This is a genomic window from Sinorhizobium sp. P24N7, assembly GCF_042436655.1.
GTDB classification, from domain to species: domain Bacteria; phylum Pseudomonadota; class Alphaproteobacteria; order Rhizobiales; family Rhizobiaceae; genus Sinorhizobium; species Sinorhizobium meliloti_A.
The window spans coordinates 112,961-168,892 of record NZ_JBHMIW010000001.1 but is presented as its reverse complement, the minus strand read 5'-3'; the positions used below and the strand labels follow the sequence as shown (position 1 = coordinate 168,892).

52 protein-coding genes (1 of these 52 running past the window's edge) are annotated in these 55,932 nt (G+C 63.3%); 21 read left to right on the top strand and 31 right to left on the bottom strand.

Going from position 1 to position 55,932, the window contains the following annotated elements; translation table 11 throughout:
• From ACFHWW_RS00745 to ACFHWW_RS00655, 19 genes are all read right to left on the bottom strand, one after another.
• Positions 1 to 911, bottom strand: the 5' portion of a protein-coding gene (locus tag ACFHWW_RS00745; RefSeq protein ID WP_379937027.1) for an ester cyclase. 271 nt of this gene lie to the left of the window's left edge; the window shows 911 of its 1,182 coding nt (coding positions 1-911); its start codon is at positions 909 to 911; its stop codon lies off the left edge, out of view.
• A 30-nt stretch (positions 912 to 941) separates the two neighbouring features.
• The gene (locus ACFHWW_RS00740) at positions 942 to 1,679 is read right to left on the bottom strand and encodes an alpha/beta fold hydrolase (protein WP_275599389.1); all 738 of its coding nucleotides are present in this window, start codon (positions 1,677 to 1,679) and stop codon (positions 942 to 944) included.
• Between the two features lie 272 nt (positions 1,680 to 1,951).
• Positions 1,952 to 3,346: an amidase gene (locus ACFHWW_RS00735; RefSeq protein WP_379937026.1), complete on the bottom strand. Its 1,395-nt coding sequence runs from the start codon at positions 3,344 to 3,346 to the stop codon at positions 1,952 to 1,954.
• On the bottom strand, positions 3,343 to 3,534 hold the full coding sequence (locus ACFHWW_RS00730) for a hypothetical protein (protein ID WP_379937025.1): 192 nt from the start codon (positions 3,532 to 3,534) through the stop codon (positions 3,343 to 3,345). The genes ACFHWW_RS00735 and ACFHWW_RS00730 overlap by 4 nt, the downstream gene beginning before the upstream one ends.
• A 12-nt stretch (positions 3,535 to 3,546) precedes the next feature.
• Complete coding sequence (locus tag ACFHWW_RS00725; RefSeq protein ID WP_379937024.1) at positions 3,547 to 4,242, bottom strand: RraA family protein; 696 nt, start codon at positions 4,240 to 4,242, stop codon at positions 3,547 to 3,549.
• A 79-nt stretch (positions 4,243 to 4,321) separates the two neighbouring features.
• Positions 4,322 to 5,293, bottom strand: coding sequence for a cupin domain-containing protein (locus ACFHWW_RS00720; protein ID WP_379937023.1), 972 nt, complete (start codon positions 5,291 to 5,293; stop codon positions 4,322 to 4,324).
• Between the two features lie 72 nt (positions 5,294 to 5,365).
• Positions 5,366 to 6,394: a LacI family DNA-binding transcriptional regulator gene (locus ACFHWW_RS00715; RefSeq protein ID WP_379937022.1), complete on the bottom strand. Its 1,029-nt coding sequence runs from the start codon at positions 6,392 to 6,394 to the stop codon at positions 5,366 to 5,368.
• Entirely contained in the window at positions 6,394 to 7,158 is a 765-nt protein-coding gene (locus ACFHWW_RS00710) for an SDR family NAD(P)-dependent oxidoreductase (RefSeq protein ID WP_379937021.1), read from the bottom strand. The genes ACFHWW_RS00715 and ACFHWW_RS00710 overlap by 1 nt, the downstream gene beginning before the upstream one ends.
• Before the next feature lie 72 nt (positions 7,159 to 7,230).
• A complete protein-coding gene (gene hisD / locus ACFHWW_RS00705; RefSeq protein WP_379937020.1) occupies positions 7,231 to 8,547 on the bottom strand; it encodes a histidinol dehydrogenase in 1,317 nt (438 codons plus the stop codon).
• 57 nt (positions 8,548 to 8,604) lie between these two features.
• The gene (locus ACFHWW_RS00700; RefSeq protein ID WP_338281864.1) at positions 8,605 to 9,669 is read right to left on the bottom strand and encodes a sn-glycerol-3-phosphate ABC transporter ATP-binding protein UgpC; all 1,065 of its coding nucleotides are present in this window, start codon (positions 9,667 to 9,669) and stop codon (positions 8,605 to 8,607) included.
• Between the two features lie 5 nt (positions 9,670 to 9,674).
• Positions 9,675 to 10,556: a carbohydrate ABC transporter permease gene (locus ACFHWW_RS00695; protein WP_275599398.1), complete on the bottom strand. Its 882-nt coding sequence runs from the start codon at positions 10,554 to 10,556 to the stop codon at positions 9,675 to 9,677.
• Between the two features lie 12 nt (positions 10,557 to 10,568).
• A complete protein-coding gene (locus tag ACFHWW_RS00690; protein WP_379937019.1) occupies positions 10,569 to 11,597 on the bottom strand; it encodes a carbohydrate ABC transporter permease in 1,029 nt (342 codons plus the stop codon).
• A gap of 98 nt (positions 11,598 to 11,695) precedes the next feature.
• Positions 11,696 to 12,943, bottom strand: a complete 1,248-nt coding sequence (locus tag ACFHWW_RS00685) for an ABC transporter substrate-binding protein (RefSeq protein WP_275599400.1) — start codon at positions 12,941 to 12,943, stop codon at positions 11,696 to 11,698.
• A gap of 181 nt (positions 12,944 to 13,124) precedes the next feature.
• Positions 13,125 to 13,931, bottom strand: a complete 807-nt coding sequence (locus ACFHWW_RS00680) for a glucose 1-dehydrogenase (protein ID WP_379937018.1) — start codon at positions 13,929 to 13,931, stop codon at positions 13,125 to 13,127.
• Positions 13,932 to 14,190: 259 nt separating this feature from the next.
• Complete coding sequence (locus ACFHWW_RS00675) at positions 14,191 to 15,885, bottom strand: M20/M25/M40 family metallo-hydrolase (RefSeq protein WP_379937017.1); 1,695 nt, start codon at positions 15,883 to 15,885, stop codon at positions 14,191 to 14,193.
• Between the two features lie 151 nt (positions 15,886 to 16,036).
• A complete protein-coding gene (locus ACFHWW_RS00670) occupies positions 16,037 to 17,695 on the bottom strand; it encodes an MFS transporter (protein ID WP_379937016.1) in 1,659 nt (552 codons plus the stop codon).
• A complete protein-coding gene (locus ACFHWW_RS00665) occupies positions 17,692 to 18,789 on the bottom strand; it encodes an HlyD family secretion protein (protein WP_379937015.1) in 1,098 nt (365 codons plus the stop codon). Before ACFHWW_RS00665 ends, ACFHWW_RS00670 begins: the two co-directional genes overlap by 4 nt.
• A gap of 87 nt (positions 18,790 to 18,876) precedes the next feature.
• Entirely contained in the window at positions 18,877 to 19,290 is a 414-nt protein-coding gene (locus tag ACFHWW_RS00660; RefSeq protein WP_379937014.1) for a cupin domain-containing protein, read from the bottom strand.
• A gap of 78 nt (positions 19,291 to 19,368) precedes the next feature.
• Positions 19,369 to 20,121: an SDR family oxidoreductase gene (locus tag ACFHWW_RS00655; protein ID WP_275599406.1), complete on the bottom strand. Its 753-nt coding sequence runs from the start codon at positions 20,119 to 20,121 to the stop codon at positions 19,369 to 19,371.
• Positions 20,122 to 20,376: 255 nt separating this feature from the next.
• Between ACFHWW_RS00655 and ACFHWW_RS00650 the strand changes: the two genes are divergently transcribed.
• Positions 20,377 to 21,972, top strand: a complete 1,596-nt coding sequence (locus ACFHWW_RS00650; RefSeq protein ID WP_379937013.1) for a winged helix-turn-helix domain-containing tetratricopeptide repeat protein — start codon at positions 20,377 to 20,379, stop codon at positions 21,970 to 21,972.
• Between the two features lie 51 nt (positions 21,973 to 22,023).
• Here ACFHWW_RS00650 and ACFHWW_RS00645 read toward each other — a convergent pair whose 3' ends face one another.
• Positions 22,024 to 22,485 (bottom strand): YbhB/YbcL family Raf kinase inhibitor-like protein, encoded by a 462-nt coding sequence (locus ACFHWW_RS00645; RefSeq protein WP_379937012.1) that lies wholly within the window; start codon positions 22,483 to 22,485, stop codon positions 22,024 to 22,026.
• A 322-nt stretch (positions 22,486 to 22,807) separates the two neighbouring features.
• Here ACFHWW_RS00645 and glgA point away from each other — a divergent pair, with 322 nt between their 5' ends.
• The 3 genes from glgA (at position 22,808) to ACFHWW_RS00630 (ending at position 26,402) form a co-directional block, all read left to right on the top strand.
• A complete protein-coding gene (glgA, locus tag ACFHWW_RS00640) occupies positions 22,808 to 24,268 on the top strand; it encodes a glycogen synthase GlgA (RefSeq protein ID WP_379937011.1) in 1,461 nt (486 codons plus the stop codon).
• A 313-nt stretch (positions 24,269 to 24,581) separates the two neighbouring features.
• Positions 24,582 to 25,493 carry a DMT family transporter gene (locus tag ACFHWW_RS00635; RefSeq protein ID WP_026168730.1) on the top strand — a complete coding sequence of 304 codons (912 nt, stop codon included), beginning with the start codon at positions 24,582 to 24,584 and terminating at the stop codon, positions 25,491 to 25,493.
• Between the two features lie 132 nt (positions 25,494 to 25,625).
• Positions 25,626 to 26,402, top strand: coding sequence for an ABC transporter substrate-binding protein (locus tag ACFHWW_RS00630; RefSeq protein ID WP_379937010.1), 777 nt, complete (start codon positions 25,626 to 25,628; stop codon positions 26,400 to 26,402).
• A gap of 51 nt (positions 26,403 to 26,453) precedes the next feature.
• On the opposite strand, the gene ACFHWW_RS00625 is transcribed toward ACFHWW_RS00630, so the two are convergent.
• A complete protein-coding gene (locus ACFHWW_RS00625; protein WP_379937009.1) occupies positions 26,454 to 27,719 on the bottom strand; it encodes an adenylate/guanylate cyclase domain-containing protein in 1,266 nt (421 codons plus the stop codon).
• Position 27,720: 1 nt separating this feature from the next.
• Complete coding sequence (locus ACFHWW_RS00620) at positions 27,721 to 28,272, bottom strand: methylated-DNA--[protein]-cysteine S-methyltransferase (protein WP_102763653.1); 552 nt, start codon at positions 28,270 to 28,272, stop codon at positions 27,721 to 27,723.
• A 211-nt stretch (positions 28,273 to 28,483) separates the two neighbouring features.
• On the opposite strand from ACFHWW_RS00620, the gene ACFHWW_RS00615 reads away from it, so the two are divergent.
• From ACFHWW_RS00615 to ACFHWW_RS00585, 7 genes are all read left to right on the top strand, one after another.
• Positions 28,484 to 29,041, top strand: a complete 558-nt coding sequence (locus tag ACFHWW_RS00615) for a DNA-3-methyladenine glycosylase (protein WP_379937008.1) — start codon at positions 28,484 to 28,486, stop codon at positions 29,039 to 29,041.
• A 219-nt stretch (positions 29,042 to 29,260) separates the two neighbouring features.
• Positions 29,261 to 30,523 (top strand): DUF2254 domain-containing protein, encoded by a 1,263-nt coding sequence (locus ACFHWW_RS00610; RefSeq protein ID WP_379937007.1) that lies wholly within the window; start codon positions 29,261 to 29,263, stop codon positions 30,521 to 30,523.
• A 172-nt stretch (positions 30,524 to 30,695) separates the two neighbouring features.
• A complete protein-coding gene (locus ACFHWW_RS00605; protein ID WP_338281895.1) occupies positions 30,696 to 31,583 on the top strand; it encodes an NAD(P)-dependent oxidoreductase in 888 nt (295 codons plus the stop codon).
• A gap of 197 nt (positions 31,584 to 31,780) precedes the next feature.
• Complete coding sequence (locus tag ACFHWW_RS00600) at positions 31,781 to 32,593, top strand: TIM barrel protein (RefSeq protein WP_379937006.1); 813 nt, start codon at positions 31,781 to 31,783, stop codon at positions 32,591 to 32,593.
• A gap of 239 nt (positions 32,594 to 32,832) precedes the next feature.
• Entirely contained in the window at positions 32,833 to 33,762 is a 930-nt protein-coding gene (locus ACFHWW_RS00595; protein WP_100671316.1) for a sugar ABC transporter substrate-binding protein, read from the top strand.
• A 130-nt stretch (positions 33,763 to 33,892) separates the two neighbouring features.
• Entirely contained in the window at positions 33,893 to 35,434 is a 1,542-nt protein-coding gene (locus tag ACFHWW_RS00590) for a sugar ABC transporter ATP-binding protein (RefSeq protein ID WP_338281900.1), read from the top strand.
• A 92-nt stretch (positions 35,435 to 35,526) separates the two neighbouring features.
• Complete coding sequence (locus ACFHWW_RS00585; RefSeq protein ID WP_018096205.1) at positions 35,527 to 36,552, top strand: ABC transporter permease; 1,026 nt, start codon at positions 35,527 to 35,529, stop codon at positions 36,550 to 36,552.
• Between the two features lie 383 nt (positions 36,553 to 36,935).
• On the opposite strand, the gene ACFHWW_RS00580 is transcribed toward ACFHWW_RS00585, so the two are convergent.
• Together ACFHWW_RS00580 and ACFHWW_RS00575 are read right to left on the bottom strand one after the other, a co-directional pair.
• Positions 36,936 to 37,424: a GNAT family N-acetyltransferase gene (locus tag ACFHWW_RS00580; RefSeq protein WP_324764540.1), complete on the bottom strand. Its 489-nt coding sequence runs from the start codon at positions 37,422 to 37,424 to the stop codon at positions 36,936 to 36,938.
• A gap of 102 nt (positions 37,425 to 37,526) precedes the next feature.
• Positions 37,527 to 38,417, bottom strand: a complete 891-nt coding sequence (locus ACFHWW_RS00575; RefSeq protein WP_198516670.1) for a LysR family transcriptional regulator — start codon at positions 38,415 to 38,417, stop codon at positions 37,527 to 37,529.
• Positions 38,418 to 38,585: 168 nt separating this feature from the next.
• Between ACFHWW_RS00575 and ACFHWW_RS00570 the strand changes: the two genes are divergently transcribed.
• Complete coding sequence (locus ACFHWW_RS00570) at positions 38,586 to 39,482, top strand: DMT family transporter (RefSeq protein ID WP_379937005.1); 897 nt, start codon at positions 38,586 to 38,588, stop codon at positions 39,480 to 39,482.
• A gap of 82 nt (positions 39,483 to 39,564) precedes the next feature.
• On the opposite strand, the gene ACFHWW_RS00565 is transcribed toward ACFHWW_RS00570, so the two are convergent.
• Complete coding sequence (locus ACFHWW_RS00565; protein WP_018096200.1) at positions 39,565 to 40,590, bottom strand: LacI family DNA-binding transcriptional regulator; 1,026 nt, start codon at positions 40,588 to 40,590, stop codon at positions 39,565 to 39,567.
• A gap of 270 nt (positions 40,591 to 40,860) precedes the next feature.
• On the opposite strand from ACFHWW_RS00565, the gene ACFHWW_RS00560 reads away from it, so the two are divergent.
• The 3 genes from ACFHWW_RS00560 (at position 40,861) to ACFHWW_RS00550 (ending at position 44,491) form a co-directional block, all read left to right on the top strand.
• Positions 40,861 to 42,387, top strand: coding sequence for a sugar ABC transporter ATP-binding protein (locus tag ACFHWW_RS00560; RefSeq protein ID WP_026168724.1), 1,527 nt, complete (start codon positions 40,861 to 40,863; stop codon positions 42,385 to 42,387).
• Between the two features lie 77 nt (positions 42,388 to 42,464).
• Positions 42,465 to 43,475, top strand: a complete 1,011-nt coding sequence (locus tag ACFHWW_RS00555; protein WP_100671302.1) for an ABC transporter permease — start codon at positions 42,465 to 42,467, stop codon at positions 43,473 to 43,475.
• 80 nt (positions 43,476 to 43,555) lie between these two features.
• Positions 43,556 to 44,491: a substrate-binding domain-containing protein gene (locus ACFHWW_RS00550; protein ID WP_379937235.1), complete on the top strand. Its 936-nt coding sequence runs from the start codon at positions 43,556 to 43,558 to the stop codon at positions 44,489 to 44,491.
• A 151-nt stretch (positions 44,492 to 44,642) separates the two neighbouring features.
• Here the strand turns inward: ACFHWW_RS00550 and ACFHWW_RS00545 are convergent, their stop codons facing one another.
• A complete protein-coding gene (locus ACFHWW_RS00545) occupies positions 44,643 to 46,034 on the bottom strand; it encodes a sensor histidine kinase (RefSeq protein ID WP_379937004.1) in 1,392 nt (463 codons plus the stop codon).
• Positions 46,031 to 46,708 (bottom strand): response regulator transcription factor, encoded by a 678-nt coding sequence (locus tag ACFHWW_RS00540; RefSeq protein WP_018096195.1) that lies wholly within the window; start codon positions 46,706 to 46,708, stop codon positions 46,031 to 46,033. The genes ACFHWW_RS00545 and ACFHWW_RS00540 overlap by 4 nt, the downstream gene beginning before the upstream one ends.
• 77 nt (positions 46,709 to 46,785) lie before the next feature.
• Here ACFHWW_RS00540 and ACFHWW_RS00535 point away from each other — a divergent pair, with 77 nt between their 5' ends.
• The 5 genes from ACFHWW_RS00535 to ACFHWW_RS00515 all read left to right on the top strand — a co-directional run bounded on the left by ACFHWW_RS00535 (position 46,786) and on the right by ACFHWW_RS00515 (position 51,489).
• The gene (locus tag ACFHWW_RS00535) at positions 46,786 to 47,853 is read left to right on the top strand and encodes an ABC transporter substrate-binding protein (RefSeq protein ID WP_018096194.1); all 1,068 of its coding nucleotides are present in this window, start codon (positions 46,786 to 46,788) and stop codon (positions 47,851 to 47,853) included.
• A gap of 231 nt (positions 47,854 to 48,084) precedes the next feature.
• Positions 48,085 to 49,029, top strand: coding sequence for a tripartite tricarboxylate transporter substrate binding protein (locus ACFHWW_RS00530; RefSeq protein ID WP_018096193.1), 945 nt, complete (start codon positions 48,085 to 48,087; stop codon positions 49,027 to 49,029).
• Positions 49,026 to 49,517, top strand: a complete 492-nt coding sequence (locus ACFHWW_RS00525) for a tripartite tricarboxylate transporter TctB family protein (protein WP_379937003.1) — start codon at positions 49,026 to 49,028, stop codon at positions 49,515 to 49,517. The genes ACFHWW_RS00530 and ACFHWW_RS00525 overlap by 4 nt, the downstream gene beginning before the upstream one ends.
• Before the next feature lie 125 nt (positions 49,518 to 49,642).
• Positions 49,643 to 51,160, top strand: a complete 1,518-nt coding sequence (locus tag ACFHWW_RS00520) for a tripartite tricarboxylate transporter permease (RefSeq protein WP_018096191.1) — start codon at positions 49,643 to 49,645, stop codon at positions 51,158 to 51,160.
• A 164-nt stretch (positions 51,161 to 51,324) separates the two neighbouring features.
• Positions 51,325 to 51,489, top strand: a complete 165-nt coding sequence (locus ACFHWW_RS00515; protein WP_379937002.1) for a hypothetical protein — start codon at positions 51,325 to 51,327, stop codon at positions 51,487 to 51,489.
• Positions 51,490 to 51,535: 46 nt separating this feature from the next.
• Here the strand turns inward: ACFHWW_RS00515 and ACFHWW_RS00510 are convergent, their stop codons facing one another.
• Both ACFHWW_RS00510 and ACFHWW_RS00505 read right to left on the bottom strand, forming a co-directional pair.
• Positions 51,536 to 51,805 carry a DUF6065 family protein gene (locus ACFHWW_RS00510; RefSeq protein ID WP_379937001.1) on the bottom strand — a complete coding sequence of 90 codons (270 nt, stop codon included), beginning with the start codon at positions 51,803 to 51,805 and terminating at the stop codon, positions 51,536 to 51,538.
• A 147-nt stretch (positions 51,806 to 51,952) separates the two neighbouring features.
• On the bottom strand, positions 51,953 to 52,987 hold the full coding sequence (locus ACFHWW_RS00505; RefSeq protein WP_018096189.1) for a glutamine synthetase beta-grasp domain-containing protein: 1,035 nt from the start codon (positions 52,985 to 52,987) through the stop codon (positions 51,953 to 51,955).
• A 563-nt stretch (positions 52,988 to 53,550) separates the two neighbouring features.
• On the opposite strand from ACFHWW_RS00505, the gene ACFHWW_RS00500 reads away from it, so the two are divergent.
• The gene (locus tag ACFHWW_RS00500; protein ID WP_275599430.1) at positions 53,551 to 53,736 is read left to right on the top strand and encodes a DUF2735 domain-containing protein; all 186 of its coding nucleotides are present in this window, start codon (positions 53,551 to 53,553) and stop codon (positions 53,734 to 53,736) included.
• A 19-nt stretch (positions 53,737 to 53,755) separates the two neighbouring features.
• On the opposite strand, the gene ACFHWW_RS00495 is transcribed toward ACFHWW_RS00500, so the two are convergent.
• Both ACFHWW_RS00495 and ACFHWW_RS00490 read right to left on the bottom strand, forming a co-directional pair.
• A complete protein-coding gene (locus ACFHWW_RS00495) occupies positions 53,756 to 54,430 on the bottom strand; it encodes an HAD family hydrolase (protein WP_379937000.1) in 675 nt (224 codons plus the stop codon).
• Between the two features lie 154 nt (positions 54,431 to 54,584).
• Complete coding sequence (locus tag ACFHWW_RS00490) at positions 54,585 to 55,649, bottom strand: glycosyltransferase family 2 protein (RefSeq protein WP_275599432.1); 1,065 nt, start codon at positions 55,647 to 55,649, stop codon at positions 54,585 to 54,587.
• Between the last annotated feature and the right edge of the window lie 283 nt (positions 55,650 to 55,932).

The following is a 55,932-nucleotide window of genomic DNA, read 5'->3' as shown; positions in this document are numbered from 1 at the left end:
GAGCAGATGTGCTGCGCCGTGTAGGCGGCATCGGGAATCGACCCGATAAGGCCAAGATGCTGGTGGGTGACGGCTGCGCCCCCGTAGAGCTCCTTCATCAGCGGGCCGTGATATTGGCAGGTCGGGGCGTAGACATCCTTGATCTTTCCGAACATGCGCCCGTTGAACATCTCGTGGAGCCAGCGCAGCGTATAGGCTTCGATATCGTTATGCGCGAGCGAGACGTCCGCTTCCGCCTCGGGCGGATATTGACCGAGCAGACGGCGGTTCTCGCCGATATCGAGCGAGAGGAGCCCTTTGTCGAACGAGGACCGGGCAAGCTTTTCGGCAAAGGCATGGGGATCGAGACCGAGCTGCTTGATGATAGCCATCGTGTCGGCGACCACCCATTCGCGATAGATCTTGTTGCGGTGGATCATGCAGTCGGCGATCGTGCGCGCCACGAAGGTGCGGCCGGTGGGCGGCCCGAAATGACCAGATTGCGTATGCCGGCCAGAACCGGTGACGAGATGCGACGTGTAGAACCCCTCGACATCGTTGCCGCGCCAGAGCACCTGGGTGGCCATGCCGCGCCGCTCCGGCAGCGACACGAGCCGCTGGATCGTGTCGCGGACAACGTCCTCGCGATTGTAGATGGTGCCGAGGGTGCCGTAGAGGACACAGTTGTGGGTGTAGTGCGTGTAGATCAGACCGATATCGCGCTCGTCCCAGATCCGATGGGTGCATCGTACGATGTAGTCGACGATATCAGTGTATATCTCATCGAAACCGTCGAGCGACTGGCTGCGGGGGCGGTCGACCGGGGCGAGTTCGGTGTAGTCGCGGCGCTCGACCTGCAGAACCTGCTCCACCGGCTCCTTTCGCTGGCTCTGCGCCATGGCTTTTGCTGCCTTGGTAGTGTCGTCGCTCATGAGATGTCCTTCCATTGGAATTCCGTAGGGTTACGATAGGGGGGCGGAAACGGCTGCAAGCCAGCGCTTCATGACGAGCGCCACGGGTTCGGGGTTCTCAAGCGGTGCGAAATGGCCGGCATCCGCGATGAGGTGGAGCTCCGCGCCGGCAATGCCGGCGGCGAGCTCCCGTTGCGCATCGAGCGGGCATACTTCCTCGTCCTCTCCGGCAAGCACCAGTGTCGCCTGCGTGATGGAAGCAAGCCTCGGGCGGCTGTCCGCGCGGTTTATGGCGACGTCTGCCTGTTCGGAAAGCCGGTCGGGGCCGCAGTCGCGTGCCATGGCGACGATCGTGTCGCGCAAGCCCGTATCATGGACATTCGCGGGCGCCACCAGCCGCGGCCAGGCATCGAGGATGAAGCCGTCCATGCCCTTTTCGCGCGCATCCGCGACCGCCTTGCGCCGCACCGCCGCATTGGCGGGCGGATCCGGACGCGCCGTCGTGTCCATCAGGGCGAGCTTGCCGATCCGTTTCGGCTGCTGTGCTACCATCTCGAGCGCACAAATACCTCCAAGGGAAAAGCCGGCGAGCAGAAAATAGGGCGGCGCGTCCGCAAGAATGGCCTCGGCCAGCGCCGCCATGGTGCGGGCGCCGCCCATACTGCCTATCAGAACCGGGTAATCGCCAAGCCTTTCGATCAGCGGAGCAAACACCCGGCGGTCGCAGGCTGTGCCCGGCAAAAGCAGGAGCGGCGGTCGCGGATCGTCGATTGACTGAGAAGTCTTCATTGTCGGGTCGCCCGGAGAGATTGCTCGCTTCGCCATCACGATCCGGCCTCCAGGGGTAGCCAAGTAAGATTGTGAGGCCGTGCCTGAAAAATGATTGGCAGATTTTGAATACGTATGCAATAGACTTTGTGCTTGGACATTTTCGAACCTCCCGGATGCCTCTTCCTGTGTGACGCAAGCTCGCCACGCATCAGTGCCTGGACGAACGCGGCGTCGCTGGCTGCCCGCTAACCTTCGTGCCGGCAGGCGTCATTTCGGAGCGAAGAAGTGCTCTAAACTCCGGAATTGGACCACAGTCGCGGCGGCTTGGACGCGGCGAAGTCGCTCGCCTCTTCATAGGCATGGCCGATCTGGCAAAGGGTCGCCTCGCCCCCTGCCCGGGCGGCAAGCTGAAGCCCGAGCGGGAGGCCGCCGGCAAAGCCACAAGGGACCGAGAGGGCGGGGTGGCCCGTGACATTGAAGGCGATCGTGCGCATGGGTGTCCACCGCGCCGCATCCCCGGTAAAATCGGCAAAGGGTATCGCCGGCGTCAGCGTCGTTGCCGTCAGGATCGCATCGAAGTCCGCGAACGCCGTGCGGTCGATCCGATTGCGCAGGCGCGCGGCAGCCTGACGAGCCCGGGAAATATCCTCCGGCGTCAAGCAGAGGCCCGACACGATGTTCTGGAAGACCTTGCGGCTGTAGCGGTCGCCGGCCTCGGCAAGCTGCCGCCGGTGCGCCTCGAAGGCCTCGGCATGGATGATGACGGCGCCGACGGCCTCGAAATCTGCCGCGGCTGGCAGTGTCACCTCCTCGATCCTCGCGCCGAGTAGCGACAAGAGCGATGCGGCTCCGTCGACGGCCTCGAGAAGCGCCGGTAGGGTCTCCGGATCACCGGCAAACCATTCGCGAGCATAGCCGATGCGCAATCCCGTCAAGGGCCTGCCCAGGCACGCGGCGGCAGGATTACCGTCCCTACCTGGAGGGTCCGCGACAGCGTCGAAGGTGATCGCCGCTTCGGCCACCGAGGCGCTGACGAAACCAACGTGGTCCATGCTCGGCGAAAGCGGAAAGACACCGCGCATGGGTATGCGGCCACAAGTCGGCTTGAAGCCGACAGCGCCGCAATAGGCGGCAGGGCTGCGCACCGAACCTCCCGTATCGGAGGCGACGGACGTGCGCAGCAGGCCGCCGGCGACCGCCGCTGCCGAACCGGATGACGAGCCGCCGGTAAAGCGCCGCACGTCCCAGGGGTTGGCGGCCGGTGGAAAGGACCGGTCGAAGACCGGGCCGACCATCGCGAATTCGTAGGTTTCCAGTTTGCCGATCAGGACGGCACCGCCCAGCCTCAGTCGACGGACCACCTCCGCATCCTCGGCCGGGATTTGCCGGACATATAGATCCGAGCCATAAGTCGTCGGCATATCCGCCGTGTCGAAGAGATCCTTGACGGCAACAGGGATGCCGTGCAGCGCACCCCGATCCTCGCCGCGCTCGAAGGCCTCGTCGGCCCGCGCCGCCGCGGCGAGCGCGCTTTCCGCAGCCACATGCAGGAATGCATGATAGGCGCCGTCCCGCTCCACAATTCGGTCGAGATGCGCTTCGGTCAGCGCCACGGAGGTCAAGCTTCCGTCACGAAGCCGCGCGGCAGCCTCCGGGATCGGGAGGTCGGCTGGGTTCTCCGTCATCGGCCGTCAGCCTCCGGCGGCGCTTCGTCATCGCCTGCGATGTGGTCCAGGCGTTGCGCCGCACCATGAAGATGCACCGCACCGGCCAGAACGGGTGCCTCCCGCTCGGCTGCAATCGAGATGCCGAGGACGCGGGCCCGCTTCCGGATGATGGACAGGGTCGGCCGCGTGGATTCGGAATGTGCCATGGCGTGCTCCAGTCAGGTCCGGGCAGCCTCGAACCGCGCCCAGGCTTCCTCGAATTTTGCGAGATTGAAGCCTTCCTGTCGAGCGGGCTCCAGGATCAGCCGCTCAGTGGCGCGGAGCTTCGCGATCGAGGCCGCAAGCACGGGAAGGACGTCCTGCGGCACCACGACTGCGCCGTGGCGGTCCGCGTGAACGAGATCGCCCGGCGCAACCGTCAGGCCGAAGACGGTGACCGGGACGCCGATCGCCTCCACATGCACGAAGGCATGGCTGGGTCCGATCGAGCCGGCGATCATCGGGAAGTCCTCGGGCACGTCTCCAAGATCGCGCATGACGCCATTGGTCAGCACGCCGGAAAGGCCGAGCCCTCGGTGGACGGTCGCGTTGATCTCGCCCCAGAAGGCACCGACGCAATGGGGAAAATCCGTATCCTCGACGACGGCGACTGAAGGCGGACCGCCGCTCGCCATGTGGCGGTAGTAGTCCATGCGCCGCGCCCTTATAATGGCCGGGTCCTCGCTCGGAGGCGCGGCGGCGGCTATCTTCGCTGTGCGCGCATATCCGACGACCGGCGGGGACGCCGGAGCCGAACTGACGACCGTGCCGCGGGTAAAAGCGTCAAAGCCGCGCTTGCCCTGCGCCACCTCGACCGCGTTGCAGACGGTGGGCGTGTCGACCATGCGCAGCAGGGACAGGAGTTCGTCGTCCAAGTCTTTTCCTCCGGTAATCTGGGCCTCGAGCCGCAACCTCAGGGGTAATGAAGGGCGGCCCGCCGCCCTTCACTGGAGATCAGCCGCGCCAGGTCTGGCCGGCCTGGTCGCCGGTCGAGACGACGCGGTAGAGGCTCGCCTCGCCGGTCATTGCGGGCGCGAGGCTGCGCTTGAGGCCCGGCGGAACGGCGCAGGTGTCGCCCGGCGCCAGCACGGATTGGCCGCCGTCCCAGGCGAGCTTCCAATGGCCGCCCATGACCATCAGCACCTCGTGACGTTCGTTCACATAGGCCTCTTCCGGAATCGAGCCGCGCGTGAGCAGTTCGACCTCGAAGCCCGGCTTGTCGCGCAACAGCGCCTTCTCGCCGATCACCTTTGCCGGCGCCTTCTGCGCCAGCGCCATCAGATCCCAGTAACGGGCGACATAGTCGCGTACCACGTCCTGAACCGGCGTTTCCGGGAAGGCCCTCAGCTCTTCCTCCGTCAGAAGCGGCATCGGCTTGATGCCATCGGGCAGCGACTGACCCTTCTTGGTATCGTAGAGCTTGCCGTTTTCGCCGAGAACCAAACCGTGATCCTTGGCATCCTCGATCACCTGCGGCGCCCAGATCACGCCGCCGCCGGCGTCGTCGCCGCCGAGTATGGCCATTATCATCCCGTAGTCCGTACCGATGTTCTCGAAGCCGCGGAAGATGCCGGTCGGAATGTTGAAGATGTCGCCCTCTTCGAGCACGACCTCGCCGGCCTTGCCCCAGCGCCCCCAAAAGAAGCGCCAGCGACCCTTGAGCACGAAGAAGACTTCGGCCGTGCGGTGCGAATGCAGCGAATTGCGGCACTTCGGCGGCTGGCCGGCAGCCCCGATGTTGAAGCCGGGCGTGTCCTTGATATGGACGTGCTGGTCAGCGCTTTCCGAGACGCCGCCCCCGATTATGGTGAAGTTTTCCTTCTGGTTCGAGCCCGGCGTATGAGCGTCGATGAAGGCGGTTCGGCATGGTTTCAATTCGCCATAGCGAACGATGCGCTTTTCCATTTCCGTCTGGGAGATGTGCATTTGTAATGCCTTTCATACGTATGCAAAATAGATTGCGGTCATGGCTTCGCCCTCCAGAGCCGGGCGATGTGGCTAGCGTGTCTCTCCTGTCTGCGCTTTTGCGCGGGTCGAGCCGCGCAGGACCAGGGCGCCATCAAGGGCGATGCGGCGCGCGGCCCCCTCCCCCTCTTTGATGTTCTGCATGAGCGTGGCCACCGTCTCGGCGACCATGTGGTCGACGTTCTGGCGGATCGTCGTCAGGTCGTAGGCGGGCCAGCGCGCCGGCGGCACATCGTCGAAGCCGACGACGGAGACATCGTCGGGAACGCGCAGTCCCAGTTCGAAGCGCAGCACGTCCATTACGGCGAAGGCCATATGATCGTTGCAGACGAAGACGGCTTCGGGCCGCTCCGGTCCTGCAAACATGCGTCGGGCCGCCGACTGCGCCTCTTCATAGCGGAAGTTGCCGACCTCGCGTGCAAAGAGCGCGAGCCCCGCCGCCTCCAGCCCTTCGCGAAATCCCTGTTCGCGGTCGCGCTGCGTCGAGGCGCCCTCGAAGCCTGCGATGTAGCCGCAGCGTCTGTGGCCAAGTGAAACGAGCAATTCCGCCAGCTGGCGGCCCCCGCCGCGGTTGTCCGAAGTGACGGCCGAGAGCCGCTGGTCGTCCTGCAGGCGGTTGAACAGCACGATCGGCACGCCGGAGGCGTGGCAGCGCGCTGCCAGCTCAGAGGACATGTTCGCCGAGGCGAGCACGATGCCGTCCACCTGATAATCGAGGATTTCCTGGGTAATCTGGTCGACGTTCTCAGACGCGATCGAGGAGATGAAGACCAGCACATGATAGCCCTGGTCCTGCAACGCCTTCGACAGACGCTCGACTACCTCCGGGTAGAAGTAATTTTCCAGATAGGCGACGACGAGGCCGATGATGCGGCTGCGGCCCGTGATCAGCGATCGGGCGAGCACGTTCGGCCGGTAGCGGAGCTCTTCGGCAGCCGCCCTGATCTTCTCCGCCGTCTTTTTCGAAACGGACGTCCCCGGCGTGAAGTAGCGCGACACGGCCGATTGGCTTACCCCCGCCAGGCGGGCAACATCGTTCGAGGTGACCTTCTCGTTTGCCATCAGTCCGCTGTCCACCCCCCATCAACCATCAGCGCGGTCCCCGTCACCATCGCCGAGGCATCGCTCGCAAGATAGGTGACGGCAGCCATAATGTCTTCCACGCGCCCGAGGCGCCCGAGCTTGATTTTCTCCTTTATCCACTGGACCCGCTCGGGTCGGGAAAAGGTCTGCTCCGTCAGCGGCGTGCGAATGAATGTCGGGCAGATCGTATTGACCCGAATGCCCTTCGGGCCCCACTCGATCGCCATTGATTTGGTGAAGCCCTCGACGGCGTGTTTCGTGGCGCTGTAGACGGCCCTGTCGATGCCGCCGACATGGGCCATCTGCGAGGAAATGTTGATGAGCGAGCCCGGCTCGCCGGCGGCAATCAACCCCTTGGCGACAGCCCGCGTGAGGAAATAGGCGCCGCGCACATTGAGCGCGAAGACCGCGTCGAAGTCCGCCGGAGCCGTATCCTCCGCCGGGCCATGGCGGGCGGTGCCCGCACTGTTGACCAGAACATGGAACGGTCCGTGGCGCGCGATTGCAGCCTCGGTCGCCTCGACATTGGCGACATCGAGCACCAGGGTTTCGGCCGAGAACCCCTCGGCGCGGATCGCCTCCACCGCTTCGGCAAGCCTCTCCAGCGAGCGCGCCGATAGTACCACATGGGCGCCCGCCTCCGCGAGCGCGACAGCGCAACCGAAGCCGATGCCCGACGAAGCTCCAGCGATCAGGGCACGTTTGTCGTCCAGGCGGAAGGAAGGCGTGCGGGGCAGGATCAATGCAGAAGCCTCCCTTGCTGCATCGCCGGGGCGGGCACGCGCGGGCCCACGCCGTGGGTTGTGTGAAGCGATCTATTCAAGCGCCGCGCCCTCCCCGTAACCGATGCTGCGCCCGCCATAGCGGCGAACCCGGACATTTGCCTGTTCGGCATGGCCGACGAAGCCTTCCAGAAGGCACAGGCGCGAGCAATAGGCGCCGATCTCCGCTGCGGCTTCGTCCGTCAGTACCCGTTGGTAGGAATGCGTCTTCAGGAATTTGCCGACCCAGAGGCCGCCCGTATAACGGCCGGCCTTCCTGGTCGGCAGAGTGTGATTGGTGCCGATTACCTTGTCGCCATTGGCGACATTGGTTCGGGGTCCAAGGAAGAGCGCACCGTAGGAGTGCATGTTCTCCAGGAACCAATCGTCACGATCAGTCATGACCTGCACATGCTCGGAGGCGAGGTCGTTGGCGACATCGAGCATTTCCTCATAGGTATCGCACAGTATGACCTCGCCGTAATCGCGCCAGGAGGCACCTGCGGTTTCCGCCGTCGGCAGGATCGCAAGGATGCGATCGATCTCCACAATGGTCCGGTGGGCGAGATCGTGCGAGTTGGTAACGAGCACCGCAGGCGAATTGTAGCCGTGTTCGGCCTGGCCAAGCAGGTCGGTTGCGCACAGCTCGGCGTCGACCGTCTCGTCGGCGATTACCATTGTCTCGGTCGGGCCGGCGAAGAGATCGATGCCGACGCGCCCGTACAACTGCCGCTTGGCTTCGGCGACGAAGGCATTGCCAGGGCCGACCAGCATGTCGACCGGGTCGATCGTCTCGGTGCCGAGTGCCATCGCGCCCACCGCCTGCATGCCTCCTAGCACGTAGATCTCGTGGGCACCGGCCTTGTGCATCGCCGCCACGATCGCCGGGTGCGGCTCACCCTTCTGCGGGGGTGCGGAGGCAACTATGCGTGGCACGCCCGCGACCGCAGCCGTCAGCACCGACATATGGGCGGAGGCGACCATCGGGAACTTGCCGCCGGGCACGTAGCAACCGACCGACTGCACGGGAATGTTGCGATGCCCCAGGATCACGCCCGGGATCGTCTCGACCTCGATGTCCTTCATCGAAGCACGCTGGGCTTCGGCGAAGCGGCGGATCTGTTTCTGGGCGAAATCGATATCAGCCATGTCGCGGGCAGAGACCTTGGACATCGCGGCCTCGATCTCGGAGTGGCTCAGCCGGAAGGACGGCGGCGAAAATCCGTCGAACTTCTCCGAAAGTTCCCGAACCGCTTGATCGCCTCGCGTCGCGATGTCCTTCAGTGTCGCTTCGACGATCGCGCGAACCTTCGCGTCTTCCTCCGATCGCTGGGCCTCGGGCTTGCCGCGCTTGAGGTAGGTCACCGTCATGTTGTTCCTTCCCTTGGGACATTCCGGCCATGCGAAACCGCATGCCGATCGTATGTTTCAGTTTCCGGGTGTCCGCGCGATCCGCACACCCGTATCGGTATCGAACAGGTGGCAGATCGAGGCGGGAATCGCCGCATGCACGACATCGCCGATCTCGGCGCGGTATTCCTTGCCGGATTTGATGGAGACGAGCTGGTCGCCGATTCGGAAGCTTGCCATGGTGGCTTCGCCGAGAAGCTCCATCGAATAGACCTCGGCGCCGAACTCGCCGCCCTCGGAAACGAGCGAAGCGTCCTCGGCGCGGAAGCCGAGCGTCACCGGGCCCCTCACATTCGTCTGCAGACCGCCGACGGTGATGCCCGGCCCTCGGAAAGTGCCGTTGTCGATGTCGCCGGAGACAAGGTTCATCGCCGGCGAGCCTATGAAGGACGCAACGAACGTATTGGCGGGATTGTCATAGATATCCGTCGGAGTGCCCACCTGCTGGATGACGCCCTTGTTCATCACTACCACCCGATCGGCAAGCGTCATCGCCTCGATCTGGTCATGAGTGACGTAGATCGTCGTGACTTTCAGCGTGTGCTGCAGGTTCTTGATCTGAGCACGCGTCGAGACGCGAAGCTTTGCATCAAGATTCGAGAGCGGTTCGTCCATCAGGAAGGCTGCCGGCTGGCGCACGATGGCGCGCCCGAGCGCGACGCGCTGCCGCTGACCTCCGGAGAGGGCTGCAGGCCGGCGCTCCAGGAAATCCACCAACTCGACCATGCGGGCGGCCTGCATGACCTTCTCGTGGTGCAGTTCCTTCGGGACCTTGCGTACGCGTAACGGAAAACGAATGTTCTCGTAGACGGTCATGTTGGGATAGAGGCCATAGCTCTGGAAAACCATCGAGATGTCCCGATCCTTTGGCTCCAGATTGTTGACTATGCGGTCGCCGAGCCAGATCTCGCCTTCGCTGATGTCGTCGAGCCCGGCGATCATGCGCATCGTCGTCGTCTTTCCGCAGCCGGACGGCCCGAGCAGCACCAGGAACTCCCGGTCGGCGATGTCGAGATCGAAATTGTTAACACCGACGAAATTGTGCCAACGCTTCGACACGTTCTTCAGGCGGATTTCAGCCATTGCGATTATCCCTTGACTGCGCCCGCGGTAAGCCCGCTGACGATCTGACGTTGGAAGAACATGACCAGCACGAAGAGCGGTGCGGTCGCGGAAACGACGGCTGCGACAGCGAACATGACGTTGCCCTCCTGCTGTATCGTCCCGAGGAAGCTCGCGATTTTCGGCACCATCGTCTGGTTGGGCTGCGACAGGAGCATCGCGGTGACGGCGAAATCGTTATAGGCAAGCAGGAAGGAGAACAGGCCCGTTGTGATCACGCCTGGCCACATGACGGGGATCACCACCATGCGGAAAGCCTGAAACCGTGAGCAACCGTCGACCATCGCGCTTTCGTCGAGATCCTTGGGGATCGACAGGAAAAACGAATGCAGCATCCAGAGGGTGAAAGGCTGGTTGATCGCCACCAGCACGATGATGGCGGTTGGCAGATGGCCCCAGATGTTCATTTCGAAAAAGGGCAGCAGATAGCCAGAGACCAGCGTGATGTGCGGCATGGCGCGGAACACCAGGGCCAGCATCAGCAGCCAGAAGGTATAACGGTAGCCGGAGCGCGCCAGCGCGTAGCCGCCGAGCGTGCCGAAGGTAAGCGAGATGACGACAACGGACACCGTGACGATGATCGTATTGAGGACCGAGGAGAAGAAGTCGCGCAGCACCCAGGCGCCGTAATAGCCGTCGCCGGTAAAGGCGGAACCGGTCTGGGCGATTGTGCGTGTGCCCTCGATGGCAAACCACCAGCTGTCGCGCGAGAAAAAATCCTGCTCGACCTTGAACGATCCCCAGACCGTCCAGATGAAGGGAAAAGCCGCCATCAACACCCAGAGCAGCACGAAGGTGGTGGAAAGGACCGTCAGCGGCAGGGGCCTTCTGCGTTTTTTGACAATCATCGCTGCTGCACCTCATCGACGGTTGAATTCGCGCCGGGTGCGCACGAGCACCGGCGATAGCAGGATCACGACGCCGATTATGGTCAGCATCGAGGTGGCCGCGGCCGAGCCGAAGAGCTGATCGACTTGGCCGCGCAGGTCGTTGAAGATCGACCACGAGAGCGAGGTCGCATTTGCCTCGGCGCTGAAGCCGACGATCGGTTCGAAGACGCGGAAATTGTCCATTAGCTGCACCAGCGCGACGAAGGTGGCGAGCGGCATCAGATGTGGAATGACGACGAAACGGATGCGCTCCCACCGGTTGGCGCCGTCGATCATCGCGGATTCGAGCGTATCGTGCGGCACGGTTTGCAGGCCGGCATAGAAGACGACGAAAGAGAACGGTGCATTGTGCCAGATGCCGTAGACGAGAAGGGTGGCCCAGGTCAGGACCGCCGAGGATTTCAGAGACAATGTCGGATCGTTCAGCAACGATTGCAGCGTCGCGCCGAGGATGCCCTGCGGCGACGACATCCAGTAAAGGATCAGCGCGCCGACGAGCGGAGTCACGATCATGGGTAGCAGCGAGAAGAAGATGACCGGCCCCTTGTAGAACGGCGGAATGGCGTTCACCCCGAGCGCGATGCAGAAGCCGAGCAGCATGGCCAGCGGCGTGACCACGAAGGTGTAGGTCAGGGTGAAGGCGAGTGCCCTGTAGAAAGGCAGGTTGTAGATGCGCGAAGCGATATCGGCGAAGCCCGCATTGTCCGACAGGATCGCGCCGATTTCGGCGGTGGCCAGGTGATTGCGGTCGAGATAGGTGCCGAAGCCGTTGAAGCGGCCGAGCGGCTCGGCATGGCGCAGCTTTTCGGTCGCCTCGGCGTCCACGCGCGTTTCCGTGGTGCAGCCGGCGAAGGGAGCGCAGGTCTCGACTTCGGTCACGATCCGCTCGTGCTGGACGTAGAGCGACTGCACCGCGACCGAGACGATCGGCAAGGCGATGAAGAGCAGCATCGCCAGCAGCGACGGCATGATGAAGGCAAAGAAAGCCTTGTGAGGCATGCGCCCTCTCCTTGCTCATTTTGCATGTTGCATCTCGTCCCACGAGGCGGGAATTCCGACTGGCCACGGAGCGCGCGCGAAGCGGCGCTCCGTGTGCGTTATTTGAGGAATCCGCCCTCTCTGGCGGCCGCGCTGTAGGATGCCTCTACATCCTTCAGCGCCTCCTCGGCGCTTTCGCGTCCCTGCATGAACTCTGCCAGTTCGGAACCGAGAGCGGAGTGCAGCAGGCCCATATAGGGCAGCATCGGATAGGGCTTCGCGCCGCCATTTGCCGTTGCAAGCACGCCGACCGCATTTGGACCGGGCTCGTATCCCTTAGTCAACCAGGTCGCAAGAGCCGGATGCTTCTGACCGACCTCCGGTCGGACGCCGTAGACCATGGCACGGAAGGATGCTTCTGCATCCTCGTCGGAGATGTTCTTGGCGATGGAGAAGCCGTCCCACCAGAGCGCCGCCGCAGGGGTCGAGCCGCCTCCAACGGTAGGCGCGGCGGCGAGAACCGTGTTGTCGGCAATCTCCGCCGGGGTCTTTGCCGGGTCGATCACGCCGCCGGCAAGCGACCCCCAACCGTTGATGATCGCCGTCTTTCCGGCCGCATAGCCCTTGACGATCTCGTCGGCATTGTAGGTCATGAAGTCGGGGTTCATGTACTCGGTCATCGCCTTCATGGTCTTCAGCGTGGCGAGGCCCTTTTCGTTGTTGATGGTCGGGGCTGCCGAACCCGCTTCGAAGAGCTCCCCGCCGTAACCGAGATACATGTTGACGAATTCGGCGGCGAGGTCCCAGCCGGCCTTGTTGGAGGCGGCGAGCGGATAGTCCATGAGACCCTTATCCTTGATCGCCTTGGCCGCCGCGAGAATATCCTCGTAGGACTTCGGCTGTTGAAGCCCCGCCTTTTCCAGAATGTCCTTGCGGAAGAAGAGGTGCTGGGAGTTGCCCATGAAGGCGACCGCCATGATCTTGCCGTCGAGCTTGATAAGCTGGGTCGGCTGGAGATCCTGGCCGTATTTGGCGACTAGGTCGTCCAGCGGGCGCAGAAGACCCTCATTCAACAGTGGAACGATCGAGTTGTTGGCGATGACGGCGACGGTGTATTGCGCCGGATTCGTCGTTAGCGCGGGCACCTGCAGGTTCTTGTGCTCGCTCGTCTGGTTCTTGCTGACCTTGACGGTCGCAGAGGCGCATTTCTCGGCCTCCGACGCGACAAGACGCAGCGCCTCGAAGTCGTTCGAAAGAATGCGCACCGTGCCTTTTTCTATGCCGCATTCCGCCCTGGCAGGCTGAACTGTGCCAAGACCTGCCAGAATGATGGCAGCGGTTGACGCGAATAATGCCGGTTTTCTCATGTTCCCACCTTCTTTCTTGACGGCGTTTTCGTTCCAGGCGCCGCGTCTGCTCCCAACATCCTCGGCGTCGTTTAGTGCATCATATGTATTCTGCATACGTATGCAAGCTATTTTGCAGGCGTATGCAAAAATGCTGTGGGATATGGCTGGAAGCACGCTGCTCGCTGCAAAAACGCCCGTTTCAAAGGCAGCTGGTGATGCCACCGTCGACGTAGAGGATGTGACCGGTGACGAAGCTCGATGCGGCCGATGCCAGGAATACGGCGGCCCCTGCCAGCTCGCCGGTATCGCCCCAGCGGCCAAGCGGCGTTCTCTGCTCGAGCCATGTCGAGAACTTCTCGTCCGAAACCAGCGCACTGTTCAGTTCCGTCTTGAAGTAGCCCGGCGCAAGCCCGTTGACGCGGATGCCGTAGCGGCCCCAGTCGAGCGCCATGCCCTTGGTCAGCATTTTCAGCCCGCCTTTAGAAGCAGCATAGGGCGCGATCGAGGGACGCGCGAGTTCGCTCTGCACCGAACAGATATTGATTATCGTCCCCTCGCGGCGTTCGATCATCCCCTGAACGACCGCCTGGCCGACGAGAAAGGCACTCGTCAAATTGGTTTCGATGACGCGCCTGAAGGCGTCTTCCGGGAATTCGTGAAGCGGCGTGCGGTGCTGTATTCCGGCATTGTTGACCAGAATGTCGATACGGCCTCGCTCGACGAGAATATCGGCCACCGCTTGGCCGATCTCGGCCGACTTGGTGACGTCGAAAGCCGAGGCTCCCACGGTGAAGCCGTGCTCTTCGAGTTCCGCCCGTGCACCGGCAAGGCGCGCCTCGTCGCGACCGTTGAGGATGACTGACGCCCCCGCCTCGCAAAGAGCGCGCGCCATGGTGAGGCCGAGCCCGCCGCTCGATCCGGTAATAAGGGCAGTCCGGCCGCTCAGATCGAAAAGCGCGGGAAGGCCGTTTATCCGCGGCGCGGCGTTTGAGGCACCATCTATCATGTATCGGGCTCCTTGGGCGGGCGTACCACTGTCGGCACGGGGGCATGGCGCAGCTTTGGCTCCGCTGCCACCCGGAACATAGGAGCAAACAGGGCCGCGGTACAGTTCCTGACCGGCGGGCCGGCAAAGTCCTCGGGTCGGCCCCAGGGGCCGGTGGAGATCCGCGCGAGAAAGCAGAATATTCCCAAAGGCTTGCTGTCGCGCGGCGGGAATCCTCGCGAGGGTTGGCTGACGATTTCCTGCCGACCTGCGTGCAGCGTCAGTTTCGGTGAGCGGGGTCGCCGAGAAAGGTCCTGGCGATTTCGGAGACGATATCCGGGAGAACCCCGAAGGCATAGGGTTCATGGACGCGCTCGAACTTCTGGTGGAACTCTCGTCCCCAAGGCCCGAGATTGACTGTCGGGAACCGCAGCGCGTTCTCGGGTGGCCGATCGACCAGGCGCGCGATCGGGGTGTTGTCCGAAACGACCTGGCTGCCGCTTGCGGCAAGCCCGAGGAAACTCATGTCCGAGATTCCGTAGAAATGCGGCTTCCAGACGAGGCTTCGCGCGGGATCGTTGCCAAGACCGGCACGGGCTTTCTCGATCGCCTGATGAAGGGAGCGGTCGTTCCCTTCGGTCAGGCGCAGATGGTTGGGCGGATACTGCAGGCCGGAGAAGCCGATGACGATGGCGGGGCCGGAAAGGCGCGCGAGACCGACCAGCCACTCCGTCAGTTGCCGCGTAGCGACGAGCGGATTGTCGCTCTGAGAGAATTCTCGTTCCTTCTCGGCATAGAAGGCTTCAAAGCCGTCTCCGAAGACGCGTGCTGCCGCCGTCCGCAATTCCTTGAACGACAGGAGGCGCGGCCTCGCCGGTATGGCGCCCGCACTTCCGCCGACGAGCTTGCCGTATTCCGCCGACTGTGCCGCAAACTTCTCGACGGCCTCGTTCGCCCCGGTCAGCACTTCCTCTCGGAAGCGCGCAAAGAGTGCGTCCGCCGTCATCGAATGGTAGAGCCAGTTGAAAGCTATCCAGAAACGCTCCGGCGTCGTCACTTCGTAACCGTCGCGCAGATCCTTCGCCTCGAGGCAGATCGGCGGCGGCGAGATGTCGTTGTCGTCTCGATCCGCCAGAGAGGCGTTCCCTTCCAGGCGTGCCAGGATCCCAGCCGCGATGGCCTGTGCGCTCACCCCTTCGAACGGATAGCTCGCATGAGAACTGCAGCCGATCACCAGGGCAAAGGGTAGAAGCTTGCCGATCGTGCCGGCGTAAACGGCCCGTCCTTCGCTGCCGTCGCCCTGATCCGAGGTCACGTCGAGGTTGATGCCCCCGGCGATTTCGATGTCGAAATCCCTGACCAGATCGGGCAACGCGTCCCGGAGCGATCGCATTCCCCGGCTTTCGCGTTCCTCGTCGGGGGTGGCGACCAGCATGAGATTGCCCTGTCGGTCCGTGTCGGCCGCGAATTGTTCGAGACAGGCGATGGCCACGGCGAGTCCGCTCTTCATGTCGAGCAGACCGCGGCCGGGGAGGAAGTCGCCACTCGCCAGATCCTGCAAGGCCCGCTCTTCCTGTTCGGATCGGTCGGTGCGCGCCGACAGGCTTTCGATGAGTGCATCCTTGAGCGCCAGGCTGTCGCATGCGAGGGCCTTGAGCTCGTGATAGTTGTCGGTCGAAACCGTGTCGAAGTGGCCGGCCATGACCAGCGTTCGCTTACCCGTGCCGCGAACGAGCGCAACGACATTGCGGGTCAGCGGTTCGCCGTGACTTGCGACGAGGCGCAGGTCCTGCGGATGCGCCCGAAAATAGGGGAGTTCGCCAAGAAGACCATGGAGGCGATCCGCGAAGGATGCTTCACCCGGCGTGCCGGTTTCGCTCGGCCAGGACGTCATGCGCAGAGCGAATTGCCGGACGCGCTTGCTGTCGATCCGGCTTCCAGCCCGAGAGACAGTCTCTTCTTGTGCACTCGTCATCGCAATTCTCCGTCTTCAGTTCGACAGGTGCTTTCGAAAGAACCCACGCGTTCGGTCTTCACCAACGGTGCGAGGGACATGATTGCATTGGAACTGAACGAGCTGATCTCGACGGTACGGGTAACTGACGATGTCTCGAAAAGCGAGACCTTTATGATGCCGAGACGCGCTTGGACGGAAAGGTCCGGTGACCCGATGGCCTGGCCGCCACACCGGCGCGGCCTTTTTCAGCACGCGCTTTCGCATAGCGCGAGAGGCCGATCTTGATGCCGACCAGCACAGGGGCGGCGATGATGAAGAGGAGGGCGATCGCGTTGAAGGCGGTGTCGAAGGCGATCACGGTAGACTGACCTGCCACGGCCCGGCCGAGGAGGTTCGCCGCCCCGCGGCTTGCGGCAGCCGCGTCCATCCCTTTTGCCGTCAGCATGGCAGCGGTGGTCGTCAGCCGCTCGGCGACCCTGGGGGCTCCTGCGGTGACACTGGCGCCGAGGACTGCGAGGTTGTGGGAGACGTTGTGCTCGATAAGCGTCTGGAGTGCGCCGACCCCTATGAGGCCGCCGAGCTGGCGGCCCGTATTGAAGAGGCCGATGCCGGAGGCGAGATTGCGGCTGTTGAGATTGCTGAAGGCGATCAGGGTGATAGACAGGAAAAGGAAGCCAAGGCCGGCACCGCGCAAAAGGAGGGCAGCCATCATGTCGCCCGCGCCGCTTTCGCTGGTCGATCCGGACAGCATCCACATCGCCGCCATGATCATCAGGATGCCGAAGGGCACGGTGGCGACCGGAGGAACACGGCGGAGCTGCATGAGAAAGGCTGCGATGAGGAGCGCGCCGATGAAGAGCGCACCGCTCGGCAACAGGAGCTGCCCGGCGTCTGTCGGCGTGAAGGCAAGGACGGACACGGCAAAGGACGGGATCAGGAACGCGCTCCCGAACAATGCGGCGCCGGCGACGAAACTGACGATGAAGGCGAAGCAGAAATCCTCCGTTTCGAACAGGATAAAGTCCAACAGGCCCTGTGCTTTGGCGAGCACCTGCTGACCGAGAAAGGCCAGAAGCGTGGCTGTACCGATCACGGCCAGCCACAGGATCCGGGGCTCTTCGAACCAGTCCCACCGGCTGCCCTGGCTGAACACGTAGGTGAAGCAGAAAAGCGCAATCGAAATCAGGCAGAAGCCGATCCAGTCGAACGGCCGCCGCGCGCCTCGTGCGGGCATCGGGGCTTGCGCGATCAGCAGAAGCCCGGCAGCCGCCAGCGCCAGCGGAACGATGCCGAAGAAGATCCATGTCCAGGACTTGCTATCGAGCAGCCAGCCCTGAAGCGCCGGGGCGATCGTCGCGGGAGCGACGACGGACCCCATTGCGAACAGGGCCTGGAGGACCGGCTGGCGGGACCGCGGAAAAGCGAGAAAGATGATCGCCTGGCCGCCAACGAGCAGAGTGCCGCCGGAAAATCCCTGAATCATTCGAAGGCCGACGAGAAGGTCCAGCCGGGCCGTCATGGCGGCGATGCCGCACGCCATGCCCATTACCAGGGTCGAGCCGACGATCAGACTGCGCGGATCGAAGCGGTTCAGCAGCCACGAGGCGGCCATGAACCCGATAAGCTTGAAAGCGGTGTAGCCGACATCCAACCAGGCGAACTCGTCGGGCGTCGCATATGTGTCGCCGATGATATCGCCGCGCCCGAGCGAGAGCACGGTGCTGGCGATCGCCTCGGTCAGCGTCGCAAGGACTATGCCGGCGACGAGAAGGCCCCCTGCCATGGATGTGTCGCGGCCCGACGTGGCGGTGGCGGTGGCGATGGTCATGAACCGCTCTCCAGATCGATCTCGACGCGCGCCGACAGGCCCGGCACGAGGCGGCCCGACAGCGGATTGCCGGCAAACCGGATCTTCACCGGAACGCGCTGGACGACGCGAACGAAGTTGCCCGTGGCGTTGTCTGCGGGCAGCAGGCTGAAGGCAGAGCCGCTGCCGGGCGCAAAACTGTCGACCACGCCTTCAAGCGTTCCGCTCGGGTAACCATCGATGGTGATGCTGGCGCGCTGACCGGGCCGGATGTTTTCGAGCTGGGTTTCTTTGAAATTTGCGACGATCCATACATTGTCGAGCGGAACGATGTCGAGCAGCGAAGCGCCCGGCGCGACGAGCCGGCCGACACGGACCTGCCGGTTGCCGATGACGCCGCCGACGGGCGCGCGCACCACGGTGCTCTCGAGATCGATCTGGGCGAGGTCGCGCGCGGCCTCCGCCTGCGCCACCGCAGCAACCGCGGCTTCGCGCTGTGCGGCAAGCACGGCGATGCGCTGCTGCTGAGCCTCCACCGTTGCGGAAGCCGCCAACAGGTTCGCCTCGGCCCTCGATTTCGCCGCGTCGCTTTCGTCGACATGTGCCTGGCTGATAGTGTTGCTGCGGATAAGCTCGCGGCGGCGGTCGGAGGCCTTGGTCGCCAGGTTCAACTCGGCCACGACCGAACGTCGCTGCGCTTCGGCCTGGCGGATCAGGGAATGCTGAAGCGCCATCTCCGCATCGACGTTGGCCAGCCGCGCCTTGGCCGCTTCGACATTGGCCACCGCTTGCGCAAGCTTTGCGCGGTAGTCCCGATCGTCGATCCGGAAGAGCACCTCACCCGCCCGGACCGCCTGGTTGTCCTCGACTTGGACCGCCGTGACGTAGCCCGCGACCTTTGGGGCAAGCGCGGTAACATCCCCCCGGACGTAGGCGTTGTCGGTCGACGCCGCTCCGCTCTCGCGGGCCCAGGCCCATCCGGCAACCACGACGACGGCCGCCCCCAGGCACAGCGCCAGGCCGATCATCTTTTTCCTGTCGGGTCGGGGCACGGCGACACCGTTCCCGGACCTTGCGCCGGTGATGATCGCGACCTTGTCCTCGAGCGATTTCATCTTCTCAATTCCTGTTGGTGCCGGTTGCCGCAGCCCTGCCGCAGGGGTCTGCGCCAGAGCTGCAGCGTTGATGAGCGCTCTTCCCGTTCACTCCTTGAGGGGTGTCGTCAGCTCCGTTTCCTCGGTGTCGAGAACGAACACCGCCAGCAGCCGTGCAGGTTCCGTATCGCTGGCATTCGCGCTGATTTGATGTCGGGAGCCTGGATCTTCGTAGAAGTTTTCGCCGGCCTGATAGACCTTTTCCGGGGAGCCGTTGACGCTGCTGCGGATCGCACCTTCGAGCACCGTCGCATAGATGAAGGCGGACTTCGGATGCGTGTGGGCGGGCGACCCGCCGCCCGGTCCGTATTCGACAAGGACGCCCCGCATGCTTTTGCCGGGCACGTTCGGAAGGACGTGATCGAATACGACGGTCACCTTGCCGGCAGGCCGGTCGCCTGCCGAGGCTGCAGTGAACGAGAGCGCTGCAAGAGCAACGGCCGAGAGAAATCGCGTGAACATTTCAGTTCTCCTTTGAGAGCGCTTGTGGTGTCGGCGCGGCCCGGTGCCGCGTCGGCTTTTCGACTGTTCGCGGGAGCCTCAGCCCGCGGCCTGGCGGCCGAGCCAATCCTCGAAGCGGATCGCGCCGAGGCGCGGGTTCTTGCCGGGGGTCAGCGATTGATCGTCAAGCACGGCGCCGAAGTAGCGCGCGTGGACATCGGGCAGGACCTTGCGCGGGTCCTCGATCTGCCTCAGGAAGCGCCTGACCAGTTCATCGAGCGGTATCGCCTCAGGCCCGGCGACTTCGAGCGTGCCGTTGACCGGCGGTGCGACCGCAACCTCGGCGAGCGCTGCCACCACGTCGTCGGAGGCGATCGGCTGGATCAGCGCCGGCGACAGGCGTATCTCGTCGCCGACGGCGGCCGACTGGGCAATGCCGCCGACGAACTCGAAGAACTGCGTGGCACGCAGGATGGTGTAGGGAATGCCGGATGCCTTGATGAGGTTTTCCTGCGCGACCTTCGCACGGAAATATCCGTTGTCGGGAAGACGTTCGCTGCCGACGATCGACAGGGCGATGTGGTGGCGGACGCCGGCGGCAGCTTCCGCAGCCAGCAGGTTGCGGCCCGACGTCTCGAAGAATTCGAGGACGGCCTTGTCCTCCCACACCGGTGCATTCGCCACATCGACGACGACATCCGCACCGTCCAGGGCCCCCGCGAGGCCCTCGCGGGTGATGGTGTTCACGCCCGTGTTGGGGGAGGCGGCGAGCACATCGTGGCCGCGCTCGCGAAGGTTCTTCACAAGTTTCGATCCGATGAGGCCGGTGCCTCCGATAACGACGATCTTCATCGCTAGTCTCCGCTTCTCTCGACTGCAACCATTGCCGTCGGTCTGAAGAAAGAGTGCCTGCGCGCGTCGGGGAAGTCCCTGTGGCGGGCTTGAATTGCCCTTCAAGGAAGCTTGAATTTTCGTCCAAAGAACGGTTGCTCGACCGGCATGCCTTGCTGCCGGCGGAGCAGCCAGTTACGCGATGGCGTGCTATCAGATATTATTCGCCGGTTGCCCGGATAGCGAACCGAAGGCAATCGGCCAGGGGATGCCGAAGTGCAATTCATGTTTGGAGACTACGTGCTCGACCAGGAGCGCCGGGAACTCACCCGGCGCGGAGAGGTCGTGTCCGTCGGACCGCAGGTCTTCGACCTCCTGCTGCATCTCGTCGGCACCCGCGACCGCGTCGTCAGCAAGGACGAGTTGCTCCAAGCGGTGTGGGGCGGCCGCATCGTCTCGGAGTCGACGATCACCAGCCACATCAATGCGGTTCGCAAAGCCGTGGGCGACACCGGCGGGGAGCAGCGCCTGATCCGGACGGTCGCCCGCAAGGGCTTCCGCTTTGTCGGCGACATCAGGGTCGGAGGGACCGCAGAAGTCCGACAGCCCGTCGGTGCCGGCGTCGCCTTAGAGGCCTCCGGCGGATCGGGAGAAACGCCCTCCGCGCTCGTCCTTCCGGACAAACCCTCCATCACCGTCCTGCCCTTTCAGAATCTCAGCGGCGATCCGGAGCAGGAATATTTCGCCGACGGCATCGTGGAGGACATCATCACCGCCCTTTCGCGCATCCGCTGGCTGTTCGTCATCGCGCGCAATTCGAGCTTTCGGTATAAAGGCCGGGCGGTGGAGGTGAAGGACGTCGGCAGGGAGCTTGGCGTGCGCTACGTGTTGGAAGGCAGCGTGCGCAAATCCGGAAACAGGGTGCGCATAACCGGGCAGCTCATCGACGCGACGACCGGGACGCACCTCTGGGCGGAGCGCTTCGAGGGCACCCTGGACGACATTTTCGAGCTGCAGGACCGGATGGCGGAAAGCGTCGTCGGCGCTATCGCACCGCAGGTCGAACGGGCGGAGATGGAGCGCGCCAAGCGCAAGCCGACGGAAAGCCTCGACGCCCACGACTATTATCTGCGCGGAATGGCAAAACTGCATAGCGGAACCCATGAAGCCATCGAGGCCGCACTGCCCTTGTTCTATCGGGCGATCGAGCTCGATCAGGAATTTGCGTCTGCCTATGCCGGGGCAGCCTGGTGTTACTTCTGGCGCAAACTGAATGGCTGGATGGTCGATCGGGGCGAAGAAATAGCCGAGGGAGCGCGCCTGGCGCGGCGGGCGGTCGAACTCGGCCGGGACGATGCCGTAGCGCTGACGAGAAGCGGGCACGCGCTCGGACATCTCGTCGGAGACCTGGACGGCGGCATCGCGCTCATCGACAGGGCACGGCTGCTCAACCCCAACTTCGCCCCCGCCTGGTTTCTAGGCGGTTTCCTGCGCGTTTTCCGCGGTGAACCGGAGAGTGCGATCGAGCATATCGAGCACGCAGCCCGTCTGAGCCCGTTGGACCAGGAAATGTTCCGGATGCAGGCCGGAACGGCACTCGCGCATTTCTTCGCCGGCCGTTTCGATTCCGCCCTGGTCTGGGCGGAAAGGGCGCTGGGGAACCTGCCCAGCCTTTTGGTCGCGGTCGCCCTGGTGGCGGCGAGCCATGCCCTTGCCGGACGGACGGAGGAAGCGCAACGGGCGATGCAGCGCCTGCGCCGGCTCGACCCGTCGCTGCGCCTTTCCGACCTCCAGGACTGGCTGCCGATCCATCGCCGGGAGGATCTCGCGCGCTTCGCGGACGGACTGCGGCTGGCCGGGTTGCCCGAGTGACCGGATGCGGCGGAAAGCCGCTGGACACACCATTTCTGGAAGTGCTTACATCTAGCCTTCGTATGTGCCGACGATCTCCGCTTCTCCAACGAGATGTTTGCGGGCCCTCTCCCAGGCTTCCGCCGCGCCCACGTCGTCGGGGATCGAAAGATTGGCCGCGTCGAGGGCGGCGAGCCTGAACCGGTAACGGTGCACGCCTGTTCCGGAAGGCGGCTGCGGCCCGTCGTAACGGGCGTTACCGAAATCGTTCTTCATGAACTTGATCCCACGTTCGGGGCCGGTGTCGACGGCCTGCGGAAGCTCGGTCCAATTGCCGGGAATGTTGATAATTCCGCAATGGCGGAACAAACCGCTCACCGCATCCGGATCCTCCACGATAAACGCGAAGCTCTCAGTTCCCTCGGGCGTGCCCGTCCATTTCAGCGGGGGAAACAGGTTCTCGCCGAAACGGGTGTATTTCTGCGGTATCGGCTGGCCGTCGGCGAATACGGGACTGATCAGACTGAAGGTCATCAGTTGCCTCCTTCCATGTACAAGCAAATGCCGCAGCAATCTTTGCAGGTCCGGCGGGACGCACGGCGCGGCTGCTACGGAAACGAGAGCGCGGGGCATTGCCCGTCGGCGCCTCCTCGCGCGAATAGAAGAACCAAGAGCCGCGACTTGTGTTCCCGAAGGCGGCAGGCGCCGCAAATCCGGGCCGCGCGGACGGCGCCCGATAAAGCGGATAAAATTTCGCCGGACGACCGGAACTTTGATGCTCGTGATTGTGTTGATGGAGGGCACATCGGCGGCGAGTGGGCCGGTTGCAGTCAACACGTTTCCCGGAACATGAGCGATGCAGATACTGTCTGTCACGGCCGAAATTTTTCCGCTCGTCAAGACCGGCGGCCTGGCAGATGTAGCGGGATCGCTCCCCAAAGCACTCAGGGCTCACGGCATCCACACGCGCAGCTTCGTTCCGGGCTACCCCGGCGTCATGCGCGCGCTCAGCAACGCGACCCCCGTCGCCGCGTTCGAAAACCTGTTCGGCGAACGCGCCACCCTTATCGCGGCCAGGGCTCAGGGGCTGGATCTCTTCGTGCTCGATGCGCCGGCCTTCTATGACCGGGAAGGCGCTCTCTACGTGGACAGGCATGGCCGGGAATATGCGGACAACTGGAAGCGCTTCGCCGCCTTTTCGCTGGTCGCATCGCAAATCGCGCGCGGGCTCGTTCCCAACTGGCGGCCGCATATCATTCACGCACATGACTGGCACGCGGCGATGAGCCTCGTCTATCTGAAATACGCAGGCGACGACATCATTCCTCGCGTCCTGACCGTGCACAACCTTGCGTTCCAGGGGCAATTCCCGGCCCACTACTTCCCCGAGCTCGGCCTGCCGGCGGACGCCTATTCGATCGACGGCGTCGAATATTACGGCGATATCGGGTTCCTCAAGGGCGGCCTGCAGGCAGCCGATGCGATCACGGTCGTCAGCCCCACCTATGCGCGGGAAATCATGTCTCCGGCCTTCGGCATGGGGCTCGAAGGCGTGATGAACGAGCGGCATGCGGATGTCGTGGGCATCGTCAACGGCATAGACCTTGAAGTGTGGGATCCAACCTCGGATCCCTGCATCGAGCATCACTATTCGGCACGCGTGCCGCTGCGCCGCCTGCCCAACCGGCAGGTGCTGCTCCGGCATTTCGGCCTGCCGAACACCTGCGGGCCGGTCTTCGCCAGCGTCAACCGACTGACATGGCAGAAGGGCATGGATATGCTCGCCGCGACCGCCGGCGAGATCGTCAAGAATGGCGGCACCCTGATCATCCATGGGCAAGGCGAGGAGAAGCTGGAGGCCGCATTCATGGATCTCATGCGACGGTACCCGCAAAACATAAGCGTAAGCATTGGTTATGACGAGCAGCTTGCCCACAGGATCCATGCCGGCGCGGATGCGATGCTCGTTCCGTCCCGGTTCGAGCCCTGCGGCCTCACGCAGCTTTACGCTCTGCGCTACGGCTGCATTCCGGTCGTCGCCCGCACGGGCGGCCTGTCGGAGACCATCATCGATGCCAACGATGCCGCGCTCCATGCCCATGTCGCGACGGGCATACAGTTTGCACCCATCGACGAGGACGGGCTACGCCATGCACTGCGCCGCACCTTCCGGCTCTACCGGCTGCGACGCGTCTGGGAGGGACTTCGCCGGCAAGGCATGAAAACCGACTGCTCGTGGCATCGCAGTGCGGCCCGCTATGCGGAGCTTTACAGCGAACTCCTCAATCCCGACATGCGTCTGGTCGGCAGCGCCTGACCTGGAAACTCCAGGAAAACTGCGCAGCGGTTTTCCGTCCGGAGCTTCGAAAGCAAAGGGCTGAGCATTCCGAGGAAAGCGGAAATGCGCCAGCGCGATACCGGGCGCGTGCCCCGCCTTTCCCGCAATCCGCAATTTCGCGGAATGCTATCATTCGCAAAGGTGATGAATTGATAAGCAGTGCGGCATGGATTGCGCCGCCCGAATATGCGAATGGCTGCGGCAGGCCAGAACGCCGGATTCGCTGAAGCCCGAGCTCCTGTCCGCAATGTTCCGCGGAAAACGCGGTCCCGCTCTGAAGGAATTCGCACCCATGGCCGTCGACAGCGTCCCCGGCAACCTTTCCCGTGAAAACGGCGCCGCCCGCGCCGGCGTGGTCGTCATGCTCCTCGGCATGTTGATGTTCTCGGTGAACGACGTCATGGGCAAGTGGCTCGTCGCCACCTACTCGGTCGGGCAGGTGGTGCTGATCCGCAGCATCGCCGCTGCCCTTCTGCTGGCGCCCTTTCTGTGGGTGAGCGGCCCGAGAAAGCTCTTCACCCTCGAGCGGCCCGGCCTTCAGTTTGCCCGCGTCGTCGCCTCGACGGCCGAGGTGGTCGCGTTCTATTTCGCTGTCGTCTACCTGCCGCTGGCCGACGTCATGACCTATTGGCTGGCGGCGCCGATCTATGTGGCGGCCGTTTCGCCGCTGGTGCTGAAGGAACCTGTCGGCTGGCGGCGCTGGACGGCGATCGGCATCGGCTTTGTCGGCGTCGTCGTCGCGCTCGAACCGTCGTCACAGGCCTTCACGCTGCCGGCCGTCATCTCGATTCTCGGCAGCATGACCTTCGCCTTCATGATGATTTCCGGGCGGTCGCTGCGCGGCACTCCGGATACGACGCTTGCCTTCTGGCAGATCGTCGGCGCCGCTGTCGCCGGCCTCGTCTGGGCACCCTTCGACTGGACACCTCTCAAACCGGTCGACACCGCGCTCATCTGCCTGCTGGGCGCCGTCGCAATGATCGCCCATGTGCTCGTCAACCGGGCGCTGAAGCTCGCCGACGCCGCAACGGTCGCCCCGCTGCAGTACACGCTGCTCTTCTGGGCAATCTTCTTCGGCTGGCTGATCTTCGGCGACACGCCGCGGCTGTCGATGGTGATCGGCGCCGCCCTCATCGTCGCTTCGGGCCTCTTCATTTTCTTCCGCGAACAGCAGTTGAAAAGGCAGGGGCGGCTGAAGGGCTGAGTCCCCGGCACCGTTCCGCGCCGCATCAACGCTAAGAATATCGATTATCGCGCCTATCGATTTCGCTTATGTAGCGTCTGTCCCTAAAGTTCCTTGGAAGCGCCGAACAAAGGCGCAACCGAGGGAGCGAACATGCGAAAACTTATTCTGGCACTGGCACTCGCCGGCACTGCCCTGTCTTCTTCCGCCCTTGCTGCGGAAAAGCTGAAGATCGGAACCGAGGGCGCCTATCCGCCCTTCAACTTCGTCGATTCCAGCGGCAAGATCGGCGGTTTCGACGTGGAAATCGGCCTCGCGCTCTGCGAGCGCATGAAGGTCGAGTGCGAAGTCGTCGCCCAGGATTGGGACGGCATCATTCCGGGCCTGCTTGCCAAGAAGTACGATATGATCATCGCCTCGATGTTCATCACCGAGGAGCGCAAGAAGCAGGTGGCTTTCAGCAATCCCTATTACCTCGCCGCGATGACCCATGCCGCACCGAAGGGTGCCGGCATCACCGACTTCAGCAACGAGGCGCTCAAGGGCAAGGTGATCGGCGCCCAGGCCGGCACGACCCAGGCCGACTATATCGCCGCCGTCTACCCGGATGCCGAGATCAAGCTCTATCCCACCCAGGACGAAGCCAATCTGGACATGGTCAACGGCAGGCTCGACCTGCAGGTCGGCGACATGCTGCCGCTGCTCGATTGGGTCACCAAGAATGACGACGGCAAGGGTTGCTGCGAGCTTATCGGCGAGCCGATCACCGACAAAAAATTCGTCGGCGACGGCGTCGGCATTGCTGTCCGTCAGGAGGACGATGAGCTGCGCGAGAGGCTGAACAAGGCACTTGACGAGATCCGCGCCGACGGGACCTACAAGAAAATCAACGACAAGTATTTCACCATCGACGTCTATACGATGAAGTGACGGCGCATGCCTCTCATCCGGCCTGCCGGCAGGCCGGATGAGAGGCAGAATCTATTTTTTCCCCAAAAACGCGAACACATCGACCGGCTCGTCGAGCCCCCGCAAGACATAGGAACCCAGATTTTCCATCTGGCCTCTACAGCCTGCCTTTTCGACGAAGGCTCTTGAGAGCAGCACCGGACGCTTCAGCTCCTTCGTAAGGGTTTCGAGCCGCGAGGCGATGTTGACCGCCGGTCCGATCACCGTGAAATCGAGACGCCTGCGCGAACCGATATTGCCATACATCACATCGCCGACATGGACGCCGATGCCGTAGCCGAGCGGATCGTGGCCCTTGCGCAGGTTCTCCTCGTTGAGAACGGCAAGAGCGGCCTGTGCCTCGCCGATGGCTCCGAGAAGCTGACTGCAGGCACATGGATTGCTGAGCGGAAAGATCGCCAGAAGCCCGTCGCCCATGAATTTCAGGATCTCCCCGCCGTGCCGTTCGATCGGTTCCGACATGGCATCGAAATAGCCGTTGAGGAGTTCGATGACGTCGTCGCGGGGCCACAGGTCCGACAGCTTCGTGAAGTCGCGCAGATCGCAGATGAGGATCGCGGCGCCCACCGTCACGCCGCTGCCGCGCGTGGTCGCTCCGGCAAGGATCTGCTCGCTCGCATGCGGCCCGACATAGGTCTCGAGAAGCGTGCGGGCGAAGCGGTTCTTCAGCCGGATCTCGCTGACAAGCGCCAGGGCCGGCAGAATGTCCTTCAGGAAGGCGAGATCATCGGGGCTAAATCCGCCCGGCCTGTCGCTCGCAAAGGTCACCGCGTGCCGCTTGCCGAGCGTATGGAGCAAGGGCCAGATGATGTATTCGGTCAGTCCCTCCGCGCGCAGTTCGTCATAGAGCGGGTAATCCGGACCCGCGGATGTCGAGTCGTCAAGGCGTCTGCGCACCTCTTCCGCCCCCTCGTTGAAATCGCGCAAGGGGCTGCTCAGATATTGGGTGGTGTCCTCGACGCCATAGGCATAGGTATCGAGCTCCGCATCCGCCAGGCCCTTTCGCCACAGAATCCGTGCACCGATCCACTGCGGGTGGTGAATTCTGAAATGAAGCGTGGCGCGGGCGACGGGCACGCCCGCCTCCACCAGCCTGTCGCACATCTCAACGAAGATGTTGTCGATGAAGCGTTCATCGCGCGTCTCGATGACGAGCCAGTCGATGATCCGGCGCCGCCGCGCCGGCCATGTTCCCTCGCTTTCGCCCGGCAAAGGCGGGTGTGGCTCCGTCGGAGACTGAACCGCGACGTTCGCCTCGCTCGGATTCGTGATGGCCATTTCAAAACCCCAGGGATTGCTGCGCGGGCTCCGGCGGAGCGACCTTGACGCCTTCCATTTCGAGCATTCCGAGCTTCGTGGATGAACCGCCCGGCGCCGAGAAGCCGCCGATCTTGCCGCCGGCTGCGAGAACCCGATGGCACGGGATGATCAGTGCCACGGGATTCTTCGCCATCGCCTGGCCGACATCCCGGGCCGCCTCCGGGCCTGCGCCGAGCTCCTTTGCAAGCGCGCCGTAGGTCGTCGTGCTCCCCCACGGGATCTTTCGCGCGGCCTGATAGACCTTCTCGAAGAAGGCGTCCTGTCCCTGGAGATCGAGATCGAAGCGGGAAAAATCGGTCTCCCTTCCCTCGAAATAGGCCTTCACCGCCGCAACCGCTTCGGCAACCCTCGGCGGCGGCTCTTGCGGCGCTCCGTCCGGCAAACGCCGCAGAAGCAGTCGCTCGGTGGATTCGGCGCTTCGCGTCGGCAGCTGGAAGCGCGTGATGCCCGCATCGCTCCAGGCGATGCCGCAGAAACCGCGCACGGTTTCGAAAATATGGTAGTGGTTCATGAGTTCGCTCTCCTCCAGCACCGCATGGCCGATCGAGGCACGCCGGGCCGCTGTAGCGCTTCGAATTCCTTCATGGAGAATCGTGCGCCCGGGCCTTCAATTCAACCCGTTTTCCCTAGGGGGCGGCTAAAAAAGACCATCTGATTTTCGTCGTTCATGCCTTGGCGCTCGCCGGATCTCTTGCGAGGATGCGGATAACTCGAACCGACCGGTGCATCGCTTGACCTCAAAAGTCGACTTCTTCGCGCGCAGCGCAGTCCAGGTGGCGGCTGATTTGATCGGCGCCGCTTTCACCGTTTCCGGTGTCGGCGGCATTATCGTCGAAACGGAGGCCTATCTTCCGGACGACGCGGCGTCGCACAGTTTTGCCGGCGCCACGGCGCGCAATCGCGCCATGTTCGGTCCGCCGGCGCATGCCTACATCTATCTCTCCTACGGCCTGCACTGGTGCCTGAATTTCGTCTGCCTGCCCGGCAGCGCCGTCCTGATCCGCGCGATCGAACCGAAATGGGGCATAGAGACGATGCGGGCGAGACGTGGTGTCCGCGAAGAGAGGCTGCTGTGTTCCGGGCCGGGACGTGTGGGACAGGCGCTGGCGATCAGCCGGGAGCTGGACGGAATGCCGCTCGGAGAGGATCCGTTCCGCCTCACCCCGCCCTCCACGAAGCCACCGGTCGCCACCGGCATCCGCGTCGGCATAACCAAGGCGGCAGAACAGCCCTGGCGGTTCGGGCTGGCCGGCTCATCCTTCGTGAGCCGCAAATTCTGAAGCAGCTTCGCCGGTCCGGTGAAGCCGTTCCCCGGTTCCCGTTCAAGATGACACGGAGACCCGCTTCTGTCCTTAAGCTACACCCCGGCGCGTCTTATCGGACGCGAAATATCGCTGTAGCACTTTGATCTTCTGCATGTCGTTGTCCTCCGATCGGATAGATTAAAGGACAAATGTATCGACGGTTCAATCAGAGCTGATCGTAAGTGGACGAGTTTGATGACATCACGATGGACATGGTTGTTTTCGCAGATCACGCGGCGGATCTGGTTTCGAGCCACGCTTTTCTCCATTCTTGCGATTATAACCGCACTCATCGCAATTTTCCTTGGCCCGTTCATTCCGCGAGACCTTCCGAACCGAATAGGAGCGCACGCAGTCGACAACGTGCTGGGGATCATCGCTTCCAGCATGCTGACGGTCTCGACATTCTCGCTAAGCACGATGGTATCGGCCTACTCGGCGGCAACCAATAGCGTTACGCCACGGGCAACGAAGCTTCTCATGGAAGACAGCACGACACAGAACGTGCTCGCGACCTTCATCGGGTCGTTTCTGTTCAGCCTCGTCGGCATCATCGCTCTCAGCACCGGCGCCTACGGCGACCAGGGCCGCCTTGTTCTGTTCGTGGTGACGATCGGCGTCATCGTCCTGATCATCGTGACGCTGCTGCGCTGGATCGATCATCTCTCGCGCCTCGGACGCGTTACCGAGACGACGGAACAGGTCGAGGCGGTCACGATCGAGGCAATGCGATCGCGGCGGCTACGACCTTACCTCGGCGGAAACCGGTTGGACGATGCCGCACGCATCCCCGCATCCGCCACGCCGGTCTTTATCGACAGGATCGGTTACATCCAGCATCTCGACGTAAGCGGGCTTTCCGCCATCGCGAGCGATAGGAAGACCTGCATATTCGTCCGATTGATACCCGGCCAGCTTGTCGATCCAAACCGGCCCGTCGCTTCCGTCGACGGCGCACAGGACGAGCATGTCCTTGCCGAGATTGCCAGGTGCTTCTCGGTGGGAGATACGCGTTCGTTCGATCAGGATCCGAGGTTCGGAGCGGCGGTGCTGGCTGAAATAGCGTCGCGCGCCCTGTCGCCGGCCGTCAACGACCCCGGGACCGCAATCGACGTCATCAACCGTGCGTTGCGCGTGTTGGCCGTCTGGACCGAGCCCGTGGAGAAGGCATTGCAGGACGAGGTGCTGTATCCAAAGGTCTACGTGCCGGCGATCGAGCTCGACGAAGTGTTCGACGATCTGTTCACGCCGATCGCGCGGGACGGCGCTGCTATCGTCGAAATAGGAGTCCGCCTCCAGAAAGCGTTCGGCACGCTCGCCAAGTTCAACCAGGACCGGTTTCGCTATGCAGCCATGCGGCATTCGAAAGAAGCGCTCGAGCGAGCGGAAGCGGCACTTGGCATTGCCAGCCATCTGCAGAGGCTGAGGCGGGAGGCTGACAAGGTCGGGAATGGCTGACATCTACCGGTGCCGCCAAAAACGAACAATCTATGGCCGCTTGGAAAAGTCCCGCGAGACGAATTCCGGAAAAAGGCGCCGGCAGTTTTCCGCCCGCATCCCGCTCGAATTCTCTAAGATCGCGGATACAGTCGTTCAACGTCCGGAACATGAAGGTAGAGGAGGCGATTAGATGACGAAATCGAACATAGGCTTCATCGGGCTCGGATTGATGGGCCAAGGGATGGCGGCAAATATTCTGAAAAAGGGTTGGCCGCTCCAGGTGATGGCGCATCGCAATCGGGCGCCGGTGGAGACGCTCATTGCCGAGGGCGCACGCGAAGCCAGGACGCCGCGCGAGATGGCGGAGCAATGCGACGTCATCGTCCTCTGCGTTACCGGCTCGCCTGAGGTCCTTTCGGTCATCGGTGGCCCGGAGGGCATTGCGAGCGCGGGCAGGCCGGTCACCATCGTCGATTGTTCCACATCCGATCCCTCCGTCACGACGAAGCTTGCAGCCGATCTCGCGGCAAGCGGCCTTACGCTTATCGATGCGCCGCTCAGCCGTACGCCGGCCGATGCCGCCGCGGGCACGCTCGATGTGATGGTCGGCGGCGCGGAGTCAGACGTGCAGCGCGTGTGGCCGGTGCTCGAATGTTTCGCCGGTCGGATCATCCACACGGGGCCGACCGGCTCCGGTCACACGATGAAGCTGCTCAACAACTTCCTGTCGATGGGCTACGCGGCGCTCTATTCCGAGGCGCTGATGCTCGGACGCAAGGCCGGGCTGACGCCCGAGGTCTTCGACAGCGTCATTCGCGGCGGCCGGATGGATTGCCCCTTCTATCAGACCTTCTTCCGCTGGGTCCTGGAACGCGACCCGAACGCCCATAAATTCGCGATCCGCAACGGCTTCAAGGACATGAGCTATCTTGCCGGCTACGCCATTGCCGCCGGCGCCGCCAATCCGGTAGGGGCGGCCGTCCGGAACTCATTTGCACAGGCGGTCGGCGCGGGCCGCGGCGAGGACTATGTGCCGATGCTGTCGGATTTCATCGCCGAGGCGAACGGTCTCGAGTGAAAGCGGGGGCGAGCGCCTCTCGCCGGGCGCCATGACAGAATTCCATCAGCGGTGAAATGCAATCTTGCAGGGATGCAACATTGCCGTTGCTCTGCGCCTTTGACTGAGTCTCGCGGAATGGTGAATGTGGCTGCGCCTGCAAATGGAACAAACGTTCCGGCATCACCGCATCACTATTCCCCCAGGAGACTTCCGGCATGACCGCCCTCCCCTTCGCCCTCAACCATATGGCCGCTCCGGGCCTCCCGGCCGACGCGTTCTTCTCGCTTGCGAGATCGCTCGGCATTTCCCTGGTCGAAATCCGCAACGATCTGACCGCCAACGCCATTGCCGACGGGACGCCTCCGGAGGAGGTGAAAGCCCTTGCGGAGAAGCACGGTCTGACGATCGTCTCGATCAACGCCTTGCAGCGCTTCAACGAATGGAACGAGCAACGGGCAGCCGAAGCGCGCGAACTCATCTCCTATGCACGCGACTGCGGCGCGAAGGCTCTGGTGCTGGTGCCCGTCAATGACGGCAGCGGCAAGGAGGACGGCGTGCGGCAAACCAACCTTCGGCAGGCGCTTGCGGCGTTGAAGCCGATGCTCGACGCGGCCGGCGTCATCGGTCTCGTGGAGCCGCTCGGCTTCGAGATCTGTTCGCTGCGCTCCAAGACGGAGGCCGCCGAAGCGATCCGGGCAGTCTCGGGTCAATCGAGCTTTCGCCTGGTGCACGACACGTTCCACCATCACCTTGCCGGCGAAGACCAGTTTTTTGCGGATCTCACCGGCCTCGTACACATCTCCGGCGTCATCGACGAAAACCTGGCCGTCTCGGATATGCGCGATCCGCATCGCGTTCTCGTCGACGCCGCCGACAGGCTGGACAATCAAGGCCAGATTCGCCGGCTGCGGGGCGAAGGCTATGCTGGCCCCTTTTCCTTCGAGCCCTTTGCCCCTTCCGTGCACGGACTTGCCGACCCGGCGGACGCCCTGCGAGAGAGCATGGACTACCTTCGGTCGCGGAGCTGATCGCCACCGGCAGTGGAAAGAGCTGGATTCCAAACCGGCGCGCCCGGGCGCTCTTGACGGCATCCCGATAAAATGGAATACATATTCCGTAACGTCAAAACACTGGTTTTTTTATTCCGTTTTGATCGGAAGCGTAGCGGGAGTGCCGCTTCCGGTCGAAGTCTGAACGCGATCTCGGGAAGAAGGTCGCGTTCCCGGCCGAAGAAGGTGTGGCCGGCACCAAGTGGAGGAGAAGAACAATGAAGAAATTTTTCATAGGCACTGCGATGGCCGTCGTGATGTCGACGGCCGCGCATGCGGAGACCATCGGCGTGTCGATGGCGCTCTTCGACGACAACTTCCTGACGGTGCTGCGCACCGGCATGCAGGATTACGCCAAGACGCTCGACGGCGTCGAGCTGCAGGTCGAAGACGCGCAGAACGACGTCGCCAAACAGCAGAGCCAGATCCAGAATTTCATCGCCGCCGGGGTCGATGCCATCATCGTCAACCCGGTCGACACCGATGCGACCGCCGCAATGTCGAAGATCGCCGCGGATGCCGGCATTCCGCTGGTCTATGTCAACCGCGAGCCGGTGAACGTCGATACGCTTCCGGACAAGCAGGCCTTCGTCGCGTCGAACGAACAGGAATCCGGCACGCTGCAGACAAAGGAAATCTGCAAGATGCTGGGCGGCAAGGGCAAAGCCGTGGTCATGATGGGCGAACTCTCCAACCAGGCTGCCCGCATGCGCACCAAGGACATCCACGACGTGATCGCGACCGACGAATGCAAGGGCATCGAGATCGTCGAGGAGCAGACCGCGAACTGGTCGCGCACCCAGGGCTCGGACCTCATGACGAACTGGCTTTCCGCCGGCCTCGAATTCGACGCCGTCATCTCCAACAACGACGAAATGGCGATCGGCGCGATCCAGGCGCTGAAGGCGGCCGGCCGCTCGATGGATTCCGTCGTCATCGGCGGCATCGACGCAACCCAGGACGCGCTCGCCGCCATGGCGGCCGGCGACCTCGACGTGACCGTTTTCCAGAATGCAGCCGGCCAGGGCAAGGGCTCGGTAGACGCCGCGCTGAAGCTCGCCAAGGGCGAGCCGGTGGAAAAAAAGGTCTATATTCCCTTCGAACTCGTCACGAAGGAGAACCTGGAGCAATATCAGGCGAAGAACTGACCGGCGCTGCCGGGGGCGCGGCAATGCCGCGCTCCCGAACGCCATGCCTGCTTCGGGTTCGCACCGAGGAAGGCATGCTCCGCCACCGCGTGGACATTCCGGTTGAACCGGAACATGGGAGGCAACGAGAATGACACTCAGTCCCACGACAATGGCAGCCGTGCGCGCCAGCGGCGCCGTTCCGAAATCCGAATACCTTCTGACTGCAGAAGGCGTTCGCAAGGAATTTCCGGGTGTCGTCGCACTCGACGACGTGGAGTTCAAGCTGAAGCGCGGCACCGTGCATGCGCTCATGGGCGAGAACGGAGCCGGCAAGTCGACCTTGATGAAAATCCTCGCCGGGATCTATCATCCCGACCAGGGCGAGGTGAAACTCAGGGGCGCCGGCATCCGGCTGAAGTCGCCGCTCGACGCGCTCGAGAACGGCATCGCCATGATCCATCAGGAACTGAACCTGATGCCTTTCATGACCGTCGCTGAGAATATCTGGATCCGCCGGGAACCCAAGAACCGCTTCGGCTTCGTCGACCATGGCGAGATGCGCCGCATGACGGCAAAGCTTTTCGAGCGGCTCAAGATCGATCTTGATCCCGAGATCGAGGTCCGTCACCTCTCGGTCGCCAACCGCCAGATGGTCGAGATCGCTAAGGCGGTCTCCTACGAGTCCGACGTCCTGATCATGGACGAGCCCACCTCGGCGCTCACCGAACGCGAGGTGGCCCATCTGTTCGAGATCATCCGTGACCTGCGCTCGCAAGGTATCGGCATCGTCTACATCACCCACAAGATGAACGAGCTGTTCGAGATCGCCGACGAGTTCTCGGTTTTCCGCGACGGCAAATATATCGGCACCCACCTCTCGAACGAGGTCACCCGCGACGACATCATCCGCATGATGGTTGGACGTGAAATCACCCAGATGTTCCCGAAGGAGGAGGTGCCGATCGGCGACGTGGTGCTGTCGGTGAAGAACCTGACCCTCGACGGCGTCTTCCGCGACGTCTCCTTCGATGTGCGCGCCGGCGAGATCCTCGGCGTCGCAGGCCTCGTCGGATCCGGTCGCTCCAACGTCGCCGAGACGCTCTTCGGGGTCACGCCGGCCAGTTCGGGCACGATCGCGATCGACGGGAAAGAGGTCGTGATCGACAGCGCCAACAAGGCGATCCGCCATCGGATGGCGTTTCTGACCGAGGATCGCAAGGACACCGGCTGTCTGCTCATCCTCGACATTCTCGAAAACATGCAGATCGCCGTGCTGCAGGACAAATTCGTCAAGGGCGGCTTCGTCAGCGAGAGGGAGGTCACCGCCGCCTGCGAGGAGATGAGCCGCAAGCTTCGGGTCAAGACGCCGAACCTGCAGGAGCGCGTCGAGAATCTCTCGGGCGGCAACCAGCAGAAAGTGCTGATCGGCCGCTGGCTGCTCACCAATCCGCGCATCCTGATCCTCGACGAGCCGACGCGCGGCATCGATGTCGGCGCCAAGGCGGAGATCCACCGCCTGGTGACCGAACTCGCCCGCAACGGCGTCGCGGTCATCATGATCTCGTCGGAAATGCCGGAAGTGCTCGGCATGAGCGACCGGATCATGGTGATGCACGAGGGCCGGGTCACCGGATTTCTCGACAGGGCGGAAGCCACCCAAATCAAGGTCATGGAGCTTGCGGCGCGATAGAGCGGGATGAGTGCGTGCGGCCTTCCGCACGCATTCCGCTCCGACCTTTGGAACCGATCAAGGCGAACTGCCGACCGCAGGGAGGAAAGAAGATGAATACCAATGTCGCAGCACAGGGCACGAGCTCATCCCTCGCCCGCTCGAGACGGCGCGTGCCGCCCGAGCTCAACATCTTCCTGGTGCTGATCGGTATCGCGCTCGTCTACGAGGTTCTCGGCTGGCTCTTCGTCGGCCAGAGCTTCCTGATGAATTCGCAACGCCTGACGATCATGATCCTGCAGGTATCGGTGATCGGCATCATCGCCGTCGGCGTCACGCAGGTTATCATCACGGGCGGCATCGACCTCTCGTCAGGTTCGGTCGTCGGCATGACCGCGATGATCTCGGCGAGCGTTGCGCAGGCCTCCACCTGGCCGCGGGCGCTTTATCCGTCCCTGACCGACCTGCCGGCCATCGTGCCGATCTGCCTTGGCGTCGGGATCGGTCTTCTTGCCGGCTTCATCAACGGCCAGCTCATCGCCAGGACCAAGATCCCGCCCTTCATCGCCACGCTCGGCATGATGGTTTCGGCCCGCGGCGTCTCCAAGTGGTACACGAAGGGCCAGCCGGTCTCGGGCCTCACCGAGCAGTTCAACTTCATCGGCACGGGCATCTGGCCGGTGATCGTGTTCCTCGTCGTGGCGCTGATATTCCACATCGCGCTGCGCTACACCCGCTACGGCAAGTTCACTTACGCGATCGGTGCCAATGTCCAGGCCGCGCGCGTCTCCGGCATCAATGTCGAAGCGCACCTGGTGAAGGTCTATGCGATCGCCGGCATGCTTGCCGGCCTCGCAGGCGTGGTCACCGCCGCCCGCGCCCAGACGGCACAGGCCGGCATGGGCGTCATGTACGAACTCGACGCGATCGCCGCGACCGTCATCGGTGGCACGTCGCTCACCGGCGGCGTCGGCCGCATCACCGGCACGGTGATCGGCACGGTGATCCTCGGCGTGATGACGTCCGGCTTCACCTTCCTCCGGGTCGACGCCTACTACCAGGAGATCGTCAAGGGCATCATCATCGTCGCCGCGGTTGTCGTCGACGTTTATCGCCAGAAAGGCCGCAAAAAAGCATAAAAATACTGCTCCTCCTCGAAAGAACTGGCCGGGACGAAGACATTCATCCCGGCCCTTTTCTTTTCTCGTCATGGTACTGGGCCGCTATATTGTCGCGAATGACATATGCTCGTCTTGCAAGGCAGCCCCTTTGGCTGCCCTATGGCTTCCGCTGCGCCGATAGACTATATCGCCGAAATGAAAAACTATCGGAGAATTACCATGTCCTCGCAGCGCCAGCTTGCGAAACACGCCCGGTCCAGCTTCCTCCTCCAGCTCTGGAGCGCGATGATGCGGGTCCAGACCCGCGAAACGGCGGCCCTCTTCAGCTCCCGCCAACGTTAGGACAGGTACTGCGCTGCCGGCCATGTCTCAGCGGTCGAGGGCGATTGATGGTGTGCCGCTCACTGCCTCGCAGTCATTGGCAAAATCAAGCCCCACTGCGTCTCTTGAGGTGGTCCGAACGGCTCGAAACCCAGTTTCCTGTAGACGGCAATCGCCCGTTCATTGGCCGGGTGCGGATCGGTGCCGATAACCGGCACCCCCGCATCGAAGAGAGCCTTCATTCTCGCCCCGATAAATGCTGTCCCGTGCCCGACCCCGATCATTTCGGGGTCTCCTATGTATTGATCGATCCCCCGCGATCCCTTGGGAAGCTTGGCGAAATGGTGATTTTCCCAGCCGTGGACGGTATAGTCCTGCATGAACGCAAAGGGGCGTTCGGCGGTTGAAACAATCCAACGCGCCACGCGAGGATCAGCCAGGTCTGCTGCATCGTGCGACCCGTCCGAGCCCCACCATGCGCGGACATGCGGGTTCGATCGCCATGCTGCAAGCAAAGGGAGATCATTCACCGTCGCTTTGCGAAAACTGTATCGGTCGGCCGCCGTCATTCAACGAACTTAGCACGTCGCTGGCCGGTAGAAACAGGCCCTACCTCGCTTCAGCCAGGCTCGCTGCCATGCGACTCTGGCTGAGCGCTTATGAGTGACCACCTAGCTCGCCAGGACGAGCCCTCCGTAACGACTGATTTCCTTCTCGATTTCGGCGACGAGCGTTTCGAGCGCGGAATTTCTCGCCTTCCTGGCGCGGCGCACGACATAGGCCAAGGCAGGCGGCGCCGGCAGGTGCTCGGAGACGATCTGCATCTCAGGGCGCAGGTGGCGGCCGCTCAGAAGCGCTACGCCCATGGCCGAATTTACCGCGGCCACGATGCCGGCCGCGCTTGCACATTCGAACACGGTTTCAAGAACCACCCCTCCATCCTGTCCGATATCGAGCGCCCATCTTCGGTAGAAGCATTCGTCATCGAAGGACAGGAAGGGTATCGGGCCTTGCTGCGGCAGCGACAATTCCGGATGCTTGACCCAGTGAAGCTCCTCGCGGAACAGGACGACGTCGGTCGGTCGGACCTCATGAGCGAAGACCTGCAGGATCGCAGCCTCCAATTCGCCCCGATCCAGCATTGCCCGCAGGACCAGACTCATGCGGACCTTGGTGCGGACGGCGACGTGAGGATGCAGGCGGCGAAATCTCGCTAATATGCGCGCAAGATCGCTGCAGGCGGTGTCTTCGGTCAGGCCGAGAGCGATGCGCCCCTTGAGCGACGTTTTCGACAAACTCAGAAGCGCCTCGTCATGCAGCCCGAGGATTCGCCCGGCATAGTCCAGCAAATCCTCCCCGGCCGCGGTGAACATCGCTCCCCCCGGCTTGCGGCCGAGCAGGTCGCAATCGAGGCTCGTCTCGAGCCGTTTGACCTTGTGGCTGACGGCTGACTGCGACAAACCCAGGGCCTCGGCCGCGCGCGTGATCCCCCCGTGATGGCGGATCGCCCACAAGGCGCGCAGCGCATCGATTTCCAAACGTCGGCCGTTGAGCTCTTTCATCGCGATCCCCGTCATGAATATTGCGTGAATTATGCGGACCAAGTGCCAATTTGGCAATTTCACATTGCCGATCCGGCTGCGATGTCATGTTGCTATCGAAATTTGTCATGTGCAAAAGGGATCACCGCCACCTAAGGCTGGGAAACGAACGACACGCCCGAGAGCGCCATGACCCACCAGCCCATCTCGCTGCCCGCAGCAAAACAGCATCGTCTCCTCTGGCCCCTCATGGCGACGCTACTGGTCGTCGGCTGGAGTTCCGGCTTCGTCGGCATTCGCTATGCAAGCGAAGAGGCGAGCGTAATGCTGGTTCTGTTCTGGCGCACGCTTTTGTCGGGGGTGATCCTGCTGCCCTTCGCGCTGATCATCGGTCCGCGGCTGCGGATGCGCGGCGTCGTGGAACAGATGCTGTTCGGCGTCATGTCGGTCTTCCTTTATCTCGGTGGCTTCGCACTGGCCATCGAACAGCGGGTTCCGACGGGACTGGTCGCACTCATCTCGGACCTCTTGCCATTGGCGATTGCCGCCCTGTCGCAACCGGTTTTGGGCGAGCGCCTGAGCGCGCGGCAATGGTTCGGAACGGCAATCGCCGTTCTCGGCGTGCTGATCGTCTCGTTCGACAGCCTCAGCTTCGGCACGGCCCCGTTGTGGGCTTATGGATTGACGGTGGGCTCCATGCTTGTTTTTGCGCTCGCCTCGGTTCTGCACAAGCGACGGCGCACCCGGCACATGCCCGTGCACCAAAGCCTTTGCATCCATACCCTGACCGGTTCGGTGCTGTTCGGGCTGTGCGCTATGATGCAAGGGAACCTCGCCCCACCGTTGACGCCCGCTTTCGGCGTGGGGATGGTCTGGTTAGTTCTGTTCGCAACCTTTGCCGCCTATTCGCTCTACTACACGAGCTTGCGTCTCTTCCCGGTGGCCCAGGTCAGCGCTGCGATCTATCTCAGTCCGCCTGTCACCATGCTGTGGGCCTGGGCGCTGTTTTCCGAGCCGCTGACCCCAGCTGTCTTGGTGGGGCTGACGGTGACGCTGGTCGGCGTTTGGATGACCTCGCGCGGCTGAGCGGGGCTGAGCCCTCGAGAATCTTTGATGGGGAACTGCGTGTTTCCACAGGCTGAAGCGGGGCAGCGGCAGTGAAGCGTTCTCAAGCCCACCGTGCGGATGGCGAGGATACGGAGTTTCGCACCACGAGATCGGGCCTGAGGAATATCTCGGTCTCTGCCGGGCTGCGGTCGGAGAGAAGCTCCAAGAGAAGCGCCATGGCGTGTTTGCCGATCAGCGTGCGCGGCTGGCGGATCGTGGTCAAAGCCGGCGTCATGAATGTCGCCTGCGGCACGTCGTCGAAGCCTGTCACCGAGAAATCGCGCGGTATGTCATAGCCGCGTGCCTTCAGCCCGATCATCACGCCGAGTGCCGTCTGATCGTTGACGCACATGAATGCCGTCGGCAGCGTGTCGCGCACGAAGAGCCGCTCGACGGCAGCCCTGCCGCTCTCGAGCGTGCCGTCGCCCTCCTGGACCAGCCGAAGTTCCGCCGGCACCCCCGCCGCATCGAGGCCCGCATCATAGCCGGCGCGGCGCCGCTTATAGGCAAGGCGGGTCCGCGAATCGCCGATGAAAGCGATCTTGCGATGACCTTCGGCGATGAGGAGGTCGACCACCTTGCGGGCGCCCTCGACATCGTCGACACCCACATAGGGTATGCCGCCGTTGAAGACGGGCTCGAATATGCCGACGCTCGGCGGCAGCCGCGCTGCTATCGTCTCGTGACCGAAGGGCAGGATGCCGGTAAAGAGGATCAGACCCGCCGCCTGGTTGGAGTTGAGAAACTTCAGATATTCGACCGCGCGCTGGGCGTCGTTTTGGGTATGGCCGATCAGCACGCCGTATCCGTGCGACCGTGCCTCGTTTTCGAGGCCGACCAGAATGCTCGAAAAGTTCGGATCGCCGATATCCGGGGCGACGACCAGGATCATGTTCGAGCGGCCGAGGCGCAGGCTGCGAGCCATGGCATTGGTCGTATAGCCGGTGATCGCGATCGCCTGGTTGACCTTCAGCCGCGTGGATTTAGCGACCTTCTCCGGGTTGTGGATTGCCCGCGATACCGTCGCGATCGAAACTTCAGCGATCCTGGCGACGTCTTCGATGGTTGCGGGCGTGGAATCCGACACTGCGCTCTGCCTTGCGTCTCCCTACTGCGTGTTTCCCTAAATCCCGATTTAGAGATAAAAACAAGCAGCTAATCAATCTGCTACGGCGGACTTTGCGTGTCTGACAAGAACGCGCGGCGCTGTACACGGCGGGACACTACACACACCGCGGGCAACGTCAAAGGCGGTCCGGCAAATTCCTGTGCATGCCGTTATGTAAACCTTTACATCGGGAGTGTAAAGGTTTACATAGCGTCCATGGGCGGTCGGGAGCCGCAATGGGGGAAATCGATGAATCCGGAGACGGTAGACGCCGCGCGCGTCGTGCTGGAGGCGCGGCGGATCAGCAAGTCCTTCAGCGGCGTGCAGGTGCTCTTCAGTGTCAATTTCGAGCTTCGCGCCGGCGAGATCCATGCCCTGATGGGCGAGAACGGCGCCGGTAAGTCGACCCTCGTCAAGATTCTTTCAGGGTTCGAGCAGCCGTCCTCGGGCGAGGTCCTGCTCGATGGCCAGCCGGTAACGCTTCCCGCAAACGGCGCGGCCGAAGCGCTGGGCATCGTCATCATCCACCAGGAATTCAATCTCGCCGAACATCTGACTGTTGCCGAAAGCCTGTTTCTCGGTCGCGAGGTGACGCGTTTCGGCGTGCTCGACCGCAAATATATGCGCGCGGAGGCGCGCCGGGTTCTCGATCTGCTCGGCTGCCACGTGGACGCGAACGCGCTGATCGGCAGTCTTTCAATCGCCGAAAAGCAGATGGTCGAGATCGCCAAGGCCATCAGCCGCGACGCGCGGATCGTCTTCATGGACGAACCGACGGCCGTTCTCTCCCGCGAGGAGACCAACTTCCTTTTCCGGCAGGTGCGCAAGCTGCGCGACAGGGGCACGAGCTTCGTCTTCGTGTCGCACAAGCTCGACGAAGTCATCGAACTGACCGACCGGGTGACGGTGCTGCGCGACGGGCAGTGGGTGAAGACCGCCGCGACATCGATGCTCGACGGCGAGTCGATTGCGCAGCTCATGGTCGGCCGCGAAATGTCGAGTCTCTATCCCGCCAAGAATGAGCCGAACGTCGACGAAGAGGTCGTGCTGCGAGTCGACGCCGTCTCGACCGACTATGTGAAGGACGCCAGCTTCGAGGTGCGCAAAGGCGAAATACTGGGCTTTTCGGGCATGATCGGCTCCGGCCGCACCGAACTCATGGAAGCGGTCGCCGGCCTCAGGCCCCGCCTGTCGGGCGAGGTGACGATCCGTGGAGAGACCGCGCCTTCAGGCGACGTGCACGCGGCCAACCGGCGCGGTCTTGCCTACATGACCAAGGACCGCAAGGCGAAAGGCCTGCTGCTCAACTCCGGCATGACGACGAACCTGACCTTGCAGTCGCTCGGCCGGCATGCCCGCATCGGCTATCTCAGCCCGGCAAGCGAGGCGGCTGCGCTCGAAAGGGCCCGCCGCCGCTTCGACATCCGCGTGCGCGACGGCAATGTCGTCGCCAGGCGCATGTCCGGCGGCAACCAGCAGAAGCTGCTGCTCGCCAAGGTGATGGAAACGGAACCGGACATCATCATCATCGACGAGCCGACACGCGGCATCGACGTCGGCACCAAGCAGCAGATCTATCATTTCATCTCGGCGCTCGCGCGCGACGGCCGCTCGATCATCGTCGTCTCTTCCGAAATGCCCGAGGTCATCGGGCTTTGCACCAGGGTCGCGGTGATGCGCGAGGGACGCATCGTCGGCATGCTCGAGGGAGACGAGATCTCCGAGCAGGAGATCATGCGCTACGCAGCCGGACTGAAGAAAATGGCTGCCGCCTGACCGCTTGGACGCGCGGCGAAGGCAGGCACAGGAAAAGGAATTCCCCCGGCTCGGGGGCGGGAGAGGTTGATCTGGACATGAGCGTGAACGAGGAAAGCATCCAAAGCACAACGCACCGCCGGACGTGGCGGGACGTCGATCTCAGGGCCGTGGCGCCGTTTGCCGCCCTTGCACTGCTGTTGATCGTCGGTGCCATGGTCAACCCCAACTTCATCAGTCTCAACAACCTCGCCAACGTCGCCACCCGCAGCGCCTTCATCGCCATCATCGCTGTTGGCGCCACCTTCGTCATTTCCGCAGGCGACCTCGACCTTTCGGTCGGCTCGATGGTCGCCTTCGTGGCAAGCCTGATGATCCTGTTCATGAATTCCGGCGTGATTGCCGATCCGGCACTGATGCTCACGGCCGCGGTCCTCTTTGCGGTCGTCGCCGGTAGCGCCTGCGGGCTCGCCAACGGGCTGATCACCACGGTCGGCAGGATCGAGCCCTTCATCGCGACGCTCGGCACGATGGGCATCTATCGCGGCCTTACCACCTGGCTTTCGCAAGGCGGCGCGATCACCCTGCGCGAGCCGGAAATACAGGAGCTCTATCGCCCGGCCTATTTCGGCAGCATTCTCGGCATGCCAGTGCCGATCGCGATCATCCTCGCGGTCACCGCCGTCGCCGCCTTTATCCTTTATCGCACGCGTTACGGCCGGCACGTGGTCGCGGTCGGCTCCAACAGCGACGTGGCTCGCTATTCCGGCATCGCCGTCAACCGCGTTCGCACCATCGCCTTCGTCATCCAGGGTCTCTGCGTCGCCGTCGCCGTGCTGCTCTACGTGCCGCGCCTCGGCTCCACCTCGGCCACGACCGGTATCCTGTGGGAACTGCAGGCCATCACCGCCGTCGTCGTCGGCGGAACGGCGCTCAAGGGCGGCGCCGGCCGCGTCTGGGGCACGATCTGCGGTGCCTTCATTCTCGAATTGGTCGGAAACATCATGCTCCTGTCGAACTTCATCAGCGAATACCTGATCGGCGCGATGCAGGGTGCGATCATCATCATCGCGATGCTCGTCCAGCGCTCGCTGGTACGCAAATCGTGACCAAGCCGGATCGAGCGCGATCCGGCCACATCAACCAAGACCTAGAATCATTGGGAGGAAGAAGCATGCGAAAGGGATTAATGGGCATTGCCGCCGTCACGATGATGGCACTGACGGGTGCAGCCCATGCACAAGACAAGAACGTCACGATCGGCGTGTCGATCCCGGCGGCCGACCATGGCTGGACCGCCGGCGTCGTGTTCCACGCCGACCGCGTTGCCAAGCTGCTCATGGAGCAGCATCCGGGCCTCAACGTCATCGTCAAGACCTCGCCGGATCCGGCGAGCCAGGCCAACGCCGTGCAGGACCTCGAAACGCAGGGGATCGACGCCCTCGTGATCCTGCCGACCGACCCCGATCCGCTGGTCAATGCGATCAAGGAAGTCAAGGGCAAGGGCACCTTCGTGGCGCTGGTGGACCGCGCGCCCTCGACCAACGACAACAGCGTGCGTGACCTCTATGTCGCCGGCAACAACCCGGCACTCGGCCAGGTCGCCGGCGAATACATCAAAGCAACGACGCCGGAAGCCAAGGTGGTCGTCATTCGCGGCCTGCCGATCCCGATCGACCAGCAGCGTCAGGACGGCTTCGACAAGGGCATCGCCGGCTCCAAGGTCGAAATCCTGGACCGCCAGTACGGCAACTGGAATCGCGACGACGCCTTCAAGGTCATGCAGGACTACCTGACCAAGTATCCGCAGATCGACGTCGTTTGGTGTCAGGATGACGACATGGCCGTCGGGGTGCTGCAGGCGATCGATCAGGCCAAGCGCACCGACATCCAGTATGTGGTCGCCGGAGCCGGTTCGAAGGACATGATCAAGCGGGTCATGGACGGCGACAAGATGATCCCGGTCGACGTGCTCTACCCGCCGGCAATGGTCGGCACGGCACTCGAAATGACCGTGGCCAACTTCTACGGCCAGGTCCCGGTTCGCGGCACCTACACGATCGACGCGACGCTGGTGACGAAGGAAAACGCCAAGGACTTCTATTTCCCCGATTCGCCGTTCTGATCGGACGTCGGAGCTAATCAAGACACGGCCTGCCTGAGGCTTTCTACTCGGGCGGGTCTTTTTCTTTGGCGTTTATCCAACGGGCTACCCCCTCTGCCCTGCCGGGCAGAGGGGTGACCGTGGGCGCCTTCGCGGCCGCCTGTAATCAGCCTCACCCCGCCGGAAACGCCGCCACCACCTTCAACCCTCGACCGGCGTCACCCTCGTCCAGCCGCATGGTCCCGCCGTAAAGCCCGACGATTTCCTCGACGATCGGGAGGCCCAGTCCGGTACCGGGGGCTTCTTCGCCGCCGCGCCGGAAACGCTTGAGCGCCGCCTCGCGCAGCTCCGCCGGAATGCCCGGGCCATTGTCCTCCACTGCCAGCAGGACCGCGTGGTCCCCGCTCCCGACGCGCACGGTCACCTCCGCCCCGCGGCCGGCATAAAGCAACGCGTTGCCGATCAGGTTCTTCAGGAGTTCGCCGATAAGCAGGGGCTCGGCGCGGATCCAGTGCTCGCCCTCGCCGGCAAAGCCGAGATCGATGCCGGCTTCGCCCGCCGCCGGTACGTGGTCCGCCGTGACGCCGCGGGCAAGCCCGACGAGTTCGACCCGCTCCAATCCCCGCGCCTCGTCTCGGCCCGCGGCATCGATCTTGGCCATCAGCAGCAGCTGCGCGAGAATGCGTTCGGCATTGGCGACGGCCTCGTCCGCCTTCATCGCCGCCGCCCGGGTTTCCTCGATCGTCGTCGCCCGCTGCGCAAGCGCAAGCTGCGTGCGGATGATAGCAAGGGGGGTTCTGAGCTGATGGCTGGCATTGCCGGTGAAGTGCCGCAGCGCATCGAGGGCCGATTGCAGGCGGACCATGAAAGAGTTCACGGTATCGACGAGCCCCTGGACTTCGTTCGGCACCTGCTCGCCGATCGGATGCAGATCGTCGGGGCTGCGCTCGGCGATCGCATCGCCAAGCCGATAGAGCGGCCTCAGGGAAAAGGTGACGGCGACCCAGACGATCATCGCCGCCCCGGCGATCATCAGCCCGAGGCGCAGGGCCGAGCGGATGATGATGGTCTGCGCGAGCTGGCGCCGGGCGATCGTCGTCTCCGCGACGGTGACGACGAAGGGAACGGAATTGACCCCGGTCGAGGCGGAGCGTCTGAGTGCCGCCACGCGGATAGGTTCGCCGCGAAAGACGGCATCTGCGAAGCTCGTCGATTGACCGGTGCTTTCGGAAAGCGAAGGCAGGGTCTGATAGCCGGTGATGAACTCGCCGGGCGGGCCGTCCACCCGGTAAAAGACCCGGTCCTGCGCCGCCGATGTCAGCATCTCGAGCGCAACATAGGGGATGTCGACCTGTAACGAGCCGTCTTCGGCGACGACCACGCGCTCGGCGATCGCCAGCGCCGATCCGGCAAGCACCCGGTCCGAAACGGCATTTGCCGTCTTGACGGCTTCCCGGTAGGTATCCGCCAGCGCGACGACGCCGATCACGGCTGTCGAGATCAGCAGCCAGCCGAGCAGCCTGCGCCGCAGCGAATAGACGACCTTTCCGGGGGCGGCTGTCATTCGGGACCGGCCGTCTTGTCGAGATAATAGCCGATGCCGCGAGCGGTCCGTACGGTCAGCCCGAAGGGCGCCAGCCGCTTGCGCAGCCGGCTCACATATTGCTCGATCGCATTGGGGCTCAGATCGTCGTCCAGGCCCGTCAGCGATTGCACGATGGCGTCCTTGGCGACGACCTTACCGGCGCGCATGAACAGAAGCTCGAGAAGACCGAGCTCGCGCGCCGGAATCTCGATCGGCATGCCTGCCGAGGAGAAACTGCGCGAGGTGAGATCGAGCGAGACATTGCCATAGCTGACGACGGAGGCCCGCAACCCCGCCTGCCGGCGCAGGAGGACGCGCACGCGCGCCTCGAACTCGCCGATATCGAAAGGCTTGATCAGGTAATCGTCGGCGCCGAGGTCGAGTCCCTTGATCCTCTCTTCCGGCGTACCGCGCGCCGTCAGGATGAGAACCGCCGCGCGATTCTGCCGCGCCCGCATGGCACGCAGCACGTCCAGACCATCCATCTCCGGCAGGTTCAAATCGAGGATCACCAGATCGAAGCTCTCGGCCGCAGCAACCGCATGCGCGGATGCGCCGTCGCTCACGACGTCGACGGCATAGCCGCTGCCCCGCAGAAGCGTCGAAAGGCCCTCCGCCAGGGCCCGATTGTCCTCAACCAGCAAGATACGCAATATCGCCTCTCCCCGGGATCACTCTATCGCTCGCGAGCTTGCTTGTGAACGGCAGCGCTCTCAGGCATTGTGAATTCATGCGGTTCTTGATTTCTCTCGGTTTTTTGATCCTGTCGGCCGCGGTCGCCAAGGCCGCGCCGACATTCTTCCCGGCTCTCTCCGGTGACGGCGCCGCACCGGTCCTGACCGTCTATTCCTCGCTCGACGAACCCTTGGCGAGACCGATGATCGACGGCTTCCAGAAGGCCAATCCCGATGTCGCGGTCCGCTACGAGGACATGCTGACCGGCGAGATCTACGACAGGATCGTCAAGGAGACCGATGCCGGCGAGAAGACTGCCGATTTCGCCTTTTCCTCCGCCATGGACCTGCAGGTCAAGCTCAGCAATGACGGTTATGCGCAACGCAGCGACCTGCCTATGAGCGGACGCTGGCCGGCCTGGGCGAACTGGCGCAACACGGCTTACGCTCTCACCTTCGAGCCGGCCGTCTTCGTCTACCACAAGCCGAGCTTCCGGCACGAGCAGCCGCCGGCGACGCGCGCCGAATTCGTCGATTACCTCAAGCGGAAAGGAAATGCCGTCTTCGGCCGCATCGGCACCTACGACATCGAACGTTCCGGCGTCGGCTTCCTCTTCATGTCGCGCGACCAGGAGCAGTTCGGCGACATCTGGACGGTGATCCGCACCATGGGGTCGGCCGGCGTGAAGCTCTATTCGACCAGTCAGGCGATCCTGGAGAGAATTTCCGACGGACGCTTCGTGCTCGGCTACAACATCCTCGGCTCCTACGCGGCCGACTGGGCATCGCGGCATCCCGATGTCGGCATCGTGCTGCCGAAGGACTATACGGTCGTCATGTCGCGCATCGGGCTGGTGCCGCAGGCCGCAGCCGCCCCCGAACTCGGCCGCCGCTATCTCGAATTCTTCATGTCGAAGGAGGGCCAGACGATCATGGCGCGGGAGCTGCAGATCCCGGCGGTCAGCCCCGAAGTCGCCGGCGAGAACACCGCGAACACCATGCGGGAAATGCTCGGAGGTCAGTTGAAACCCGTACCGGTCAGTCCCGGGCTGATGGTCTATCTCGACCAGGTCAAACGGGCGCGGCTGATTGCCCGCTGGAACGAGATGCTGCGCCTGCAGTGAATAAGCAGGCAAACAAGTCATTTACGCGAAACGGACTTGATGTCAGGTTAATGTCAGCTTTCTATGTTGCTTAAGGTCGCCGGCGAACCGTGGAGGCGGACCGCCGGCAGCGTATCGGGAGGATCCACAAGTCCGGTCTAAGGTCGCCGTCGATGTCGACCAGCCGCTTCTCCCCTTCGCGAACGATAATCAATGTGCGCGTGACGAAGCGCGCCTCACGGAGGACCGACCTTGAAACACTTCTTCCTCGCATCCATTCTCGCCGGCGCAATTGCTCTGCCGGCCTATGCCGCCGACTACACGATCATCGCGCCGGCCAATCCCGGCGGCGGCTGGGACCAGACCGCCCGTTCGATGCAGACCGTCCTGCAGCAGGAGGGCATTTCCGGCAACGTGCAGGTCCAGAACGTTCCGGGCGCCGGCGGCACGATCGGCCTTGCCCAGTTCGCAAGCCAGCAGAAGGGCAACCCGAACGCGCTTCTCGTCGGCGGTTACGTCATGGTTGGCGCCATCCTCACCAACAACTCGCCGGTCACCCTCAAGGACGTGACGCCGATCGCGCGGCTTACGGGCGAATACGAAGCGATCGTCGTTCCCGCCGCCTCCGAGATCCAGACGATGAAAGACCTCGTCGAGGCGCTGAAGAAGGATCCGGGCGCGGTTTCCTGGGCAGGCGGCTCGGCCGGCGGTACCGACCATATCGCGGTAGGCCTGATTGCCAAGGCCGCTGGTGTCGATCCGACCAAGATCAACTACATCGCCTATTCCGGCGGCGGCGAGGCGCTTGCCGCGATCCTCGGCAGCCAGGTAACCGCCGGCATTTCCGGTTACGGTGAATTCGAGTCCCAGGTGAAGGCCGGAACGCTCCGCCTGCTCGCCGTCTCCAGCGCCGAGCGCCTCGAGGGTATCGACGCGCCGACGCTGAAGGAATCCGGCGTCGACGTCGTGGTCGAAAACTGGCGCATGGTCGCCGCTGCCCCGGGCCTCACGGAAGAACAGAAGGCCGCAGTCTCCGCCGACATCGAGAAGCTTGCCAAATCCGCAGGCTGGCAGGAAGTGCTGAAGACCAAAGGCTGGCAGGACACCTATCTCGCCGGCGCCGCCTTCGACGAGCAGCTCGCCAAGGACATTTCCGCCACGGAAACCGTCCTGAAGGACATCGGACTGGTCAAATGAACAAGGGGAACAACCCTTCCGTCGAAACGCGCCGCCCCGACCGGGCGGCGCTGGTCATCGCCGCCGTTCTGGCAGCAATCGCCGGTGTGATCTTCTGGGACGTGTCGCGCCTGAGCGGCCTTGCCGGCTACTCGCAAGTCGGGCCGATGACCGTGCCCTACGCGATCGCCTGCTGTCTCATCGCGCTTGCGGTCTGGACGGCGGTCGAAGCCTGGCGGGGCGACTTTCCCGAACGCGAGCACCAGCAGGCGAGTCCGGTTGTCTGGATCGTCGCCGGGCTTGCGGCGCAGATGCTGCTCTTGAACACGCTCGGCTTCTCGATCGCGACCGGCATCCTCTTCGCCCTCACGGCCCGCGGCTTCGGCAAACGCAAATTGTGGCTGACCGTGCCGGTCGGCGTCGTGTTCAGTTTCATCGTCTGGGCTGTCTTCGCCAAGCTGCTGCAATTGTCGCTGCCCGCAGGGCCGCTGGAACGCCTGTTCTTCTAGAGCGGGATCAGGAAAAGTGTGTGCGGTCTTCCGCCCGCATCCCGCTCTTAACCTATCAGATCGATCACGTTCATGATTTCAGGTTCGATCCTGGAATCACCGTGATCTAAAGAAGGCCGACGACCATGGGTACTTTCGATTTCCTGCTGCAGGGGCTGCTGGTCGCTGCCCAGCCGATGAACCTTCTCTACGCACTCATCGGCGTAACGCTCGGCACCGCCGTCGGCGTGCTGCCCGGCATCGGTCCCGCATTGACCGTCGCACTGCTCCTGCCGGTCACCTATCAGCTCGATCCGGCCGGGTCGCTCATCATGTTCGCCGGCATATATTATGGCGGCATGTATGGGGGTTCGACGACGTCGATCCTTCTCAACACGCCCGGCGAGAGCGCCTCGATCGTCACCGCCCTCGAGGGCAACAAGATGGCGCGTGCCGGCCGCGGCGGTCCGGCGCTTGCCACGGCAGCCATCGGCTCCTTCGTCGCCGGCCTCATCGCCACGCTCGGACTGGCCTTCATTGCGCCCTATATCGTCAAGCTGGCGCTCGTCTTCGGCCCGCGCGAATATTTCGCGCTGATGGTGCTCGCCTTCGTCACCGTCTCCTCCGCCTTCGGCGACTCGACGCTGCGGGGGCTCACCTCGCTCTTCGTCGGCCTGACCCTTGCCTGCATCGGCATCGACCAGCTGACCGGCCAGGCGCGCCTTTCTTTCGGCGTGCCCGACCTCCTCGACGGCATCGAGGTGACGACTCTCGCCGTCGCCATGTTCGCGATCGGCGAGACGCTGTTCATCGCCGCGCAAGGCGACCGCGGCCCGGACAAGGTGGAAGCGGTCAAGGGCTCGGTCTGGATGAGCGCCACGGATTGGGCGCGCTCCTGGAAGCCGTGGCTGCGCGGCACCTTCATCGGCTTTCCCATCGGCGCCATGCCGGCCGGGGGCGCCGAGATCGGCACTTTCCTCTCCTATGCGGCGGAGAAGCGCCTGACCAAACATCCGGAGGAATTCGGCAACGGCGCCATCGAAGGCGTGGCTGGCCCGGAAGCCGCCAACAACGCATCCGCTGCAGGCACGCTGGTGCCGCTCCTCACGCTCGGCCTGCCGACCACGGCGACGGCCGCGATCATGCTCGCCGGCTTCCAGCAATACGGGCTGCAGCCGGGGCCGCTGCTCTTCGCCACCAATCCGCAGCTCGTCTGGGGTCTGATCGCCAGCCTCCTCATCGCCAATTTCATGCTGCTTGTCCTCAACCTGCCGCTGATCGGCCTCTGGGTGAGGCTGTTGACGATCCCGAAGCCGTGGCTCTATGCGGGCATCCTGCTCTTCGCAACGCTCGGCACCATCGGCGCCAATCCCTCGGTCTTCGAACTCGGCATGCTGCTGGCCTTCGGCCTGCTGGGCTACGTCATGCGCGTCTTCGGCTATCCGATCGCGCCGGTGGTCGTCGGCCTGATCCTCGGGCCGCTCGCCGAACAGCAGCTCCGCAGGGCGCTCTCGATCAGCCAGGGCGACATCACCGTGCTCTTCACGTCGCCGATCGCGGCCGTGCTCCTGGTGATCGCCGCGCTCGCGCTGGTCGTGCCGCTGATCCTCAGGGCTCGCGGCCGCGGCGAAGTGCTCGCACAACTCGCCGCCAGCGAAGACTGAGCGGCTTCCGACGATCAGGCAGGCCCGATCGGCTGCCGCCCCTATTGCTGGACGCGTGCGGGCCTGCTTTCGCTGCATGGCTGGGCTGAGGTTTTGTGCATTGCAAAACAACCCCGCCGGACCCATCTTTTGCTCATCGAATAGAAAACGAAAGCGAGCAAGAGATGACCAGCAAGAACCGCATGGGCTTCATCGGCCGCGCCTTCGCCGTACTCGGCGCCGCAACCGCTGCTGCCGCCGCCGTCGAAGGCCATCGCCGCCCCAAAGCACAGGATCTCCGCACCCTCGGCATCGATCCCGCAGCCTTCCCTGGCAATCGCCAGGGCTGACCTGCCCGACGTCCAGGCCTCAGCCTGAAACAGGATCGCGTCGCCATCAGGCGACGCGATCCTGTTTCAGGGAACTGCCCTCCCATTGCGACCGTCGTCCGAACGGCTTCAACCTCAACCGGACGCGATGATCCTCCGGCCCATGACGCCGAGCCCCCGCACGAAACGGGAGAGACGCGACGGATCCGCTCGCCGCTTCGAACCCCACCTCATGCCCTGCCCGGGTGAACTGCCGGTTCATGGTGAGTGTGCAGGGCGACCAATCCGTCCCGATGATATCCGTCAGCGCTGTGATGCCGTCCTTCGGCCTGTTCAACGGTCCCCGTCACGAACTGGCAGGGAATGTGAAAAGGCGCCGGAATGGGAAGATCTTCAGATAAAAATGGCGCCGGCAAACTGGCCGGCGCCACCAAGATTTTACAGTCCCGCACGCTTTGAGCTCATGCGGGCATCCAACAAGAGATCAAGCGACCTTGGCAACCGCCGTCGGCACGCTCGCGATCGTCTTCAGGATGACCGAAGCGATCTGGTAGGGGTCGCCCTGGGAGTTCGGGCGGCGATCTTCGAGATAGCCGCGGTAGCCGTTGTTGACGAAGCTGTGCGGAACGCGAATGGAGGCGCCGCGGTCGGCCACGCCGTAGCTGAACTTGTCCCACGGCGCCGTCTCGTGCTTGCCGGTCAGGCGCAAGTGGTTGTCCGGGCCGTAGACGTTGATGTGGTCGTGCAGGTTCTTCTCGAAGGCGGCCATCAGCGCTTCGAAATAATCCTTGCCGCCGACTTCGCGCAGATAGGCAGTCGAGAAGTTGGCGTGCATGCCGGAGCCGTTCCAGTCCGTGTCGCCGAGCGGCTTGCAGTGGAACTCGACGTCGATGCCGTATTTCTCCGTCAGGCGCAGCAGAAGGTAGCGCGCCAGCCAGACTTCATCGGCAGCCTTCTTGGAGCCCTTGCCGAAAACCTGGAATTCCCATTGGCCCTTGGCCACTTCGGCGTTGATGCCTTCGTGGTTGATGCCCGCGGCCAGGCAGATGTCGAGATGCTCTTCGACGATCTGGCGCGCGATGTCGCCGACATTCTTGTAGCCGACGCCGGTGTAGTACGGGCCCTGCGGCGCCGGATAGCCCTGCTCCGGGAAGCCCAGCGGGCGGCCGTTCTTGTAGAAGAAATATTCCTGCTCGAAGCCGAACCAGGCGCTTTCATCGTCCAGGACCGTTGCACGGGTATTCGACGGATGCGGCGTCTTGCCGTCCGGCATCATGACCTCGCACATGACCAATGCGCCATTCGTGCGGACCGGGTCGGGATAGACCGCAACCGGCTTCAGCACGCAATCGGAGCTGCGCCCTTCGGCCTGCTGCGTCGAGCTGCCGTCGAAGCCCCAGAGAGGAAGCTGTTCGAGCGTCGGAAACGCGTCGAATTCCTTGATCTGCGTCTTCCCGCGGAGATTTGGAACGGGCGTGTAGCCATCGAGCCAGATGTACTCGAGCTTATACTTGGTCATTAGCGAATCTCTCTAACGTGGTGCTGCATGGTTTGAGCAAATCCTGACAGCTTCAGCGCTACACAACGCCCAACCGCCAGGGATCGGATACCATGAAGCATCAAGCGTGCCAGTTGGGCGCCGGAGAGAGACTTTTTTCCGCCGGCGGCACCGCGGCGGGGCGAATCGGCGCGGACGCGCCCCGCGGACGCAGCCGGAAAAGATCCTCGGCGGGACCCGCAAAGCCCGGCATTTTTACGCGGTTCGGGGCCGGCCTGGGTAGAAAAACAAGCAGCAATTCAAATCGATACCGCGGTCTCCTCACTCGCGGAAAGGTGCCTGGAGCCGCTTCTCCTGCTCATCCTTATCGGCGTCCGCGGCCCGAACATTTCTGCCCAAAAATTATTTGGCAGGCGCCGCTGCCTAAAAAATCGCACTTGCGCCCGTTGCATCCGTGAATGCTCCGGACAATGCTCGCAATTCCGGCACGGAATTGAACGAAATTTCGGCAATTCGCGTAAATCATGTGCAAATCCTGCCTGGTTGCACTATGTTTCTCCCCAGAACTCACGGGAGACCAGAGCATGGCCACGAGTCTTTACGGCAAGTCTGCGACGATCCTGAAGTTTCCGGCCGCTGTGTCACGGAAGGCCGAGGAACGGCGCTCCGAAGCCCAGCGCAAACTGGACCTCGTACCGTCGGACGTGTGCGCCGCCGTCGATGGCTGCTGGTATCACGAAGAAGCCCTGAGCGACGATACGAAGCACTGAAGCGGAGCGGTCTTCCCGCTCACCGCCGCCCGCCGACCTCGTCGATATGGTGCAGCATATCGGCCGGGTCGTCGAAGATGCGGTAAGCACCGGCTTGCCGCAGTTCCTCATGTCCGTAGCCTCCGCTCAGCAAGCCGATGGCCAAGGCACGGCAGCGCACCGCCGCCAGCATATCCCAGATACTGTCGCCGACCACCACTGCCGTCTCGATCGGGGCGCCGAGCTGTTCGGCGGCGGCGAGAAAGAGATCCGGATCGGGCTTGGCATATTTGACGAGGTCTCGCGTCACGACCGGCACGACCGCCGGATCGACGCCGAGAGCGGCGAGATTGACGGCGGCCGTCTCCATCCGCCCGCTCGTGGCGATCGCATAGGAGATCTTCGCATCGGTGAGCCACGTTAGAAGCTCGCGCGCGCCGGGCAACGGTCGTATGCTGTCTGCCTGCCGCCTGTAAGCGTCGGCGTGGCGCTGACGCAATCGCGCAACCCTGTCACCGCTGATTTCCATGTTCGTTTCGCGCAAGAGCTGGTCGGCGAAGAGCCCGCCGCTCATGCCGATCTTGCGATGGATGCGCCAGACCGAAAGGTCGATCCCTTCCGCGTCGAGCGCTTCCTTCCAGGCAAGCACGTGCTGGTAGACGCTGTCGACGAGTGTGCCGTCCAGATCGAACAGGAAGACGGGTTCGATGCGCATGCTCTTTCTCCCGGTAACGGCCTTTGCGCGTCCGATCGGACGCACGGGCCATGGCGCCGTCACCTGCGAAAATATGGGTCAGGTTTCGCAGCCGAACAGACAGCCTGTCTACTTTTCCTTTGTGAACCCTGATCGCGTCTGCGTGCAAGTGCAACTACCCCATCGCATGGCGAATGGTTCTCGAAATCCGGGTCAGGAAGGCCGGCCGTGAGGAAGCGACGAGCTTCCATGAAAGGACCGCCTGCGCCATGCGCCGCGGCAGCAGCCCGACGGAGACGAACCAGGCTGCCAGCATGGCACGACGGCGCAGCGAGACGTTCATCTGCATGCTGGCGACGGCACCGTGAGCGGCGAGACCGAGCCTCGAATCCGCAGCCACCGGATGGCGTGCGCCGTCCACGCAGAGCGATGCAAGACGCTCCTCCAGATGCACCGGGTCGCGCAGGTTCGCTTTCGGCGAAACCGATAGACCGACATCGGCCGCCTGTTCGTTGAGGGCATGCAGTCGGTGAAAATCATGCTCCACCCTCCAGCGCGCCCTCTGCCCGAGTTTTTCGGCGAAAACAGAATGATTGCTGCCGTGCATTCGGTAGGCGCCGAGGCAGGCTTCGAGCGACGTCACCTTCCCGTAGAGCGGGGCGAGCGTGACAAGGTAGCCGTCTGCACCCTGCCGGAACTCGGCTTCCGGAACCGGCATGATGACATCGAGAGCCGAGCGTGCAAAAGCCAGTCCGCTGGTGACCGTCGTCTGGTATCGTGCGCGGCGCGCCAGTTGCGGCGTTACGTCACCGGAGTCGAACGGGACCTCGGGGGGCGGGAAGATGTCCTTGACGCGCAGATCCTCGTCCACCAGATGCAGCCGGAACTGCATCTGGGCCGTGTCGTCGCTCCACTGGGCAAGCAATTCGGAAACGGCAGCCGGGTAGAGATAGTCGTCGGCGTCGAGGAAGAGAACGATCGCCCCTCGACTTGCCGCAAAGCCGGTGTTGAAAGCGGCTGCGTGACCGCCATTTTCCTCCCGCAGGCGGGCCTTGATCCGTCCGCCGTAGGACGCGATCACCTCCGCCGACCCGTCGGTCGACGCATCGTCTACGACGATGACCTCGACCTGCGCGTGGTCCTGGTCGAGGGCGCTGTCGATCGCGCGGCTCAGGAACCGCGCATAATTGTAATTCGCTATGATGATGGAGACAGGAAGATGGTCTCGGATGGAATGCATCGCAGTGAACCTCGCTTTTCGGCTTTGGTCGCGGCGAACCTTCTCATGCAGGTCCTTGAGGGTGATGCCCGTCCCGAAAGCACAGCCTCTCGGGCTGTGGTGAAGACAACGGCGCGGTTGCGCCGGGCGGGCGGCGAAGATCGTGCTTGATCCTGCGTGAGCCTCCCCAGTTTTGTGGCATTTGAGTGACCGCTGCAGCGGCGGCACGCCGGTCTGCAGCCTTGCCGTGCCGATGATCGAGCGTATGCCCGGATAGGCAGCAAAGTGACCTCGGTTGACGCGC

What these genes read in the sequence shown, in the direction of transcription:
- ACFHWW_RS00550 (WP_379937235.1), top strand. Translation starts at nt 43,556, where the DNA reads ATGGGCATTGCCGCCGTCACGATGATGGCACTGACGGGTGCAGCCCAT.
- ACFHWW_RS00545 (WP_379937004.1), bottom strand. Translation starts at nt 46,034, where the DNA reads ATGACAGCCGCCCCCGGAAAGGTCGTCTATTCGCTGCGGCGCAGGCTG.
- ACFHWW_RS00680 (WP_379937018.1), bottom strand. Translation starts at nt 13,931, where the DNA reads ATGATAGATGGTGCCTCAAACGCCGCGCCGCGGATAAACGGCCTTCCC.
- ACFHWW_RS00515 (WP_379937002.1), top strand. Translation starts at nt 51,325, where the DNA reads ATGACCAGCAAGAACCGCATGGGCTTCATCGGCCGCGCCTTCGCCGTA.
- ACFHWW_RS00610 (WP_379937007.1), top strand. Translation starts at nt 29,261, where the DNA reads ATGACATCACGATGGACATGGTTGTTTTCGCAGATCACGCGGCGGATC.
- ACFHWW_RS00695 (WP_275599398.1), bottom strand. Translation starts at nt 10,556, where the DNA reads ATGATTGTCAAAAAACGCAGAAGGCCCCTGCCGCTGACGGTCCTTTCC.
- ACFHWW_RS00625 (WP_379937009.1), bottom strand. Translation starts at nt 27,719, where the DNA reads ATGGCCATCACGAATCCGAGCGAGGCGAACGTCGCGGTTCAGTCTCCG.
- ACFHWW_RS00605 (WP_338281895.1), top strand. Translation starts at nt 30,696, where the DNA reads ATGACGAAATCGAACATAGGCTTCATCGGGCTCGGATTGATGGGCCAA.
- ACFHWW_RS00690 (WP_379937019.1), bottom strand. Translation starts at nt 11,597, where the DNA reads ATGCCTCACAAGGCTTTCTTTGCCTTCATCATGCCGTCGCTGCTGGCG.
- ACFHWW_RS00720 (WP_379937023.1), bottom strand. Translation starts at nt 5,293, where the DNA reads ATGCACATCTCCCAGACGGAAATGGAAAAGCGCATCGTTCGCTATGGC.
- ACFHWW_RS00535 (WP_018096194.1), top strand. Translation starts at nt 46,786, where the DNA reads ATGCGGTTCTTGATTTCTCTCGGTTTTTTGATCCTGTCGGCCGCGGTC.
- ACFHWW_RS00675 (WP_379937017.1), bottom strand. Translation starts at nt 15,885, where the DNA reads ATGACGAGTGCACAAGAAGAGACTGTCTCTCGGGCTGGAAGCCGGATC.
- ACFHWW_RS00590 (WP_338281900.1), top strand. Translation starts at nt 33,893, where the DNA reads ATGACACTCAGTCCCACGACAATGGCAGCCGTGCGCGCCAGCGGCGCC.
- ACFHWW_RS00655 (WP_275599406.1), bottom strand. Translation starts at nt 20,121, where the DNA reads ATGAAGATCGTCGTTATCGGAGGCACCGGCCTCATCGGATCGAAACTT.
- glgA (WP_379937011.1), top strand. Translation starts at nt 22,808, where the DNA reads ATGCAGATACTGTCTGTCACGGCCGAAATTTTTCCGCTCGTCAAGACC.
- ACFHWW_RS00490 (WP_275599432.1), bottom strand. Translation starts at nt 55,649, where the DNA reads ATGCATTCCATCCGAGACCATCTTCCTGTCTCCATCATCATAGCGAAT.
- ACFHWW_RS00495 (WP_379937000.1), bottom strand. Translation starts at nt 54,430, where the DNA reads ATGCGCATCGAACCCGTCTTCCTGTTCGATCTGGACGGCACACTCGTC.
- ACFHWW_RS00520 (WP_018096191.1), top strand. Translation starts at nt 49,643, where the DNA reads ATGGGTACTTTCGATTTCCTGCTGCAGGGGCTGCTGGTCGCTGCCCAG.
- ACFHWW_RS00575 (WP_198516670.1), bottom strand. Translation starts at nt 38,417, where the DNA reads ATGAAAGAGCTCAACGGCCGACGTTTGGAAATCGATGCGCTGCGCGCC.
- ACFHWW_RS00630 (WP_379937010.1), top strand. Translation starts at nt 25,626, where the DNA reads ATGCGAAAACTTATTCTGGCACTGGCACTCGCCGGCACTGCCCTGTCT.
- ACFHWW_RS00635 (WP_026168730.1), top strand. Translation starts at nt 24,582, where the DNA reads ATGGCCGTCGACAGCGTCCCCGGCAACCTTTCCCGTGAAAACGGCGCC.
- ACFHWW_RS00600 (WP_379937006.1), top strand. Translation starts at nt 31,781, where the DNA reads ATGACCGCCCTCCCCTTCGCCCTCAACCATATGGCCGCTCCGGGCCTC.
- ACFHWW_RS00585 (WP_018096205.1), top strand. Translation starts at nt 35,527, where the DNA reads ATGAATACCAATGTCGCAGCACAGGGCACGAGCTCATCCCTCGCCCGC.
- ACFHWW_RS00525 (WP_379937003.1), top strand. Translation starts at nt 49,026, where the DNA reads ATGAACAAGGGGAACAACCCTTCCGTCGAAACGCGCCGCCCCGACCGG.
- ACFHWW_RS00555 (WP_100671302.1), top strand. Translation starts at nt 42,465, where the DNA reads ATGAGCGTGAACGAGGAAAGCATCCAAAGCACAACGCACCGCCGGACG.
- ACFHWW_RS00740 (WP_275599389.1), bottom strand. Translation starts at nt 1,679, where the DNA reads ATGAAGACTTCTCAGTCAATCGACGATCCGCGACCGCCGCTCCTGCTT.
- hisD (WP_379937020.1), bottom strand. Translation starts at nt 8,547, where the DNA reads ATGACGGTGACCTACCTCAAGCGCGGCAAGCCCGAGGCCCAGCGATCG.
- ACFHWW_RS00505 (WP_018096189.1), bottom strand. Translation starts at nt 52,987, where the DNA reads ATGACCAAGTATAAGCTCGAGTACATCTGGCTCGATGGCTACACGCCC.
- ACFHWW_RS00670 (WP_379937016.1), bottom strand. Translation starts at nt 17,695, where the DNA reads ATGACCATCGCCACCGCCACCGCCACGTCGGGCCGCGACACATCCATG.
- ACFHWW_RS00595 (WP_100671316.1), top strand. Translation starts at nt 32,833, where the DNA reads ATGAAGAAATTTTTCATAGGCACTGCGATGGCCGTCGTGATGTCGACG.
- ACFHWW_RS00685 (WP_275599400.1), bottom strand. Translation starts at nt 12,943, where the DNA reads ATGAGAAAACCGGCATTATTCGCGTCAACCGCTGCCATCATTCTGGCA.
- ACFHWW_RS00580 (WP_324764540.1), bottom strand. Translation starts at nt 37,424, where the DNA reads ATGACGGCGGCCGACCGATACAGTTTTCGCAAAGCGACGGTGAATGAT.
- ACFHWW_RS00645 (WP_379937012.1), bottom strand. Translation starts at nt 22,485, where the DNA reads ATGACCTTCAGTCTGATCAGTCCCGTATTCGCCGACGGCCAGCCGATA.
- ACFHWW_RS00665 (WP_379937015.1), bottom strand. Translation starts at nt 18,789, where the DNA reads ATGAAATCGCTCGAGGACAAGGTCGCGATCATCACCGGCGCAAGGTCC.
- ACFHWW_RS00570 (WP_379937005.1), top strand. Translation starts at nt 38,586, where the DNA reads ATGACCCACCAGCCCATCTCGCTGCCCGCAGCAAAACAGCATCGTCTC.
- ACFHWW_RS00730 (WP_379937025.1), bottom strand. Translation starts at nt 3,534, where the DNA reads ATGGCACATTCCGAATCCACGCGGCCGACCCTGTCCATCATCCGGAAG.
- ACFHWW_RS00735 (WP_379937026.1), bottom strand. Translation starts at nt 3,346, where the DNA reads ATGACGGAGAACCCAGCCGACCTCCCGATCCCGGAGGCTGCCGCGCGG.
- ACFHWW_RS00660 (WP_379937014.1), bottom strand. Translation starts at nt 19,290, where the DNA reads ATGTTCACGCGATTTCTCTCGGCCGTTGCTCTTGCAGCGCTCTCGTTC.
- ACFHWW_RS00620 (WP_102763653.1), bottom strand. Translation starts at nt 28,272, where the DNA reads ATGAACCACTACCATATTTTCGAAACCGTGCGCGGTTTCTGCGGCATC.
- ACFHWW_RS00560 (WP_026168724.1), top strand. Translation starts at nt 40,861, where the DNA reads ATGAATCCGGAGACGGTAGACGCCGCGCGCGTCGTGCTGGAGGCGCGG.
- ACFHWW_RS00700 (WP_338281864.1), bottom strand. Translation starts at nt 9,669, where the DNA reads ATGGCTGAAATCCGCCTGAAGAACGTGTCGAAGCGTTGGCACAATTTC.
- ACFHWW_RS00500 (WP_275599430.1), top strand. Translation starts at nt 53,551, where the DNA reads ATGGCCACGAGTCTTTACGGCAAGTCTGCGACGATCCTGAAGTTTCCG.
- ACFHWW_RS00715 (WP_379937022.1), bottom strand. Translation starts at nt 6,394, where the DNA reads ATGGCAAACGAGAAGGTCACCTCGAACGATGTTGCCCGCCTGGCGGGG.